This window comes from Acinetobacter sedimenti (assembly GCF_022601685.1).
Taxonomy (GTDB): Bacteria; Pseudomonadota; Gammaproteobacteria; order Pseudomonadales; family Moraxellaceae; genus Acinetobacter; species Acinetobacter sedimenti.
Map to the genome: position 1 here is coordinate 1 of NZ_JAKUML010000009.1, position 57,671 is coordinate 57,671.

The 57,671-nt window shown below is 40.8% G+C and carries 51 protein-coding genes, 2 tRNA genes and 1 pseudogene (1 of these 54 running past the window's edge); 17 read left to right on the top strand and 37 right to left on the bottom strand.

Annotated features, from left to right (window positions below; translation table 11 throughout):
• The first annotated feature begins 292 nt into the window (after window positions 1-292).
• Window positions 293-520 carry a hypothetical protein gene (locus tag MKI79_RS06750; protein ID WP_241571304.1) on the top strand — a complete coding sequence of 76 codons (228 nt, stop codon included), beginning with the start codon at window positions 293-295 and terminating at the stop codon, window positions 518-520.
• Window positions 521-631: 111 nt separating this feature from the next.
• On the opposite strand, the gene MKI79_RS06755 is transcribed toward MKI79_RS06750, so the two are convergent.
• The 7 genes from MKI79_RS06755 to efp form a co-directional block, all read right to left on the bottom strand.
• Window positions 632-708 (bottom strand) — tRNA-Val (locus MKI79_RS06755).
• A gap of 47 nt (window positions 709-755) precedes the next feature.
• A complete protein-coding gene (locus MKI79_RS06760) occupies window positions 756-2,945 on the bottom strand; it encodes a transglutaminase family protein (protein ID WP_241571305.1) in 2,190 nt (729 codons plus the stop codon).
• Window positions 2,946-2,947: 2 nt separating this feature from the next.
• Window positions 2,948-3,868: a DUF58 domain-containing protein gene (locus MKI79_RS06765; protein WP_241571306.1), complete on the bottom strand. Its 921-nt coding sequence runs from the start codon at window positions 3,866-3,868 to the stop codon at window positions 2,948-2,950.
• 38 nt (window positions 3,869-3,906) lie between these two features.
• The gene (locus tag MKI79_RS06770; RefSeq protein ID WP_407651592.1) at window positions 3,907-4,872 is read right to left on the bottom strand and encodes an AAA family ATPase; all 966 of its coding nucleotides are present in this window, start codon (window positions 4,870-4,872) and stop codon (window positions 3,907-3,909) included.
• 184 nt (window positions 4,873-5,056) lie between these two features.
• Window positions 5,057-5,374 carry a YbdD/YjiX family protein gene (locus tag MKI79_RS06775; RefSeq protein WP_241571469.1) on the bottom strand — a complete coding sequence of 106 codons (318 nt, stop codon included), beginning with the start codon at window positions 5,372-5,374 and terminating at the stop codon, window positions 5,057-5,059.
• 2 nt (window positions 5,375-5,376) lie between these two features.
• Window positions 5,377-7,482, bottom strand: a complete 2,106-nt coding sequence (locus tag MKI79_RS06780; RefSeq protein WP_241571309.1) for a carbon starvation CstA family protein — start codon at window positions 7,480-7,482, stop codon at window positions 5,377-5,379.
• A 225-nt stretch (window positions 7,483-7,707) separates the two neighbouring features.
• On the bottom strand, window positions 7,708-8,277 hold the full coding sequence (gene efp, locus MKI79_RS06785) for an elongation factor P (protein ID WP_241571310.1): 570 nt from the start codon (window positions 8,275-8,277) through the stop codon (window positions 7,708-7,710).
• Between the two features lie 82 nt (window positions 8,278-8,359).
• Between efp and epmB the strand changes: the two genes are divergently transcribed.
• The 3 genes from epmB to MKI79_RS06800 are packed head-to-tail and all read left to right on the top strand — an operon-like array spanning window position 8,360 to window position 13,302.
• Window positions 8,360-9,391: an EF-P beta-lysylation protein EpmB gene (gene epmB, locus MKI79_RS06790; protein ID WP_241571313.1), complete on the top strand. Its 1,032-nt coding sequence runs from the start codon at window positions 8,360-8,362 to the stop codon at window positions 9,389-9,391.
• Window positions 9,392-9,415: 24 nt separating this feature from the next.
• On the top strand, window positions 9,416-11,170 hold the full coding sequence (locus MKI79_RS06795) for a hypothetical protein (protein ID WP_241571316.1): 1,755 nt from the start codon (window positions 9,416-9,418) through the stop codon (window positions 11,168-11,170).
• The gene (locus MKI79_RS06800) at window positions 11,167-13,302 is read left to right on the top strand and encodes an EAL domain-containing protein (RefSeq protein ID WP_241571318.1); all 2,136 of its coding nucleotides are present in this window, start codon (window positions 11,167-11,169) and stop codon (window positions 13,300-13,302) included. The genes MKI79_RS06795 and MKI79_RS06800 overlap by 4 nt, the downstream gene beginning before the upstream one ends.
• 132 nt (window positions 13,303-13,434) lie before the next feature.
• Here MKI79_RS06800 and rpmE read toward each other — a convergent pair whose 3' ends face one another.
• From rpmE to MKI79_RS06820, 4 genes are all read right to left on the bottom strand, one after another.
• The gene (gene rpmE, locus MKI79_RS06805) at window positions 13,435-13,659 is read right to left on the bottom strand and encodes a 50S ribosomal protein L31 (protein ID WP_241571320.1); all 225 of its coding nucleotides are present in this window, start codon (window positions 13,657-13,659) and stop codon (window positions 13,435-13,437) included.
• A gap of 257 nt (window positions 13,660-13,916) precedes the next feature.
• A complete protein-coding gene (locus MKI79_RS06810) occupies window positions 13,917-14,897 on the bottom strand; it encodes a bile acid:sodium symporter family protein (RefSeq protein WP_274619071.1) in 981 nt (326 codons plus the stop codon).
• Between the two features lie 142 nt (window positions 14,898-15,039).
• Window positions 15,040-15,441 (bottom strand): lactoylglutathione lyase, encoded by a 402-nt coding sequence (gene gloA / locus MKI79_RS06815; RefSeq protein ID WP_241571322.1) that lies wholly within the window; start codon window positions 15,439-15,441, stop codon window positions 15,040-15,042.
• Between the two features lie 28 nt (window positions 15,442-15,469).
• The gene (locus MKI79_RS06820) at window positions 15,470-17,674 is read right to left on the bottom strand and encodes an AmpG family muropeptide MFS transporter (RefSeq protein WP_241571324.1); all 2,205 of its coding nucleotides are present in this window, start codon (window positions 17,672-17,674) and stop codon (window positions 15,470-15,472) included.
• Window positions 17,675-18,025: 351 nt separating this feature from the next.
• Between MKI79_RS06820 and MKI79_RS06825 the strand changes: the two genes are divergently transcribed.
• Window positions 18,026-20,656, top strand: a complete 2,631-nt coding sequence (locus MKI79_RS06825) for a Lon protease family protein (RefSeq protein WP_407651593.1) — start codon at window positions 18,026-18,028, stop codon at window positions 20,654-20,656.
• 451 nt (window positions 20,657-21,107) lie between these two features.
• On the opposite strand, the gene MKI79_RS06830 is transcribed toward MKI79_RS06825, so the two are convergent.
• The 19 genes from MKI79_RS06830 to cysD all read right to left on the bottom strand — a co-directional run bounded on the left by MKI79_RS06830 (window position 21,108) and on the right by cysD (window position 38,113).
• Window positions 21,108-21,791 (bottom strand): helix-turn-helix domain-containing protein, encoded by a 684-nt coding sequence (locus tag MKI79_RS06830; protein WP_241571326.1) that lies wholly within the window; start codon window positions 21,789-21,791, stop codon window positions 21,108-21,110.
• Window positions 21,792-21,916: 125 nt separating this feature from the next.
• Window positions 21,917-22,474 carry a hypothetical protein gene (locus MKI79_RS06835; protein WP_241571328.1) on the bottom strand — a complete coding sequence of 186 codons (558 nt, stop codon included), beginning with the start codon at window positions 22,472-22,474 and terminating at the stop codon, window positions 21,917-21,919.
• Window positions 22,475-22,533: 59 nt separating this feature from the next.
• Window positions 22,534-22,887 (bottom strand): hypothetical protein, encoded by a 354-nt coding sequence (locus MKI79_RS06840; protein ID WP_241571330.1) that lies wholly within the window; start codon window positions 22,885-22,887, stop codon window positions 22,534-22,536.
• 3 nt (window positions 22,888-22,890) lie between these two features.
• Complete coding sequence (locus MKI79_RS06845; RefSeq protein ID WP_241571334.1) at window positions 22,891-23,151, bottom strand: hypothetical protein; 261 nt, start codon at window positions 23,149-23,151, stop codon at window positions 22,891-22,893.
• Window positions 23,152-23,629: 478 nt separating this feature from the next.
• Window positions 23,630-24,916, bottom strand: coding sequence for a Y-family DNA polymerase (locus MKI79_RS06850; RefSeq protein WP_241571335.1), 1,287 nt, complete (start codon window positions 24,914-24,916; stop codon window positions 23,630-23,632).
• A gap of 13 nt (window positions 24,917-24,929) precedes the next feature.
• Window positions 24,930-25,418: a LexA family protein gene (locus MKI79_RS06855; protein ID WP_378235208.1), complete on the bottom strand. Its 489-nt coding sequence runs from the start codon at window positions 25,416-25,418 to the stop codon at window positions 24,930-24,932.
• A 170-nt stretch (window positions 25,419-25,588) separates the two neighbouring features.
• Complete coding sequence (locus MKI79_RS06860) at window positions 25,589-26,248, bottom strand: SOS response-associated peptidase (RefSeq protein WP_241571337.1); 660 nt, start codon at window positions 26,246-26,248, stop codon at window positions 25,589-25,591.
• Window positions 26,249-26,537: 289 nt separating this feature from the next.
• Window positions 26,538-28,784 carry a DUF3987 domain-containing protein gene (locus MKI79_RS06865; RefSeq protein ID WP_241571339.1) on the bottom strand — a complete coding sequence of 749 codons (2,247 nt, stop codon included), beginning with the start codon at window positions 28,782-28,784 and terminating at the stop codon, window positions 26,538-26,540.
• Window positions 28,781-29,062, bottom strand: a complete 282-nt coding sequence (locus MKI79_RS06870) for a hypothetical protein (protein ID WP_241571341.1) — start codon at window positions 29,060-29,062, stop codon at window positions 28,781-28,783. Before MKI79_RS06870 ends, MKI79_RS06865 begins: the two co-directional genes overlap by 4 nt.
• Complete coding sequence (locus MKI79_RS06875; RefSeq protein ID WP_241571343.1) at window positions 29,055-29,411, bottom strand: hypothetical protein; 357 nt, start codon at window positions 29,409-29,411, stop codon at window positions 29,055-29,057. Before MKI79_RS06875 ends, MKI79_RS06870 begins: the two co-directional genes overlap by 8 nt.
• Window positions 29,408-29,635 carry a helix-turn-helix domain-containing protein gene (locus tag MKI79_RS06880; RefSeq protein ID WP_241571345.1) on the bottom strand — a complete coding sequence of 76 codons (228 nt, stop codon included), beginning with the start codon at window positions 29,633-29,635 and terminating at the stop codon, window positions 29,408-29,410. The genes MKI79_RS06875 and MKI79_RS06880 overlap by 4 nt, the downstream gene beginning before the upstream one ends.
• A gap of 2 nt (window positions 29,636-29,637) precedes the next feature.
• Window positions 29,638-29,847: a helix-turn-helix domain-containing protein gene (locus MKI79_RS06885; RefSeq protein WP_241571347.1), complete on the bottom strand. Its 210-nt coding sequence runs from the start codon at window positions 29,845-29,847 to the stop codon at window positions 29,638-29,640.
• Window positions 29,848-29,966: 119 nt separating this feature from the next.
• On the bottom strand, window positions 29,967-31,082 hold the full coding sequence (locus MKI79_RS06890; protein ID WP_241571349.1) for a hypothetical protein: 1,116 nt from the start codon (window positions 31,080-31,082) through the stop codon (window positions 29,967-29,969).
• 162 nt (window positions 31,083-31,244) lie between these two features.
• Complete coding sequence (locus tag MKI79_RS06895) at window positions 31,245-32,579, bottom strand: tyrosine-type recombinase/integrase (RefSeq protein WP_241571351.1); 1,335 nt, start codon at window positions 32,577-32,579, stop codon at window positions 31,245-31,247.
• Between the two features lie 174 nt (window positions 32,580-32,753).
• Window positions 32,754-32,838, bottom strand: a tRNA-Leu gene (locus tag MKI79_RS06900).
• A gap of 75 nt (window positions 32,839-32,913) precedes the next feature.
• Window positions 32,914-33,768 (bottom strand): protein kinase domain-containing protein, encoded by an 855-nt coding sequence (locus MKI79_RS06905; protein ID WP_241571352.1) that lies wholly within the window; start codon window positions 33,766-33,768, stop codon window positions 32,914-32,916.
• Window positions 33,752-35,260, bottom strand: a complete 1,509-nt coding sequence (locus tag MKI79_RS06910) for a patatin-like phospholipase family protein (RefSeq protein WP_241571353.1) — start codon at window positions 35,258-35,260, stop codon at window positions 33,752-33,754. The genes MKI79_RS06905 and MKI79_RS06910 overlap by 17 nt, the downstream gene beginning before the upstream one ends.
• 200 nt (window positions 35,261-35,460) lie before the next feature.
• Entirely contained in the window at window positions 35,461-37,089 is a 1,629-nt protein-coding gene (gene cysN / locus MKI79_RS06915; RefSeq protein WP_241571354.1) for a sulfate adenylyltransferase subunit CysN, read from the bottom strand.
• 115 nt (window positions 37,090-37,204) lie between these two features.
• Window positions 37,205-38,113, bottom strand: a complete 909-nt coding sequence (gene cysD, locus MKI79_RS06920; RefSeq protein ID WP_241571355.1) for a sulfate adenylyltransferase subunit CysD — start codon at window positions 38,111-38,113, stop codon at window positions 37,205-37,207.
• 380 nt (window positions 38,114-38,493) lie between these two features.
• Here cysD and MKI79_RS06925 point away from each other — a divergent pair, with 380 nt between their 5' ends.
• From MKI79_RS06925 to MKI79_RS06945, 5 genes are all read left to right on the top strand, one after another.
• Complete coding sequence (locus tag MKI79_RS06925; protein ID WP_241571356.1) at window positions 38,494-39,015, top strand: NUDIX hydrolase; 522 nt, start codon at window positions 38,494-38,496, stop codon at window positions 39,013-39,015.
• A gap of 87 nt (window positions 39,016-39,102) precedes the next feature.
• Entirely contained in the window at window positions 39,103-40,266 is a 1,164-nt protein-coding gene (gene mnmA, locus MKI79_RS06930) for a tRNA 2-thiouridine(34) synthase MnmA (RefSeq protein WP_241571357.1), read from the top strand.
• Between the two features lie 112 nt (window positions 40,267-40,378).
• Entirely contained in the window at window positions 40,379-41,143 is a 765-nt protein-coding gene (locus tag MKI79_RS06935) for a DUF489 family protein (RefSeq protein WP_241571359.1), read from the top strand.
• A 64-nt stretch (window positions 41,144-41,207) separates the two neighbouring features.
• A complete protein-coding gene (gene purB, locus MKI79_RS06940) occupies window positions 41,208-42,590 on the top strand; it encodes an adenylosuccinate lyase (RefSeq protein ID WP_241571361.1) in 1,383 nt (460 codons plus the stop codon).
• Window positions 42,591-42,698: 108 nt separating this feature from the next.
• On the top strand, window positions 42,699-43,802 hold the full coding sequence (locus MKI79_RS06945) for a hypothetical protein (protein WP_241571363.1): 1,104 nt from the start codon (window positions 42,699-42,701) through the stop codon (window positions 43,800-43,802).
• A gap of 231 nt (window positions 43,803-44,033) precedes the next feature.
• Here the strand turns inward: MKI79_RS06945 and MKI79_RS06950 are convergent, their stop codons facing one another.
• Entirely contained in the window at window positions 44,034-44,246 is a 213-nt protein-coding gene (locus tag MKI79_RS06950; RefSeq protein WP_241571365.1) for a cold-shock protein, read from the bottom strand.
• A 318-nt stretch (window positions 44,247-44,564) separates the two neighbouring features.
• Window positions 44,565-45,020 (bottom strand): PACE efflux transporter, encoded by a 456-nt coding sequence (locus MKI79_RS06955; RefSeq protein ID WP_241571367.1) that lies wholly within the window; start codon window positions 45,018-45,020, stop codon window positions 44,565-44,567.
• Window positions 45,021-45,255: 235 nt separating this feature from the next.
• On the opposite strand from MKI79_RS06955, the gene MKI79_RS06960 reads away from it, so the two are divergent.
• Window positions 45,256-46,299: a glycosyl transferase family protein gene (locus MKI79_RS06960; RefSeq protein WP_241571368.1), complete on the top strand. Its 1,044-nt coding sequence runs from the start codon at window positions 45,256-45,258 to the stop codon at window positions 46,297-46,299.
• Window positions 46,300-46,380: 81 nt separating this feature from the next.
• On the opposite strand, the gene MKI79_RS06965 is transcribed toward MKI79_RS06960, so the two are convergent.
• Both MKI79_RS06965 and MKI79_RS06970 read right to left on the bottom strand, forming a co-directional pair.
• A complete protein-coding gene (locus MKI79_RS06965; RefSeq protein WP_241571369.1) occupies window positions 46,381-46,653 on the bottom strand; it encodes a YeaC family protein in 273 nt (90 codons plus the stop codon).
• A gap of 97 nt (window positions 46,654-46,750) precedes the next feature.
• Entirely contained in the window at window positions 46,751-47,653 is a 903-nt protein-coding gene (locus MKI79_RS06970) for an NAD(+) kinase (RefSeq protein ID WP_241571370.1), read from the bottom strand.
• Between the two features lie 215 nt (window positions 47,654-47,868).
• Between MKI79_RS06970 and mrcB the strand changes: the two are divergent.
• Both mrcB and MKI79_RS06980 read left to right on the top strand, forming a co-directional pair.
• Window positions 47,869-50,187 (top strand): annotated as a pseudogene (gene mrcB / locus MKI79_RS06975) (penicillin-binding protein 1B); the annotation flags it as partial.
• Window positions 50,188-50,453: 266 nt separating this feature from the next.
• Entirely contained in the window at window positions 50,454-51,026 is a 573-nt protein-coding gene (locus MKI79_RS06980) for a tetratricopeptide repeat protein (protein ID WP_241571372.1), read from the top strand.
• A 137-nt stretch (window positions 51,027-51,163) separates the two neighbouring features.
• On the opposite strand, the gene mutT is transcribed toward MKI79_RS06980, so the two are convergent.
• A complete protein-coding gene (mutT, locus tag MKI79_RS11675) occupies window positions 51,164-52,123 on the bottom strand; it encodes an 8-oxo-dGTP diphosphatase MutT (RefSeq protein WP_274619072.1) in 960 nt (319 codons plus the stop codon).
• A 116-nt stretch (window positions 52,124-52,239) separates the two neighbouring features.
• Between mutT and hemP the strand changes: the two genes are divergently transcribed.
• Window positions 52,240-52,410: a hemin uptake protein HemP gene (gene hemP, locus MKI79_RS06995; protein WP_092615537.1), complete on the top strand. Its 171-nt coding sequence runs from the start codon at window positions 52,240-52,242 to the stop codon at window positions 52,408-52,410.
• A gap of 211 nt (window positions 52,411-52,621) precedes the next feature.
• On the top strand, window positions 52,622-53,071 hold the full coding sequence (gene cynS / locus MKI79_RS07000; protein WP_241571374.1) for a cyanase: 450 nt from the start codon (window positions 52,622-52,624) through the stop codon (window positions 53,069-53,071).
• A gap of 61 nt (window positions 53,072-53,132) precedes the next feature.
• On the opposite strand, the gene MKI79_RS07005 is transcribed toward cynS, so the two are convergent.
• Window positions 53,133-54,896, bottom strand: coding sequence for a GspE/PulE family protein (locus tag MKI79_RS07005; protein WP_241571375.1), 1,764 nt, complete (start codon window positions 54,894-54,896; stop codon window positions 53,133-53,135).
• A gap of 198 nt (window positions 54,897-55,094) precedes the next feature.
• The gene (locus MKI79_RS07010; protein WP_241571376.1) at window positions 55,095-55,739 is read right to left on the bottom strand and encodes an OmpA family protein; all 645 of its coding nucleotides are present in this window, start codon (window positions 55,737-55,739) and stop codon (window positions 55,095-55,097) included.
• A gap of 283 nt (window positions 55,740-56,022) precedes the next feature.
• Here MKI79_RS07010 and MKI79_RS07015 point away from each other — a divergent pair, with 283 nt between their 5' ends.
• Both MKI79_RS07015 and MKI79_RS07020 read left to right on the top strand, forming a co-directional pair.
• Window positions 56,023-56,940: an acyltransferase gene (locus MKI79_RS07015; protein WP_241571377.1), complete on the top strand. Its 918-nt coding sequence runs from the start codon at window positions 56,023-56,025 to the stop codon at window positions 56,938-56,940.
• Between the two features lie 151 nt (window positions 56,941-57,091).
• Window positions 57,092-57,671: the 5' portion of a preprotein translocase subunit SecA gene (locus MKI79_RS07020; RefSeq protein WP_241571378.1), read on the top strand. Its footprint extends 479 nt past the window's final position; 580 of the gene's 1,059 nt are visible here — the first part of the coding sequence; the start codon lies at window positions 57,092-57,094; its stop codon lies beyond the right edge, outside the window.

The following is a 57,671-nucleotide window of genomic DNA, read 5'->3' on the forward strand; positions in this document are numbered from 1 at the left end:
ATGGGATGAGTCCAGAAGCATTCGAGGCAGCTTCAAAATGAGGCTACTTCAATGTCTAGGATACTGGGAGCAGTCCACATCACAATTAAATGACGCACTCTATGAGTTGATCACTACTCTCTATAAACTTGTAAAAAAATGTGTAAAAAACACCCATCATTTATGTGATCAACATCAATAAAATTCAATAAACTTGTTTAATTACAACAACTTGACCATTGATAAATTGGTGTTGAATTTTTACAAAAGAGGCGTATAGTGCGCACTATCTGTTTCAAAAGAACCAAACTGTATGAGTTTATTGCATCGTTTTGTGTTGTCGAATCAACATCAAAATACACAGCGCAACCATATCGCATGCATTGAAAATGACTACGCAGGCAAATCTTGCGAGCAACTTTTTCAAATATTGGGTAATACACAAGACCAAGACCTGATCTTTGGACTCAAAAAACTACTCCTCTCTCGTGGCTATACACGCAAAGAGATTCAGCAAGTGATTCAGCCAAATCCACATTAATCTCAACGATTCATGTGCTAAAAAATGACGCTTATTGCGTCTTTTTTATTTTTGGTAAATACAGACAATAAAAAAGACTGATCAGCATAGCTCATCAGTCTTTTTGAAACTTGGTAGGCATATCCAGACTCGAACTGGAGACCTCTACGATGTCAACGTAGCGCTCTAACCAACTGAGCTATACGCCTAAGTGATGCGAATAATAGCACTATTGCCTAGATAGACAAGTGTTTTTTTAGCTTTTTGGTGTGATTGTATATTTCGCCAACAACTGTATCAGTTCGTTCAACTCATCTTCATTGAGCCTAGCAATATATAGATGTTGCGTATATCGCTGAATCATTTCATTAAGCTGTTGCTGTTCTGATAAGCGTTGATTGGTTTGATTATCAAGTTGTATTCGCTTTAACCACGACAGCACTGGTTCATTCGGCTGACGATTCAATCCATTTTTTTGCAATCGCTTAGATAAATTATCAAGTGCTTGATCGAGCTTGGAACGCTTTACTTTTTGCTGACGTGATAGCCACCATACCACCAACCCAATTGCTGTGATCAATGCAACAATGAGTACAATCAGCTGCTCAGACAGATTATCAATTGAAAATTTCTTCAACCAATCTCGTTGTGTGCCTTGGTCGAAGCCCACCACTTTGCTTTGCCATTGATAACTGGCATAGTCCATCCAAATCCGTACTTGCATCAGGAAGTTACTTGAACCCGACCAATTACCCAGTGCGGTATCACCAAATACAGTGTCATTTTGATTGGCATAGTCTTGCATGCCGAGATTGACACGATCAGGTGCAATCGCAGCAGTCGGATCGATACGCACCCAACCCTCACCCGCAAACCACACTTCCGTCCACGCATGGGCATCGAGCTGACGCACTTCCCACGATGCACCATCAGGCGCAGACTTTCCGCCTTGATAGCCCACCACGACACGAGCAGGAATACCGACCATACGCATCATATTGGTGTAAGCTGAAGCATAATGCTCACAAAATCCTGCTCGAGTACGAAACAGAAAATCATCAATACGTTCATCACCAAGCAACGGTGGCGATAAGGTATAGCTGAAATGATTCGTGCGAATCCAGCTCAATACCGCATTAGCATAACGCTTCTGATCATTGCCTTGTTGTTGGAATAATTGCCGTGCAAAAGCCAAAGTTTGGGTATTCCGCCCTTCTGGCAACGCCAAACTATGCTGACGAGTCAAAACATCTAATTCAAGATTGGCACGTGGTTTTGGCAGAATATAGGCTAGATCAAACCGCTCACGACGAGCAATTTCTCCAAAAGACTGAATGCTTAAATCAGGCTTCATGCGCAGTGGAAACTGCGACACACTATGATCAAGGCTATACACCCAACGCTGAAATGTCGGCTCTAAAATGAGTTGATAAATGGCAAGTTGTGCAATTTGACCATTAGGGATTTGATACCAATTGGGGATTTCCCAAGTGGACTGACCACGCTCAGGCAACACACCATAGTTGTAGCGCGTCATGCGACTGGGTGTCCACGTGGTGCCATCATAGTCATCCAACACCATCGCACGCCAATACAGATTGCTTGGTGTTGGCATTTGATTTGAATCATCAAAAACCACTCGAAACGCCAAAGCATTGGACTGACTGAGATTGGCAATATCACCTGGTGACATACTGTCGCTGACCCCAGTCGTCGCCTGTTTATTATTGGTTGGCATACTCCACAGCGGTGGAAAACGTGGAAAAAATAAAAATAACATCACCATGATCGGCGCAGCAAACACTAATAATTTTAAAACGGTTTTAAAGGCATGTTGCCTGAGATGCTTGACCGACACGTCTTGTACCAACACTTCTTCATAAGCACTGTGATAGCTTTGCAACTGATACATGCCATAAAAACATTGGAAAATCGCAATCAATACCGCAATGGTGGTAAAAATCCCCTGTCCATATAAAAATGCCGCCGCCGCCACAAACAAGGCAAAATTAAACTGAATAATGCCATCACGATAATTTTTTAGCTCAAAACCTTTACCCAATAAAATCAAAGCCAACGCTGCACAACCTGCATCGACGCCAACAAAGGTGCGATACTGGGCAAAGATAATCACTAAACCTGCGATCACCACAGCATATTGCAGTAGCTTTGCACTTAAGCCTTTTTGTGCCTGAACTATCGTCCCCTTTTTTAAAATTTGCCATTGCCAAAGCGCCAATACCAATAGCATTAAAACCGTCTGGGCAATCGGTAAATAATAGAAATGCGGAAATAACACCAAAAAGGTGGCGAGTAGCAAAGATTGATAATTTTTTTGGCTGAGTGGGCTGTAGGTAATCGCTTGGCGTACATTTTCGCTAGACTGATTTTCAACTGATGTTTCTAATTGATCAACATTGCTTTCCTTCGCCTTGAAAACTCTCATGATCAAGGCTCCTGTGCAAGCATCAATTTGGCTTGATGAAAATGCTGTTCACCCATTCCGATTGGAAGCTGAACTGATGGTAGTTGGAGCGAAAAAGCCATATGTTGGTCAAAAGCCTGTTGTACCAAGTACATCAATTGACCTAATTTCTCTTCATGTAATGACAGTGTCATTTGAGCGTAATTAAAATCCAGTTGCTGATGTTGATGCTGTTCAAAGGTTTTCACCAACAAACCTCGTCCTTTGGCGTATTGTTGCCAAGCAATCCGATTTAACGCATCACCTGATTGAAACTCTCGCAGATGACTAAAGTCCTCATTACCCACCTGTTCACGTTCATTTTGCTGACGCAATCCATAATGCTGTAAATCAACTTCGATCGGTGCAGGTGCAATCCAAATCTCCTGCTGCGGAAAGACATAACTCCACGCTTTGATGATGCCAAACGGATAAACACTAAAGAAATTAAAGCGCTCTAAACGATGCAAACCACGTTGTAGCGGTATGTCGGTAAATTGCACCACCATTGGTGATTTGAGTACGGTAATTTTCTTGGCTGTATTTTGAAACTGACAACGTAAATGCAGATGAATTTGATTTTTTGCAGGTTGGAATTGAAATTTTAAAGTCAACGGCTGTGCAACTTGACCAAGCTGTTCCACTTCCAAATCAATCGTTAAGCCATAAAGTTGACGAAATGCCAAATAAAAACTCAGCACCAAAATCCCTGTGAGCAAAAAGCACAACGCCAAAATTAAGTTGTTGGCGTAATTCACCCCTGCAATAAAGGTAATGATCAACAATACTAAAAACAGATAACCTTCCCGATTGAAAAACACAAACACGTCATTTTGTTTGAGCGTACGTTGCTCGGTCAGCTTGAAGCGTCTGCCAATCCATTTTTGCCATCGTTTTTTAATCATATTTAGTCATCGTCAATCAGGATTTGCGTTAATTTTTTTTAAAGTTCAATCGTCTGCACAGCCTGTTTTAAATCTTGCTCCGACAGGTGAATACGATGCGCCACCACCGAAGCAAACACCGCTTGCACATCTTCATGAATCACATAGCCTCGCCCCTGTATCAGCGCATAAGCTTGCGTGGCACGTTTCAATGCCAATAAACCACGAGTCGATAAACCTGTGACTTTACTGCGAGTCCATGCTGTGAGTCGTTGTAAATAATCCAAAATGGCATCCGATAAAATCACTTGCTCACGTAAAGCCTGTAAACGTAGCACATCCTCTTGAGAGAGCACCGAGTCAATTTGATCCAACAATTTACGGCGATCTTCACCACGTAATAATGCCCGCTCCGCCTCTGCTGAAGGATACCCCATCGACAGTCGCATCAAGAAGCGATCAAGTTGTGACTCAGGCAAAGGATACGTCCCCGATTGTTGCAGAGGATTCTGCGTGGCAATCACCCAAAATGGTTGTGGTAACTGATGACGCACACCTTCAATCGACACCATACCTTCTTCCATTGCCTCAAGTAGCGCACTTTGCGTTTTTGGACTACTACGGTTGATCTCATCGGCAAGCAAAATCTGACTAAAAATTGCACCTTGATTAAATTCAAATTGAGATTTTTCAGGATGGAAAATATTTGAGCCTAAAATATCACTTGGCAATAAATCATTGGTAAATTGAACCCGTTGATAATGCAATCCTGACAAGTTCGCCAAAGCCTGTGCCAGTGTAGTTTTACCGAGTCCAGGAATATCCTCAAACAGCAAATGTCCTTCAGCGATGAGGCAACATACCGCCAACTTGATTTGTTCAGGTTTATCCAAAACCACTTGGTTGAGTTGATCAAGATATTGCTCAAGTTTAGGGAAAATCTCGATAAGCTGTGCTTGGAGTTCAGCCAAATTTTCTGTGGTCTGCGCTGAATCTAACTGATGATTTGTATCTACAGATTGCATATTATCCAATTTATTTTTTGACCACAGCATAGCTATCCCTGAATATTTTTAAATAATAAAAAAATCGTGCCTCTCAACACAGTGCAATACAACACACTTGATATTAAGAGTACACGATTTAGTGATTGCAATGTGATTTTTACCGTGAAAAATCGTTGCAAATTTTGATCTTACACAACACGTCTTAGCACGGACATTTCTTCATATTGCCAGCTTTAGATGGATAACGCGCATCAACACAGTAACGAAAGAATGTTTTCTCATCCATAGCTTCAAGATCGGGATGATGCTCACGCATATGCGCAACATACGCCTGATAATCAGGCACGCCAACCATTAGCCGAAAACTCTGCTGAAGTCGTTGCCACATCTCTGCGATTCTCGACCAATTTTTAGGTGAAAGTAGCAGGCGCTTTTGCGACAAGATGGTAAATTTAATAATGCGTACCATGACACCTTTACCGTTTCGAAACAGTTTTAAATTGAATGGTTTGATTTGCATCATCAGTGTCCTTTAAACTCATCAGCAGTCATTGGTTGTTCGGTATAAATCGCCTCAGCTTCATTGACTGTTGGTGTTGGACTCGCCAAAGCACGGCGGATAATGCCGATCGATGCAAAGATCATCACAATCGCCACGATCATAAAGAATGCACACAATGCTGCATTGATTTGATTGGAGAAAATCACAGTTTGCATCTCTGCAACTGTTTTCGCTGGTGCAAGGATTTCATCACGTGCTAATGCATCTTTGAAACGATTCGCCTGTGCAAGGAAGCCAATTTTTGGATTTTCATGAAAAATCTTTTGCCAACCCGCAGTCATACAGGTGATGAACAAGAAAATCGTTGGGACAATGGTCACCCAAACATATTTTTCTTTTTTCATCTTAAACAAAATCACCGTACCCAAAATCAATGCCATCGCAGCAAGCATCTGGTTACCGACACCAAATAATGGCCACAAGGAGTTAATCCCACCCAGTGGATCGACTACGCCTTGATAGACGAAGAACCCCCACGCAGATACTGCGACACCTGTACCGATCAAATTCCCGACAAATGAGCTTGAGTTTTTGATCGCTGGAATCACGATTCCCGCAGTGTCTTGCACCATGAAACGACAAGCACGTGTGCCTGCATCGACCGCAGTCAAGATAAATAAGGCTTCAAACAAAATCGCAAAATGATACCAAAATGACATCATGGCACGGCTATTGAAAATCTCAGAAATAATATGCGCCATACCGATCGCAAAGGTCGGTGCACCACCAGTACGAGATAGAATCGTGCTTTCCCCCACTTCTTTTGCCAAAGTAGATAGCATCTCAGGACTGACCACAAAACCAAGCTGACGCACTGCTTCAGATGCACTTTCCACCGTAGTACCGATTACCGCAGCAGGCGCATTAATCGCAAAGTAAACACCCGGATCAAGCACAGTGGCACAGATCATCGCCATGATCGCCACGAAAGACTCCATCAACATACCGCCGTAGCCGATCATACGAATATTGACTTCGTTATCGACCAGTTTTGGCGTGGTCCCACTTGATACTAGAGCATGGAAGCCTGAAATCGCACCACAAGCAATGGTGATGAATAGGAATGGAAATAATGAACCAGAGAATACAGGGCCTGTGCCATCGACGAACTGCGTCACTGCAGGCATTTTCATCTCAGGTAATGCAATCACGATACCGATAGCAAGCCCTGCAATCACACCTATTTTCAAGAATGTTGATAAATAATCACGTGGTGCAAGCAGTAACCAGACAGGCAATACCGATGCAATAAAGCCGTAAATTACCAATGCCCAAGTCAACTGTGTACCAGTCAAGGTAAATAGCGGCCCCCAATATGGGTCAGCGGCAATATGACCACCATAGACAATGCCAAGCATCATCAGTACAAAACCGATAATTGATACTTCAGCAATTTTCCCGGGACGTAGATAACGCATATAGATGCCCATAAACAAGGCAATCGGAATCGTTGCTGCAATACTAAATACGCCCCACGGACTTTCAGCAAGGGCTTTTACCACCACCAAAGCCAGTACCGCAAGAATGATGACCATCACCCCAAGCGCACCGAGCATCACGATCACACCTGCAAAAGAACCAAGCTCCTGCTTTGCAATCTCACCCAGTGAACGACCGTCACGTCGTGTCGAAATGAACAGTACCAAGAAATCTTGTACCGCACCTGCCATAACCACGCCGACCAAGAGCCAAATCGTACCGGGCAAATAACCCATTTGCGCAGCGAGAATTGGTCCAACCAATGGTCCTGCACCTGCAATCGCAGCAAAGTGATGCCCAAACAAGACATACTTATTGGTTGGTACATAGTCCAAGCCATCTTTGAGCCGATGCGCAGGCGTCAATCGCCGATCATTCAGTTCGAATACTTTTTGGGCGATGAATAAACTATAGAAACGATAAGCGATGCTATAAATACACACCGCTGCAAGTACAAGCCATACAGCATTAACATGCTCACCCCGACTGAGTGCCAAGATCCCAAAAGAAATTGCACCGACAATCGCAATTAAAATCCAAATGATTTTCGATTTTGCAGTGAATTGCTTATTATTTGTCACATCCATGTTGATACCTCATCAGTTGTTGTTGCTTAGCATTTCAATGATTCAGTGAAGTGACTCTGTGAATTATTAAGCAACAATTTTGTTTCAACTGTACTGCATCTCTACGGCTTTGGAACTACGACTTTGGCATAAAATTGGCATTAAAAAAAGGAGATGAATTGATCATCTCCTTTTCAATTTTTAAATATGGCTTAGAAATTAAGCACGTGATTACGCACGATCTAATTATGCACGCTCTAGATAGTCACCTGTACGTGTATCAACACGGATGCTTTCTTCTTGCTGAACGAATAACGGTACACGTACTACAGCGCCCGTTTCTAGCGTCGCAGGCTTACCGCCTGTACCCGCTGTATCACCTTTCACACCTGGATCAGTTTCAACAATTTTTAAGATCACGAAGTTTGGTGCGCTTACGTTTAAAGGCACACCATTAAATAGCATGATGGTGCATTTTTCATTGGAATCGTCTTTTAACCATTTTGCTGCATCGCCCATTGCTGTTTTGTCAGCAGCGATTTGCTCAAAGTTTTCAGGATTCATGAAGTGCCACATTTCACCATCGTTGTAGAGATATTCCATCTCAACTTCCATGATGTCAGCAGCTTCTAGGCTCTCACCAGAGCGAAAGGTTTTTTCTAATACTTTACCTGATTTAAGATTACGCAATTTCACGCGGTTAAAGGCTTGCCCTTTACCTGGTTTGACATATTCATTTTCCATGATTGAACATGGGTTACCGTCAAGCATTACCTTAAGACCTGACTTGAATTCATTTGTAGAATAATTGGCCATGATCGGCACACTCCAACTTTATAAATAAAATAAACGGTTCAACTATACTATAATGCCACTTTGCATTATCAATTCGTGTCGCATGATAAACTATTTATACCAAGAGAAAAACTGGCAATCGCAACTGAATGATTTAATTTCTGATCCAGACGAACTTTTGGCACTGCTAAACTTATCTGCAAGCGAGCTCAAATCACAACAACTGCTGTCACAACATGCGCATCAGCAATTTAAATTGCGTGTACCTCGTCAGTTCGTTACCAAGATGCAAACTGGCAATGCTTACGATCCGTTATTTTTGCAAGTCTTTCCACATCACTTGGAAATGCAGGATATGGACAAACAAATTAAAGCAGGATTCAGTGCCGATCCTTTAGGCGAGCTTGAAGCGAATACGTTGCCAGGTATGCTGCATAAATATCAATCTCGTATTTTGATGACGATCACTGGCGCATGTGCGATTCATTGTCGCTATTGTTTTAGACGGCATTTCCCTTATCAAGAGAACTTACCCAAATCAAAAGATTGGCAAGCTATTGCACAATATATTCTCGACCACCCGAAGATTAACGAAATCATCTTAAGTGGTGGAGACCCACTGTCAGTTTCCAATGAGAAATTGGCACTGTGGATTAATCGTTTTGAGGAACTTCCTCAAATCAAAACCATCCGTCTGCATACACGCTTACCCGTAGTGATTCCACAGCGTATTGATGAGGATTTAATCAAAATTTTATCAACGACACGGTGCAAGATCATCATGGTGGTGCATAGCAATCATGGTAATGAGTTAGATGCAAATTTTGATGTGGCAATGCGCAAGCTATCCGAGATCAATGTGATACTATTCAACCAATCTGTACTTTTAAAAGGAATTAATGACAATTTTCAAACTTTAACGCAGTTAAGCTATCGACTGTTTGATGCACGTGTGCTACCTTACTATTTGCACGTCTTAGATAAAGTGCAAGGTGCGTCACACTTTCTAATAACAGACGCAGAAGCACAAACAATTTATCAAGCGCTTTTAAAAGAATTATCAGGGTATTTGGTGCCAAAACTCGTACGTGAGTCTTCAGGAGAGCTACATAAAACGCCACTGAATATCTTTTGATGAGGAATGGTTAGGGGATAGAGTATGACAGTGAAACTGGAAAAGTTGTTCCAAGAGTCGGTTGACTTAAACATCAAGCAGCTAACTTATATTGCTAATTATAAAACGGACACTCAAAGTTGGGCGAATCAACTCTTGCAACTTGATCTCGGTGAAGCTGCGAAGCAAGTATTCGTCACACTGCTTGAGCTACGTAGTCTGAATTGTAGTGACCTCTCTCGTTGGAAGATTTTGCAAAACATCGAACCTGATTTGCAACATTTGCTACTTTCCTTGGAGCATCATTATCTTAATAATGCAATGATCGATACCCTACGCGATCAACAAATCGCAGATTTAGTACTTGAGATTAAATGTCAGCACGCATTGCTCTATCGGGATATGGCAAAACGTGTGCAACATCAATTGGAAAATCAGAAATTTTCAATCTTTGAACTATCTAGAAAGAAAAAATTAACAATATTAAGAACCTATTGTGCATATGCAGTAATAAAACTATTAACCGATTTACTTTACTCACTGCAACTTATCTATTTTGATGAACCTAAATACTTTTGGCATACAGCATATGATATTATTTGGATGGCTCGAGGATTTCGATTTGATAAAGACAAAATTGATGTCAATCTAGAAAAATACCAAATTCAACAAGAACATATTGAAAATGCATTTATCGAACTTTCATTATTAAGCTTACTCAATAATCACAAATTACGTCAGGAAGACTTAAAAAATCTTAAGAACTGCCTTCCTTACTGGTTACATTTAGTGAAGTTAACGAGTGACCCTAAACCTGAAGCAAAATTTTCTTGTAATTTGTTTGGAGATCGTCCGCCAACAACGATCATGAACAAGAATACAGACCAAAAAGACAGTCTATATATAGATACAACAGACTTATTGTCCTACATCGAATCAACGATGAATCCTGAGGCAAACTATTTTTCAAATGAAGAGCAACAGCATCTTAATATCATTATTAAAAGCCACTTACTTACAACACTGAATAACGATGGTGTACGTAAGAATACACGTTTTGCTGAAGAGGGGTATGTTGATATTACTCTTGGTATAAGTGCTGCTCATTACTTTTTATCTGGTGCAAAACATTTTAAAGAAACATTATTACGCGATAGTGATCTTACGATACAAAGTAGTTCGTTGAGTTTTTCCGAATTGGCAAATGATCAAGAATGGAAACTCTCAAGTAAAACCTTTGAACAACGCTACAATGCTGAAATTACGAAAATATATGCTACAAAAGTCGTCAATAAAAGTAGTACTGGCTATTGCTTAAACTGGGAGTCTGAACTGCCTAAAAATCTGCGAACTGGAGATTTTATTCTTGTACGCGAAGGGGCTGATCAACCTTGGATTGGCGCTCTCATTCGCTGGCTTAAAAATACTAATCAACAAAATGTCGAATTTGGTGTTGAATGTATTGTCGAGAAAATGGTTCCGATTGCAGTATCATTATCAAATGCAAAAAGAGTAGCTGATACTATCTATCACCCTGCACTATTATGTATGGATTCTCAGCAAAATTTGTCGTTATTACTACCAAGCCCTCAAATTTTTCATGAGAACCAAAACCTAACTTTACGATTTGGAACAGATGAGTTAAGGATATTCTTAAAGCAGTGCTTTAGTTTAGTACAGAGTTGCGCTCAATTTAACTTTGACTTATTGGAACAGTCAAAAATAAGCCAACTTAATGAATATTTTGAATCGCAATCAAATAATATAGACACACAGGATTTGTGGGAAGCCCTTAAATGAAGCAACTTTTAAATGACAAAAAATCTCAAGCACAATTAGTACGCTTTTTAATGATTGACAGTCAACAAAATACGCTAAATACGATTCAACAAGGCTTAAAAAGCAAGTTTAATGTTAATGGAAAGTTACTTGATGATTTATCAAGTTTTGAAAAATTATTGAATTTACATTGGGATGTGATTTTATTTAAAAATGCTTATGATTTTGATTATACAAAAGCACTTGAACTAATCGAATCAAAAAATAAAGCGATTCCGATTATATTACTCACAGAAAAATCAGATGAAAATATTAATATCAACAAAGCATATCAAAATGGAATTTTCGATATCGCTGACACGAATGATTTAAACCACCTTGCGATAAGTCTAGCTAGAGCCACTACATTCTCGAGATTGACGCGTAAAGAGGCTCAACTTAGTCAAGAAATTGATAAGCTTCAACAGCAAACACAAACCTTAGTTGAGACTACTGAATATGCTGTCGCAACCTTTCAAGAAGGTGTGCATGTTTCTGCAAATCCACAATATGCTGAACTATTTGGATTTAGTGATATTGAAGAGTTAATTGGCTTGCCTTTAATGGATGTACTACAACCAGAGGATGTACAATCCTTTAAGCAAAGTTATAAAAAATTAAGCCGTGGTGACTTTGGACAAGCAGCTTTCAATATTCAAAGTCGCAATGCAAAGGCAAAATATCAGAATTTAAACCTACAATTTTCTGAAACAGAATATGATGATGAAACCGCTCTACAGCTCGTAATTGCTTCAGAAACGACTACCACAGTATCAAGTGGAGCGTTTGCTCCGCTAACAGATGTTCAGTTGCAATGTCAGCAAGCCCTCGATTCACAACCATTTTCAGCTTTGTTGCTTTTTAAAATCAAGCAATTCGCAGCTGATAAAGCATCAAAACAATGGGATACTTCAACGCATTTCTTTCAAGCGATTCAACATCATTTGGAACAAATCAGTAGTGCTCGGGTTTTACGTATCTCAGAGCATGTATTCACGAGTACTTTAGGCGTTGCAGATAAAGCAACGCTCAAACAAAAACTCAATACCATATCTGAATCCTTAGCCAAACAGATTCAGGTGGCTGATCAGAGTATTCCTGTAACGCTTCAACTCTGCTATCGTCATCTCGATCAAAACACAGTTAATGATCAAGTTGCCCTGCTTCTTACTGACACCTATCAGCATCATTATGATCCTGCATCAGAAGTCGATTTGAGCGGTGCAACTGATTTATCCCTTACTAGTAGTCAAACCCCTTCATTTTCGCTTTCAGAGAGTGCGCCTACAATTCAATTTGAGAGCTCGCCTGCAAGCCAGCCGGCACTTGCTTCAATCGTTGATACAACCAATGACGCAAGCCTAGATGAATCAGAAAAATCACTTGTTGCTCAGCTAGATAACAACACCATTCAGCTACAATTCCAACAGCTATACGACAAAGAAGATATTGATGGTTCAATCTTTGAGGTAACTGGCAGCTTTGAGTTTGAACAGCAACAGATTCCTTTCTCACAATATGATGCTTTGCGACGCAACGCAGAGCTTGCAGCACGTGTAGATCGTTGGATTTTGGTTGAAGCATCTAAACGCCTACATCAATTCTTGCAAAAAGCACCTAAAGCTCGCATTTTGGTGAATATCCATGCTGCTAGCTTGCATGATGCACCCATTCAAGGTTTATTAAATAAGCTGGTTGGTTTAATCAATTCAAAATATGCAAAACCATTGATTTTACAAATCAATGAAGCAGATATTTTGATGAATAAAGATCAAAATACTCAAGCAATTAAATCTATCCAAGAGCAAGGTGTTGATGTCGCAATTGCTGAATTCGGCGACTCAATCTATAGCGTACATCTGCTACAACAATTGAATCTTGCCTTTGCCAAACTCACCAAAAACTTCACTTTGCAACTGCAAAATGATGAGAGTATGGTCGAACTTCAAGAGAAAATTGATCAATTCCGTGAGCATAACTCAGCGATTCGATTCTTGATCAGTCACTTGGATGATATGACTTCATTTGCCAATGCGTGGAATGTCGATGTACGTTATCTACAAGGTGACTACTATCAACCGAAACAAAAAGAGTTTGTGAATAGTGCGGGCTAATGTGACGCACTCACACCCTACTTCTATGCTTTCATAGCAAGCTTTTAAAGATAATAAAAAATGGGCAGTGAATTCACTGCCCATTTTCTTTTTACAATTTGGTATTTGCTATCGCAGAAGCGATATAAAAGCTTAACGCTTGATCGTACGTGACATACCAGCGAAACGTTGCTTGAACTTATCAATACGACCGCCAGTGTCTACAGATTTTTGCTTACCTGTATAGAATGGGTGGCACGCAGAACATACGTCAAGATAAAGTGATTCTTTACCTAATGCAGAACGTGTTTCGATGACGTTACCGCAAGAGCAAGTTGCTGTTAATGTTTCATATTTTGGGTGAATATCGGCACGCATGGTCGATGACTCCTAAGTTAGAAAGGTTTTGCTACCTTCGCTATCAACCACTCTCAAATCACCAAGATCAATTGACCATTTGAGGAAAAGGCAAACTTAGAATTTTGAAAAATTAAAAGTTGGCAGATTGACACGAAAATAGACCATTTCTTTTGGCCCACCGAAACCTACAAGGTTAGAGCTAAGCGCAACAAGTGGGCAATATTATACAGCACTTTTCTCGATATTGCTATATCGATCATATCAGCTCAAAAATACTAATCATCAGACTTTGGTAAGTTTTGCTTTGACCATTTTGCAGCAATGACACCGCACACCATCAGTTGAATTTGATGAAAAATCATAATCGGCAAAACCAGCATCCCCATCGGTTGACCTGCAAATAAAATTTGCGCCATCGGCACACCACTTGCCAATGTCTTTTTTGAACCACAGAAAAAGATCGTGATCTGATCTTGACGGTTAAAGCCGAGCCATTTAGGAATATAAAAGGCAAGCAACATAATAATCGTAAGCAACACTGAACAGGCAAGAATTAAATAAAACAATGTCAACGCATCCAACTGTTGCCATAAGCCTGCAATCACCGCACTACTGAATGCGCCATACACCACCATCAAAATACTGCCCTGATCAAAAGCTTTGACGAGCTTAGGTACTTTGACCATATAGGGATAAATCCATGTACGAAGCAATTGCCCTAAAATAAATGGTACAAGCAGTAAAGCGACAATTTTGATAATGGCACTTGTCGGATCATAGGCGTGTTCGGACTGACCCAAAATAAAAAAACTGACCATGATCGGCGTAATAAACATGCCGATAATATTAGAAAAAGATGCGCTACATACCGCACCCGCAACATTACCTCCTGCAACTGAGGTAAATGCAATTGAGGACTGTACCGTTGACGGTAAGAAGCATAAAAACAAAAAACCCAAATACAGTGCGTCACCTAAGAGTGGTTGCAAAATTGGTTTTGATAGCAAGCCCAACAATGGAAATGCAATAAATGTGAAAGCAAAAACTAAGCTATGTAAACGCCAGTGCAAAATACCTTGAATCACAGCCTCACGAGAAAGCTTTGCACCATGTAGGAAAAATAAAATAGCGATGGCAATTGTTGTAAGTGTATTAAATCTGTCTGCCCACTGCCCTGAGATCGGTAAAATACTGGCAAGGAGTACCATTACAACCAGTAATATCGTAAAGCGATCAACCGCCAAATACTTCAACACAATGTACACCCCAAACAAAAACTAGAAGTCAATAAAAAACTCGGCATTGATCATAAACGCCGAGTTTAAAAAATCAAGTTAATTCTTAAGCTGATGATTAATCAAATCAATGTCTTATAAAAAAAATGAATTTAGTCAATCATTAGTTGTTTCGAGCATTATGATCTTGTTGGATCAACTCTACTTTATAACCATCTGGATCTTCCACAAATGCAATCACAGTTACACCACCTTTCATCGGTCCTGCTTCACGTATTACATTACCGCCACGTGCTTTGATTTCTTCACAGGCTTGATAAGCATCCTCAACGCCAATGGCAATATGTCCATAGCCATCACCCAAATCATAACTCGACGTGTCCCAGTTATATGTCAGCTCAAGTACGGTATGATCAGATTCATCACCATAACCAACAAAAGCCAAGGTAAATCGCCCTTCCTCATAGTCTCGTTGACGCAACAATTTCATGCCGAGCACTTCGGTATAAAACTGCAATGATTTGTCCAAATTACCGACTCGTAACATGGTATGCAACATGCGCATCATATTTTCCTCACGATTAGGTGGTTGGTTAATAGGAATTTTCAATCTGTTGGCGTTCATGCGATTTTAGCAATTTTGCCACCCAGACCACAAGAATTAAAATTGGAATACCAATCAAGGTGGTCATCAAAAAGAAGTTTGGATAACCAATATTAGTTACAATTGTACCCGAGTATCCACCGATAAGTTTTGGTGTCAACGTCATCAAAGAACTAAAGATCGCATATTGAACAGCAGTAAAAGACACACTAGTCAAACTTGATAGGAATGCAATAAACGCTGCACCTGCAAGACCTGAGGCTAAGTTATCCATGACGATCGCCATATATAACCAAAATTTGCTGTACTCTTTCACCACTTTGCCCGAGATCGTATATTGACTTTGTGTCAAGTCAATCATTGGCATAGGGTCAATTAAATTATTGAACTGATTCGATTGAATTGTAGGTGCGGTTTCATCAATTTCATAACCTGTCAAAGTCATAAATTCATAATCATTGAGAATATAGCTTGCTTTTAATGATTTAAGCTCTGCTTGAATAAATTTTTCCGCTGGAATCGCTACAGTAAATGTACCCTGCCCATCTATTTTTGCATCATATGATGTATCAGCCGTTTCCTCACCAAGCAAAACTTGAACCGTATTCTTGGAGTTTTTCTCAGCTTCTGTAAGACCAAGAATCTGCCCCTCAACCACTATACTTTGCTCAAGCTCATTTGGTTGTAATACACCATCACGAGTAAGTGGCAAAAAATGAATTTGTACACGACCAATCGCCTTATCAGCTTTGGCATTCCCAACCACGTAAGGCAAATCATGCTCAACTTGATAGGACTGATCTTCATAGGAAACCGATGTGACTATCCGTCGGTCTTGCTCAAGCACTTTAGTCGGAACTGCAACTTTCCAAAATCCTACCTCGTCTGTATCAACACGATATTGCTGACCTGCTACAGATACAGTGACTTGAGATGTTGGTGCGCCTGACTTCACTAAAGCAATAAAAATCAAATTGGTACTGCTCGCCAATATCGCTCCGATAAACATCACTTTCATGATATTAAATCGCTGTGAAAGTAAGCCACCCAAAAAGCCACCAATCAAGGTGAAAATTACACCGTAAATTTTCACAGCTTCGGCGATTTGCTCTTTGCTAAAGTTCATGTCTTGATAAAAGACATTAGAAATCACTCCAGCGACAATATCTGAAATACGGAAAAAACCAATCAACAATAATAAAACTAGGGCGAGCTTTACACCATAACGCTTAAAAAAATCAGCGATCGGCGAAACCCAAGTTTCTTTTGCCATATCACGATTGACCGCACCGAGTTTGACCAATGAAAATCCGACGACAAAAGCAATCAATGCAGAGCCAACAAAGCGCACTGCAGCAAGCATAAATGATAAAAATGGGTCATCCACAGTGATCATCGTTAAAGCTTTACCAATATAAATAAAACCTAAAACAAAGCTCACCACAGCACAGAAAAAGACAAAAACTAAGCGTAAATAATCTGATTTTTTATAACTTTTATAAATTCGCTCAACCTTTGGCTCAGCAACGATCAAAGTCGTGATCACGCCAATGATCATCACCGCAGCCATGATCCAGTAGGTTTTTTGCCACGCCTCGTAGATATAATTGCCCTTCGCTGTGCCATAAGCTGCTGCGACAAATAGCGCACCTGCACCTGCAATGATCATTCCGATGCGATAGCCTGCGTTATAGGTTGAAGCAAGTACTGTCTGCATCTCAGTCGGCGCAAGCTCAATACGATAGGCATCAATCACAATATCTTGTGTTGCAGATGCGAAACCAAGCAATACCGCACCAACAGCCATTTGGATCAGTTGCGACTGACCCATTGCAGGGTTCGACATCGCCATGATACAGATCGCCACCATAATCAAACACTGCGCAATCAGTAACCACGCACGTCGACGCCCTAATGTTTTGGTCAAGAACGGTACTGGAATTTCATCAATCAGTGGCGCCCAAACAAACTTAAAGGAATAACCAAGTGCCGCCCAGCTAAACATAGTAACGGCACTTTTTTCAATGCCTGCTTCACCGAGCCACAAGGACAAACTAGAAAAAATCAGTAGAATCGGTATCCCCGCCGAGAAACCCAAAAACAGCATAATGATCGCACGACGATCCAAAAATGAGTTAAATGCACTGCCCCAATTTTTTGCAGTCTTTACTTCAGCCTGATTTGCATTTGCCATATTGCGAGGTGTTCCTAAAGTGTTTCTGAAATATTTGCCCAGAGTGATTGGAATCGTTAAAAGTCCATTTATATCACTCAAAATACGCACTTAACCACAGATTAAGCGAACCGTAGAATGTACAATTTGACACAATTCCACATTCATCGTTGTACTTTGATTTTAAATGATAAATCTACGCTAAAGAGTGACAATCTGTTATGTTTTATCCAAGTCATCTCTACTTGCCGATTTATCTTAGATTTTCACTTGAATTAAAGCAATAAAACTGTCACTTTAATAGTGAACGCAATACTCTTTTTTATGGATTAAATTGTGATTAACAATCAAAAATCAGCGCATAATACTCTCATTGATTCTCAACCTTTATCACAAGACTACACCATCACCAACCAAACTCTGAAAAACAGTCCATTGAAAACCAATCAAGTCAGCGCCCTGACAAACAAAGAAATCTTGCATACCATTCAGCACACCAAACTCAATGTTGCACAGCTCACGCATTTTGCCGATTTAGATAAGATTCCTGCATCGACACGACGTATCAAAGCACTGAATGACTTCCTTGGTCAAGATCGTGCCAAAGCGTCCGTTGAAGCAGGTCTAAGCTTACCTTATTCAGGCTACAACATTTTTGCCGTAGGTACCGCAGGACTCGGTAAACGTACGATGATTAAGCGTTTACTCGCACAACATGCCAAAACGCTACCAACACCATCTGATTGGGTCTATGTCAACAACTTCCACGATGCACGTCAGCCATCAGCACTTGAGCTTGAAGCAGGTCAAGCGCCGAAGTTTCAAAAAGCCATGCATGACATGTGGGGCGCAATTCTACAACAATTAGAACGCCGTTTTAGTGCGGATACATATCACAAACAAATCGAAATGATTCGTGGTCAAGTCAGTCAACTTCAGCAAGAAGCACTCCTTGAACTGACCCAAGAGGGTGAAGCACTGTCTTTAAAATTGGTGTCGAAAAACGAAGAACACATCTTTGTTCCAGTACACGATAGCAGCTCAGAAAAAGCTCAACCTCAAGAAATGAGCCAATCTGACATCGACGCATTGAATCCCAAAGATCGTATGAAAATTGCATCGAATATCAGCTATATGGATAAGAAGTTGCAACGTCTTGGCTCAACACTTGGCGGTATGGAAGATGTCGCACGAGATAAAGTCATTGACCTCAATCATGATATTGCTAAACAAGTGGTCGAACCCAAAGTTCAAAATATTTATAAACGCTTTGAAAATGTTGAACATTTGGCAAATTATCTTAAAGCCTATGCCAAGGATATTATTGAGCATGTCGAGCTGATTTTGGATCGTGAGGAAGAAGATTTTAGCCCAACCACATTCAACCGTGTCCCTGCTCGCTATCAAGTCAATGTTATAACAACGCACAAAGCCAACTCGGGCGCACCTGTGATTTTTGAAGACTTCCCAACGCATTACAATCTGCTTGGACACGTCGAACAACTTACCCAAATGGGCACCATTACCACAGACTTTACTTTGATTCGCTCAGGTGCTTTGCATCGAGCTAATGGTGGCTTTCTGATTCTCGAAGCCGAACAAATGCTTGAGCAAGCTTACGCATGGCAAGGGCTAAAACGTGCGCTAAAATCTGGAAAATTAAAACTATCCTCGCTGGAACATATGTTGACCTTAACAGGCAGTATTTCTATTGAGCCACAATCAATTCCCCTGACAGTCAAAGTGATTCTACTCGCAGAACCACAGATTTATTATGAAATCTTAGACTATGAGCCTGAACTCGGTAGCGTATTTAAAATTCGTGCTGATTTCACTGACACCTTACCCCGTACCGAAGCCAATGAACAGGCTTATATGCAACTAATTGCAGACTATGTACAGCGTGATAAATTGCGTCCATTTGATCGTTCTGCGCTTGCTGCATTACTCACTGACTCCAGTCGTCAGGCGGAAGATCAAAAATCACTGTCCCTGCATGCTTCGACACTTGGTGATTTGATTCGTGAAGCGCATCATCATGCCCTATTGCAAGATGCCAATACCGTGACCGCAGAACACATCAATATGGCATTACAACATCGTCAATATCGTCTTGGATATTTGCGAGAGCTCTATTGGCAAGACCTGTCACGTGGTACGCAACTCATTGAAACTTCAGGCTATCGCTTGGGTCAGATCAATGCACTTTCGGTTATCCATTATGCCGATGTGGAGTTTGGCTTACCATCACGTTTAACCGCTTCGGTATACCAAGGTGGCGGCGATATTCTCGATATTGAGCGCAGTGTCGAGCTTGGTGGCTCACTGCATGCCAAAGGCGTTCTACTCATGTCCAGCTTTTTAAAAGCACACTTCGGACGCACGCAAACCCTACACTTCTCTGCTGCATTGGCTTTTGAACAAAGCTACGGCGAGGTCGATGGCGATAGTGCCACAGTGGCGGAGCTTTCTGCGCTCATTTCCGCAATTAGCCAAATTCCAATTGATCAATCTTGGGCAATCACAGGTTCAATGAATCAACTTGGACAAGTACAACCAATTGGTGGCGTCAATGCCAAAATCGAAGGCTTCTTCGATGCCTGTAAACTACAAGGCTTCTCAGGTTCTCAAGGTGTGATTATCCCACGTCAGAACATGCAACATCTAATGCTTCGCCAAGAAGTCATTGATGCGGTGAATGAAGATAAATTCCATATTCACGCCATTGATACCATTGACCAAGCCTTAGAAATCCTCATGTCACGCCCTGTTGGCACATTAGATAAAGATGGACAGTACAGTAAAGATTCGATCTTTGCAGCCGTAATGGAACAACTAAACTACTGGCAAGCAGTCGAAGATGGCGAGATCGAAGAGCCTAAAAAAGCCAAAAAGAAAAAACCAAAAGATGATAAAGCGAAAAAAGAGAAAGTCGCAGAAACGAAAGTGACTAAAAATAAGATGATCTCACGCAAACAAAAATCAAAGATGAAAAAGAAATAATGATTTTAAGGAATTAAACTAAGCCAGTAATTCGTTACTGGTTTTTTATTGAAAAAATAACTAGATGAAAAGTTTACAGACTTATCGCAATTTCTAAAATCTAAGAAAAAACAAAAAAAAATGTTTGAAATGACATATATATAGATCAAAAATTAAAGAAATGATAAAGCTAGAAAATTTAATGCATTTTGTGGTTTAAACAAAAATATAAAGGCAATTAAATTGAAAACTTATTTTTATACTACAGGCACAGTCTCATTAAAATAATGAACACTATGGTGGGACGGAGAGAATCGAAGTCTATCGCAATATATTGTTTTTATTATTATAAAAAATATTTACCCTCATCCTTACCCTCTAGCTTATCCTTATTATTGATTTTAACCCCCATTACGAAAAGGTCACTCTATGACTAAACATTAGCTAGTTATAGCTAGATTACAGCTAGTTTTTATTTCACCTCCATGTCTGTACCCAACTCATTAAAAAACTCCGTCAAGTTTTCCAATCGTCCCAAGTTTGATTTCTTCGGCTTGGTAGCTTCTTCCATCAGGTCATCGACAAATAATTTCTCGTTGGTCATTTCAGGGTCACGCTCAATGAGTGAATCTAGGTACTGGTAATTTTTCACATTTTGCTGAGCAATGTATTTTTCACAAAGTTGTACCCTGTGCATCATTTCCTTAATGACTGGATTCACTGCACCCTGATCTAAACAATGTTGAATCAGTTTTTTATTAAAGTCGATCAGCTCCAAGACACTGTTGTCATTAAAATGTGTTAGATGCGCTATGCTAGCTTCGGATAAGCGTTCAATGTAATTACTCACCATCGTTACCGACCGTTCGGCAATAGCATTGTATAAAATCGCCACTTGTGACAATTTCGGGTCAATATCAGGCTCACCAGTAAAGCCAAGTACCCAATCTGCGGACACACCATAAAACAAACATAATCTAAGTAAAATAGCTGAGTTTGGTAGCCTACCATTCTCAATTTCACTGATACGGTTTTTGATCGGTTCGCCCCAAATATGCACGCCTACGTCCTCCTGTCGCACCTTTGCCATTGTGCGAGCAATTTTCAAACGCTTGCCTACTGATTTCGCTGTCTTTTCTTCAATAAAAGCGGTCATTTGGAATACCTTAGATTAGGGAGTATTTGACTTGTTATACTGATTTCGCACCCAACGCCTTAATGGTGTGCTACCACATGGCGCATGACTGAATCCACAATACAATCATGCGCCATGCTCTTTTTTTAAATACCTACAATTACGTTCAACTGCACTGCTTTGGCTTCGCTGTAAATATCATCAATACGTGCCTGAAGCTGTGGCATAGTGATGCGTTTAGCTTGGTAAACTTCCTGTTCAGCCTTGTCAAAATCAAACGGCGCTTTCATTTCAATAACAGCCTTGATCTGCTCATTTGAAAGGTCTGCTCGTCTTAACTCCCAATAGATACCATCTCGTGCATTTTTGGCATTTTTGATTTGATTGCTTACAGTCGTTGCAATCGAACGTGCTTCACTTAATTGCTTATGAAGTTGCGCCAGTTCATCGGCATGATTACTGATATGGATGTCGTAGGCTTCAAGTGCCTGCTGGGTAGTCGCCTTGTAATTGGCTTCCTGTTGATCAAGTTCAGCATTCATCTGTAAATACGCATCATCTACGCTGATATTTTGCTGTTCTGCTCGATGAATAATTTCTTGTGCTGTCGCAGTATATGCACCACGCTCGATGAGTTTTGCAAGGCGCATTGTAAGCGGATAACTAAGGCGCACGGCTTTGGCTCGATCATCTAAATTAATCATGAAAAAAATCCCACTGGTTAAAATGAGATTTCATTATTCATTAGTTCGTTTAAGCCAATTTAGCCAGTTCCAAAAACCTTATCATCAGTGCATTTACGAATATATTCTTTAGTTTGCTTATAGCTCTCCTCAATCATTGTTTTAAGCCGTTCCTGTTGTTCAGGCGTATCAGCTTGTCGGTATGCTTGCTCTAGTTTGCTCGATTGGAATTGCATTGAGATAACACGGTCTAGCTGTCTAGGTGTCAATAGTGCAAGTCGTTTCACTCTATTTTTGGAGGTAATCCGCTTGCCCTCTATGGTCTTAGCGCCTGTAGATTTTTCCCACGGCTTAGATGCTAGGATTCGTTCACGCTGTTGTCGTCTGCGCTCATCAGTCCATGCTAGTGCGTGTTTATTGGATTTACCTCCCATTGGTCAATCCTCCTCAATGAGTTGCATGTGGGCTTGGTGCTGTGCTTCTTTCACAATTGCCGATAGCGTACCAACGGACATGACAATCACACCTTTTACACCTTGTTTGCGTAGCATGTGCGCCCTTGTGCCGAATAGATTGCCGTCATCAACTAGCTTGACCTCAACAACTTTAGATGACTTATCATTGACGGCTAATTTTGGGTAAACTCTGTTAGGGTCAAGCGCATAAGATACGATTACAAATTTCTTGATTTCAGTCATTTTTTTAGCTCCTTAAAATGTCAAAAATGAAAAATCACAAGTTCAATCAAACTAAAGAATAATGTAAAAAAATGACGGCAATTTCTGACATTCCAAGTTGCGTATATTAATGATTATTAAAAGATTACTGATTAAAAAATGACAAAAGGTAAAAATGTAAAAAACTAGTGCAAAAAGGGTATGTAAAAATGTCAAAATCTAAAAAGTGACTTATGATTGATTTTTCTGCACCCCCAAGTATCAGAAATGCAGAATTTTACTTGTATTGAAAATGCAATCAATCTATTGCTGTGTAAGGCGTTTAATAGGTTCGGTACGGTCTTGAATTGGTGTGCTGTCTATGTGAAATTACCTTGATGTACCTTGATGACTGCGCAATTTTGATCATACCTTTAGCTATTGGGATATAAGGCTTTGGGCGGACAATGATGTTGTTTTTGATCACACCTTATCATATTTACACTTAAGTTGCTCACTTCTAACGAACCTTCAAAAAGCTCCCTACACGAAATGGATTAGCACTTAACTTTTCACGGCTCATTTGCCAGTTATTATTTTTATTATGCACCGCACCCAATGACAATTTCGCTTTGCCAAATTTATCATGCACATTTTCAAAAGTTGCCATCAGCCGTTCAATTTCTTGAACCTGTTGCATATCTGTGAGTAAGTCATAAGTATGTTTTGCTTTCGGTTCAAGGCACGTTAAAACCACACCACACTTTTTAAATCGAATCCCTTTTTCATAGAGAGTTGCAATCATCTTTGAGGCATATCTAGTCATCAAAAGTAAATCATCAGTCGGTTCGGGAAAACTAAAAGATACTGACTTGTTATAAAACGGCATACTTTCATCGAAAGGATTTGATTGTACAAAAACCATCATACAACCACACAAGAGCGCATCATCTCGCAACCGCTTAAACGCATCTTGTACATACGCACGGATTGCCGACTTTAAATCGACTAATTCAGTCACACGCTGTCCGAAAGAGCGACTAGAAATGATTTGTTGCTTTGCATCGGGTGTATGTTCAATCTCGATACATGACGTACCTTGTAGCTCAAGTACGGTTCTTTGCATGACTACTGAAAACTGCTTCCGTATAAAACTATCATTTGCACTAGCCAAGTCCAATACATTAGTAATACTGATATTTTGCAGTTTCTTACTGTGCTTACGTCCTACTCCCCACACTTCGCTTACATCAATTTGTGAAAATATATCTTCTTTTGAGGTTAGACTCATTTCATAAAGATTACAAATTCCGTCATATTGCTGATTTTTCTTTGCAATGTGATTGGCTATTTTCGCTTCGGTTTTAGTCGCACCGATGCCAATGCACACAGGTAGGCTTAACCATTGCCAAAGTCTTGCTTTGATCTTCTGCGCCATTTGATCGAGGTCAAAGTTACGATGCCGTGTTAAGTCTAAAAAACATTCGTCAATTGAATAAATTTCTTGCTCGCCTAGACCGACAAAATCAAAAAGGACGCTGTGAAATCGACGTGACATTTCACCATACAAGGCATAGTTACTTGATAGGACTTGGATTTGATGCTGTTTGATCATGTCTTGCATCTTAAACAATGGTGTACCCATCTTTATGCCTAAGTCTTTGACTTCCTGACTCCGTGCGATTGCACAACCATCATTATTAGACAGCACAAGAACAGGCACATTATTCAGCTTAGGATTAAACGCACGTTCGCAACTGACATAACAATTGTTGATGTCTACCAGTGCAAATATTCGATTTTGCATGATACTGACTCAACTATTTACGCTTACGCAGGGGCTTGATAATACTGGTGACAACTCCCCATATTTGCAGTTCTTGACCATCAAGAAAGTGTATGTCTGAGTATTCAGGATTTTCGGCTTTGAGGTAAGTTTCTTGCGGAGTAATGATGAGTCGTTTAACGGTAAACTCATTATCTACAAGCGCAATAACAATCTCACCATCGTGCGCATTTAAGCTCCGATCAACAATTAATTGATCGCCCACATCTATACCAGCATTGAACATAGATAATGAATTGACTTCAACAATGAATGTTGCCGATTGGTTATCAATCAAAAACTCATTTAAATCAATAGAGCGGTCGATATAGTCATTCGCAGGGGACGGAAAGCCTGCCGATACTCGATCAAGTACAAAGGGTATGCTCACAGTAGTTCTTGCAACTACAGGGCGAATATCGTGCGAAGAAACACTTTCAAGTAAGGCGTTTAAAGTCGGGCTTGGACTGCCATTTTCACCCATCAGATTTTGCAATGAACGCCATGCACCATCTGAGAAATAGACTTGCAATTTCTTAGTCATATTAGAACTCCTATGCAACTTGGCATGTTTGAAGTTATCTGTAATGAATAGGATACGGCGATTTGCAAAAATGATGCAACGACTATAAACCCAATAAAATCAACTGAGCGTCAAAATAAGTCGTGCTGTGGTGAGATTTTTTGAGGGCGAGGCATGTGTTTAGCCGTAAATTCGTCTGACATGTCGAGGAAAAAATCAGGTGCAATTCTATGATTTGTATTCAGCCAGTCTTTACGGTGTTGTTCAGGGATGATAATTATTGAGCGTTTTTCATCGTTAGGCTGGTGAAATTGGGACATGAAAGGATGCTGGTCTGCATTGATCGTGAGCATGGTCATTGAGCGCACTTGCTGACCGTCTATCGTGGTGTTTTCAAACAGCCCAGCTACGGTAAAAGGCTTGCCATCTTTTCGGAATATTCCCCATCGCTGTGCTTTACCATCTATGTATCGAGGTTCATAGATAATTTCTACAGGAATCAAAGCAAATTGATTGTTTTGCCAAGCGTGGCTAAAGCTCGGCTTCTCATGAACAGTTTCCGTGCGAGCATTGTAGGTATAACGGCAAATATCTAAACTCTTTGCCCACTTTGGTATTAATCCGAATTTTACATTGCGCCATTCAATGTTTGCAGTATTTGGGTTATGAAAGAGTAAAGCACTGTCATGACTCGGATAAATGTCATCACCAAGTTCAAAGTTTGGCGTTTGCAAGTCAAGCCCAAGTTGTAGAATCTTGGGCTTGCTGATCGGCTTAAAGTTGGCGCACATTGATACTTAATTTAATGATCCAGTTTAATTAAAGAAACCATATTACATTGAGAAAGTCGAGCATTCCCCTAAAAGTACAATACAAAAAAACCTGCTAATTCTGCTAATTTCAGCTATAAGTCTTATGTACCAATAGTTATAGCTTAGCAATACCCATGCTAACTCTTTGCTAATTCTGCTAAATCCCTGCTAATTAGCAATGAATTAGCAACTTTTAGCAACCGATTAGCAAGCCGTATGCTATTACCAAAGCTATACACTTCAATTGATACAGCCATTTTTAGCAGAATTAGCAAGTTTTTCGGCAATATGGATTAAAAATAATGTAATCCTTGTTATTGATTTGCTCGATTTGGATGTAATTTGCATCAATCAAGTGTGTAAGGATTTCGTTATAAATTACGCCATTTCTAAATTTAGATGGTGCATATTGTCGGATGGATGATTTTAAAATCTTCTCCTCATTTTGTTTAAGCAACCAGTCCAATAATTCTTGTGCATCAGATTTCTTGAGCGTTTCAACCTCTGCATAACGCAACCATTCACTAAGCGAATGCCTTAGCACTTCACAAGCACTTTGCATGATCTCGCCAGTGATTATGCTCTGTACCTCAAAATACGCCAGTACCGTAGCTAAGCGTCTAGCGAGCTGTGGCGCTCGGCTTGCGAAAGGTTGAATATATTCATATCGTTTGCCTTTAGCCTGCAAACGCTCACACTCGTTGTAGAAATCAAGCTCTACGGTGTTGGCTTCATCACTCATGGGGATAATTGGGCGTGCTGGCGTGTCGCTGTCTATCTGCTGTGATTTGCGCTCATAGTCAAATAGTGGCAATAACTCGGTGCATCGTTGCCAGTAGGCGATTAGTCTAGGGTCTTTATTGGTGTGCCTTGTTTTATTTCTGAATGCGCTGTCCTGCGTGCGTTGCCCTGCGAGATTTTCAGGTACGGTTAAAATGAAGCGTGGTAAAAAGCCTTGTTCACGTAGCAATGGGTCTTTGAGCGCATCAGATAGCACCTCATGCTGTCCCTGTAAGTTGAATGCAAGGCGCACGTCATCAGCTCTGCCACTACCATTGATATTAGATTTTCCACGTGTGCGCTGTGTAGAACCATCATCAAATAGCTTGGTAAATCCGCCTAGTGCATTTCTTGCCGTGTCACCTTTCATAGTGTGACCGCCAAAAAATTGCCCTGCTTCATCACTGCTGATTGACGCATTAACAATATTGCCATCAATATAAAGTGCTGATAGTGACTCAAAAGTGACATCGTTAAATATGCTCGATGGGTCGCACGGCTTTGGATTGTCCGCAAGGAAAGCACCTTGTTCTTTTTTACTGGGTAGTGCATTGAGTTCACTTTCCCATGCTTCAAGCTCAGCCTTATAGTCGTTGTATGCTTTGCGTTCATGCTCTGTTATAACTTTATTTGCAAGTGACATACTGCTACTTTTACGGCTTCCACTTTTGCCCTCAGTTAATAGGAATAAACTGCACGGCTCACCGATACCGCAAACATCATTCGGCTTCGGTGCGTTTACTGAACGCTGAGCGAGGTGCGTAGCTGTGGCTAGAACACACTGCACCGTCATGGCGATAGGTGCTTGCACATATTCAGATATGGCAATGCTGGCATCCTTAATCAGTGTAGGCAAAGCGTCTATAGGGTATGGATTAGGCTTTAGCTCGATGTTTTGCGAAAGTGGTAGCAGTGCGTCCCATGTCGGGCTATAATTATTCTGCTGTGTAATCTGCTTGCGTACAGATTTAAGGGCTTGAATATCTGTCGTGGTGTTCAAGCCTTTTTCATTTCTAGCCGATTCATCTTTCTGTAACGCTTCATCAATCAATTCTTGCACCTCTGCATTATCCATAAACACAATATCTAAATCACTATCAATAAATCGCACCTTGTAGCTCGCTACGGCGTTTTTCAGTGCGTCATGTAGCTTCGGGTACACTTGCGAATAGGACACCATATACAAGCGGTTAAAACCAGCTTTTGATAGCTGACTGCACACCGATTTAATTAATCTGCATTCGTGGTTTGAAAACTCGTTTTTCACTTCATTACTGAGTTCTTCACTCGACACACAGAACGCCACACTATAGCCGTTGTCCGCCAGTTTTAAGGCGGTATGTAGGTCGTAAGCAATAAATATCGGCTTTGATTGCTCAAAACTCCCAAAGCGTGCAAACGCTCTAGGCTTGTGTTCAGGGTGTATCTGCGTGCGCTTGCCAAGCTCCATAATGGCAACTTGTTTTAACTCTCCCTTGCCGTTGCACAGTGGCAAAAGCAAAGGCTCGTGATACTTCGTACCGTTGATTTCAGGATTGCTAAAGTCGAAGTGCAGTGCTTGCACGATGTTGGGATTATTCCCAGTAGCAAACAACGCATGATTTAAGCGTCTTTCATCATTTGACTGTACCAATTCCGCAAGTTCTAACCATTGTTCAGGTGTGGTAACTTCGGCTTGTAGTGGTTCGAATAGGTCGGGCGTAGTGTCCCAGTCGGTTTTAACATTGGCTGTCATACTTCACCACCATCAGAAAATGCCATTGGTAACAGTTTTTCGATAAGCTCTAGTCGGGTCTGTATGTCGTGGATAAGGTTCGCCACAATGTCATCTCTGACCGCAAGTTCTGCACCCTCATCAAAGCAATTAAATGTAGCTGTTGCGAGGTTCTTTGTACTTTCAACCAATTGGTGAATAACGTCTTGTGCATGATGTGCATCTGCGTCTTTATGTGGGACAAAAAATTGGCTTGCACAGTTTAATGACACAGTGATGTTTTGATTTGAATTAGGCATGAGTATGCGCTCCTATGGTCTTGATAGAAGCCTTGCCGTTTACTGCTAAATAAAGGTGGCAAAGCTGAAAAGGGTTAGCAGACTGGTGACATAGGAAACCAGCACATCCGTAGATGTCCCTCTCCAGCTTCGCCATAGAGATATGCGAACGCATAGAGATATTACGCACAAAAAAACCACTGGTTATAGTGGGCTGTGCGCCTATGTTGTCTTGATAGCCTGCTAAAGCTAGCCCAACTGCTTTATGTTGGACGGTATTAGCATAACTTTCATAAGTACACGATGCAACTAGAATCACCGCCATAAACCACAAAATAACTGCTATTAGAAAACCACGAAGAAGCATCATGCTTGCATCTCCTCAATCAATTCATATCGTGCGTGATAACCGCTATTGTGTGTGTTGGGTTCATCGTGCTTAATGATTTCATGACCACTTTGGCGCAAGCGAAAAATCACATCACTAAGGCGGAAACAACCAAATTTATTGAGTGCTTCAATCGGGGTGATGGTGTTGCCTGCTTGCATATAGGCTAGGACTAGAGCCTTTTGCGATTGCTGTGTAATCTTCATGGTTATGCTCCCTGCGCTTCGGCTTTCTTGCTGTTGTGCCATGCAACGAGGTCGGCATAGTCAAAGTACACGGCTGATTGTCGTTTCGTGCCTTGCTTGATTGACTTAGGAAAATCAGGGTCGTTGTTTTGCAGATTGCGCAGGGTGTCACGTGAAATGCTTAAAAGTTCACATGCTTGCTTGTAGGTCACTCGGATTGGTGTAGGGTGCATTGAAATAGCTCCATTTGCTGATTTATGGAGCTAGTATGTGTATGTTTTTATTATTAAAAAATATCTTTGACTTATGCTAAATATATTTAACGGTTTAAACTATCTGTGTTCACTATATTTTAAGTATTTGATTTTTTTCTTCCTTTTCTTTGAGATTCAGGCGGTGCAATTGGTCTAAGCCACGTCTTTAATGAGCTAGTTTCTTGTGGTAAATCATCTTTACAAAAGTCAACCATGATTGCATAAACCCTGTTTGCCATATCTCCAATTAATATATTTTGATCATCATTCCATAAATTCAGTGCAATTATGCGTGCCATTCCCTGCCTGTCTTTTGCAAGTAAATTTCTTCTATATATACCAGTAATTTGAGCGTCACTATCAGAATCTTGAATATTACTCATCGCTTCCAATTCTTGAATAAGTTGCTGTGCTTGGGCTAGTTGGTCTTTTAGTTGTGTAATTTCGGTATTCAGATTATCAAAATTTGGCTCATTTTGCTGAACAGATGGAGTACCAAAGGTTGATTGGTCTTGTGATGAAAATTTATCGTTAAAACCATCAATAATATGATTTTTATCAAATAGAAATTTTTGCAAAGAAGCTCTAGGAATATCTCCATCTGCATCTTGTATCAATTTCTTGGCTTTTATTCCTTTTTTTATAGTTTCAACTGCTTGCGTATGATCTCCATAATTCCAACTGTCATACCGTAAATCTCCAGAATCAATTAAAGCCTGTATTTGCCCAGCTTCGTCATTAGAAATAAGGCACGCCGCCTGAACAACTGTAAAGAAGTCACTCAGTGATAATTTTCTGATATGGTCGGGTGGTGACATGCTGTTACTTTCATTTTGTGTATTATTATCCAGCTCGGCTATTGGTTTAAAACCAAGAAAATCAGACCTTAGAACATAACTACGCTCATATTTCAACTGGAGCTCATTAATTGCTGATTCGACTTCGTTATCACTTGCAAAAACATTGATACTCATTAGGTTATTAACTAAATCTTGTAATCGAGTCTCTGAATAAAGCATAGATTTTTCGCTTATTCTTAGAGAACGATCAGACTCATACTGCTTTAACTTCCCAGCTATCTCAATATTTTCTAAATATTGACCAATCTCGCAAGGCTTGTCATTAGGCGACTGATTTCTTAGAAATGAAATGATCTCAAAAAAACTTATATATTGCTGTTTGATCGCACTTCTTGTTTGGTCTAATAGTGCCATTAATGCCCCCAAGCACACCCAATAGAAAAATAGAATAAGCGTTAAGCCAATGCGATTGGGATACGCACTTTCGGGAGCTAACCTAGACTTAACGATTAAATTATATTCGATACTACGCCATATAACAGCATAAAAGGTAATCATTTAATACACATATTGACGCTATGCTTTTCTAAATTGGATAACTTCGCTTTGATCAAGTGCTAGCTTGGTTTGAACGCCATAATCGTGCGGACTGATATAGCCTTTTTTATTTTGCTCAAGGTAGTTACTCCACCAGTACATCATATCTTTACGTTCTTCTAAAAACTCCGCCATGTGCGTGTAAGCCAATCGGGTCTTGTCACGTTCCTTATGGCTCATTTGCCGTTCTACTGCGTCCTCACTGAACAAAGTGGATTGAATCAGCGCACCACATGCCATAGTACGGATTCCATGACCGTCAATCTCGGTTTGCGTGTCATAGCCTAAAGCTCTAAGTAACTTCGTCACGGTGTTTTCACTGATAAATTTTTCAGGGTCGTCACGGCTCGGGAATACGTTTGCACAATGTCCGCTATAAATCTTAATCTCCTTGAGAATCTCAATCGCCTGTGGTGATAGTGGGACAAGATGATTTTCACTCATCTTTGCACCTCGATCAGAATAACGCACCCCATCGACATACTCCCTTGATGCAGGGATTACCAATTGCTTTTTATCAAGATCAAATTCACTCCATCGAGCAAAGCGCACCTCTGACGAACGTATGAATAGATGCAAGGTCAATGAAAGGCAAAGTTTAGAAAGTGGCAAGCAACGATTATGTTGTTCAATACGGTTTAACAACTCATTCAAGCGGTGATGCGGTAATGCAGGGTGGTGTTTGACTTTTCGAGCTGTGATTAATCCGTCTAACTCACGTGCAGGATTGTGCCTAATGTAGTCATGCTGAATGGCAAAGGTGAATATCCGCACTAGGTTTGCCCTTAAATCTCGTGCGACACGATTAACGCCTTTATTGTCGATAATGGTTAATGCTTTGGTCAGGTCGTGCGTTCTGATTTCTTCAATAGGCAATTCACCAATCAAAGGGAATAGATGATTTTCAAATTTACGTAACGTCTTATGACCTGTATCACCGCCCCACTTTCCTTTAGCAGTTTGTTCGGTATGCCATAGCCGTGTGACTTTTTCTAATGATGTGGCATTGTCGAGCTTATCCTGTTCTATTTGCAATTGCTCTCTAGGGTCGAGCTTATCGGCAAGCATTGCTAAATATTCTGAACGCTTCGCACGTGCATTTTTTAAGGATAAGGCAGGATATTCGCCTAGTGTCAAAAGAATATCTTTTTTAGTAATTGGGTGCGGATATTTAAAACGCCATACTTTCTTTTTAGAGGGTAATGCACGAATTTCTAAAATAAGCCCATTGCCGTCATACATACGAACAAGCTTATCCTTATTCTTTAAGGAATCAAGTAAGGTCGGGGATAATGGTGTAGTTTGCTTAGCCATCTGCTCAGGCTCGAAAAGATTTTAAGGATAAAGTATATCGCTTATCCTCTAGCTTATCCTTATTATTTGATCTAATAGCCAGTTAAGCATCTGCATAGAAAGTTAAGATTTGGAGCTAAGTGTATTGAATTATAATGATATTTCTGTATATTTCGGCATGTAACTTTATGTAATTGGTGGGGACGGAGAGACTCGAACTCTCACACCTTGCGGCGCTGGAACCTAAATCCAGTGCGTCTACCAATTTCGCCACGTCCCCGATGTGTTGCGTATATTAGCAATGAGTTTTTCAATTGCCAAGTACTTTTTTTAAAAAACCATGACAAGCGTGTATTTAATCATCAATTTTATAATTTTCGTTTATTTTTAAACCACTTATCACACTTTTTATCGCTGAAGCTCGATTTTTTTGCTGTTTTGCGAGCATAAAGTCCAAACATTCTTGATACTTTTGCAAACCTTTTGGAAGCAGTGGGATCTCTTGTTGGCAGTGTGCTGTCGCCCATTGTTGATAGCTATTCTGCTGACCACGAACCGTATAAGGCTTCTCCCCGACTAATATTTCATAAAAGATAATTCCCAAAGCATATAGATCACTTTGCACAGACTTCGCTTGTCCATGAAAAAGCTCAGGTGCCATATAGGCAGGTGTGGCTGTCATTTCACTTACAGTTTTTAAATGAGAAGAATGCACAGAATTGATTGGTTGCAATTGCGCAAAATCAATGAGTTGAATGGGTGAATCAAGGTTTTGTTCAACTCGGAGAAAATGGCGACGCTTTAAATCACCATGAATAAAACCGACTCCATGTAAATCATCAACACATTTTAATAGATTAATAAATATCGCTATTCGCTCAGCTATTGAATACTTTTGAAAATCAATGGTATTAGCATATGGAAGGACTAAAGTTTTGACGTTATTATCACTTTGATGCCGAAATTCAGCGGATTCCAGTAATAAAAATGGCAAAGCCAAATCAATATTTTGTAATTGCAAATACATTGCTATTTCATTCTGAAAAGCACTTTTTAGCTGTAAATCAGCAACGTCATCGAGATACTTAAAAACAAAATATTGGTTGTTTTGTTCAACCAGATCAACGCACTGCCCTAACTTTCGACTAAAATCCGCATTGAGCGATTTGATCTTTTGATAAGGCAGTTGTGGATCAAAGTTGATGTTCATGCGCTGAGGCTTGATGTTGTTGCTGTCCAGATTTCAAAACTGTCAGACAATGCTCAATGGTTTTGCCGATTCGAGCGTGCATTTCAATACTACTAATCTTCGGCCAAATCGCTCGCTCACCTTCTTTTTGCAATTGTTTAAAGATTTTTTTATCAGGATTTTTCACCATCCATAGATAATGATTCAGGTTATATTTCGCAGCGATGTTGATATCACCATAATAGCGCTGTCCAACGATACCGTAGCCATGATCAACCACACGCTGAATCAACGGAAAACTGGATAAATTGTTGCGCGTAAAATCTAAACCTTGCATGGATAAAGTCTTGGCTTGATGACGAATAAAACGACTTGGCCAGCTGAGCAAATCTCGACGATAACGCTGAAAATCCGATTGCATGAACGGCACCACATGCGGATTGACCTGACAAGCAATGCTGTAATTAATATTATAAAGTCGAGCCATACGAATTTGTGGAAAATCACTGCGCACACTGCCGTCCACCCAATGCGTATTTGCCATATAGGGTGTGTACACGCCATCATGGCGTTTAGTTTTGAGGCGGACAGGTGGAAAGAAAAATGGAATCGCACAGGATGCCAATGTCGCACTCCACACCAACAACTCTGGCGACATGATTTCATTCATAATCCGAGGGTTATAACCTGTGCTATAAGGCGCTACCACAATCGAACAATGTCGACCCGACTTGGCAAAGGCTTCCTCAAAAGTATAATCCCCAAGATTGGCAATCAAAAATTTTTTTAAGGTGCCGATATCCGCTAAACCACCTTGATCTGCCAAAATTTGGTAAATACTGCGATATTTAAAGGCGTGATCAATAAAACCGTCACTCTGGATAAAATCCATCAACTCTTGATCATTATGCGTTGCCAACATCGCCGCCATGATCGCTCCTGCACTTGATCCTGAAAATACTTTTGGCAATAAATCTTGCTCGTACAGTACCTTACACACACCAAGATGAAAAATACCCAGTGTTGCACCGCCAGAGAACATCAGTGCAGGCTGACCATAAGCTTTTAGAGCGCCTTCCAAATATTCGATTTTTTCGGCTCGATTAAATGCAGTGAACTCATCGGAAGCGACGTAAGCAAATGCTTTACTCATGCTATCGACGTAATCTTCAATTAGCTTCTTTGTTCCTGTAAAGGTTTGATTATAAAGTAAAGGATGCGCAATATTGGCAATATCAAAGTTTAAACCTTCACGTAAATATTCTGACAAATCTAGCTGTTGATCAGTTTCGATCAATCGCTTAATACGGATCAAACGCTGTGCTAAGAACGGATAACCATAATGCGGTGAAGTATTATCAAACTTCCACGCCTCAAGCCCTGTCACTTCATCGAGTTGCTGTGCAATGGTTTTCCATTCATTATAATTTTCAGCATGTTGTAAACTGCGCTTGAGTGAGGCGATCTTATAGCGCTGGTGACCATTGAGGTGAGCATCATTGTATATCGGCATAGAAAGCACCAAATTGATTTTTATTGCATTTATTTACCCACTGAAATCATAGCATGCCACGAAGCCATCTGTTGACTGTAGCGTTTTGTAGTTGTCTAACAAGTTTTTAAAATCTAATTTTGCCACATTAAAAAAGCCCTAAACCGTAGTTTAGAGCTTTTATTTTTTAAGTTTACTTTTGGACTAAAGAAGCTGTCGTATTAAAGCTGAACAATTGCCTTAATCTGAGCCACAGCTTCATCGACTGATTTTGCCGTGATTTCAGTATCTGCAAACTCTGCTTGATCGACAAGTACAGTGATCCCTGTTTCACGAAGTAAGTTGATGCTGCCTGCATTCAAGTTCGCCTGTGCAATCACCACAATGCCGTCAGAAAGCAAGGCACGTTCAAGTTGTTGCGACTGTGCAAATAGCTCAGCAGTCACCGCCAATACCGCAGGCTTTTGACCAAGTCGAGCCGCACGATCTTCTGCGGTGACAGGTTGTGCGCTATTAGATACTTGCGCCAAATCTTCGATCATCGCTGCGCCAATGGTGACATTGCTCAAACGATCAATAAAGATAAATGCACCTGTATGACGGCTATCTTGATAATGATCAAACACGATTGGACGGTCAAATTCAACGGTAATATCGGCAATACCATTGAGCTCTAACTGCTCAACCTGACCATGCTCTAGCGTATTGACATCAATACGATAGTTGATACGGGTCACTTTGGCAGGAACACTTTGTACACCAACTTTGACATTGTACAGCTTACCTACCACCAGCGGATGATCGCTCATCCACACCACAGTTGAACGCACCGCACGAGATACAGACGGTAATGCGCTTGGATGCGTGATCAAATCACCACGGCTAATGTCGATTTCATCATTTAAAGTCAATGTCACCGCTTGACCGACTTGAGCCTGATCAAGATTGCCATCATAAGTCACGATTTCTTTGACTGTACTGCGCTTACCTGATGGTAGCGCTACGATCTCATCGCCAACTTTCACTGCACCAAGTGCAATCGTGCCTGCAAAACCACGGAAGTCGAGGTTTGGACGGTTGACATATTGCACAGGTAGACGAAAATCTTGCTTCTTGGCATCACGAGTGATTTCAACGGTTTCCAAGATATTCATCAAGGTCTGTGCCTGATAACCATTCTCGTAGTACCACGGGGTACTTTCCGATGGATTGACCACGTTATCACCGTTCAATGCAGAAATCGGCACAAAACGAATGTCTTTTGGCTGGCGGTCACCAAGTTGCTCAACAAAGGCATAATAATCTTGGCGAATTTGATCGAATTTATCTTGAGAAAATTCCACCAAATCCATCTTGTTAATTGCCACTACGATATTACGAATACCGAGTAATGCAGCGATAAAAGTATGACGACGAGTCTGTGTCTGTACGCCATAACGTGCATCAATCAAGATGATCGCAAGATCACAGGTCGATGCGCCTGTTGCCATATTGCGGGTATATTGCTCATGCCCTGGAGTATCAGCGATGATGAATTTACGCTTTTCCGTGGAAAAATAACGATACGCCACATCAATGGTAATGCCCTGCTCACGCTCTGCTTGCAGACCATCAACTAAGAGTGCAAGGTCAATTTTCTCACCTTGTGTACCGACCTTTTTACTGTCACGTTGTACCGCTTCGAGTTGATCTTCATAGATCATTTTCGAGTCATGCAACAAGCGACCAATCAAGGTACTTTTACCATCATCGACATTACCGCAAGTCAGAAAACGCAATAAGTCTTTTTGTTCGTGCTGTTTGAGATATGCCAAAATGTCTTGGCTAATCAGTTCGGATTGATGCGACATTAGTATTCCGCCTAATATTCTTTAAAAACTTTACCAGTTAAAAACTTAAATCAGTTATTGCAGTGAAAAACCAAACCACACGCATTCAACAATGAAATGCAGTGAGAAAAAACGATTAGAAGTAACCTTCTTGCTTTTTCTTTTCCATTGAACCTGCTTCATCATGGTCAATCATTCGACCTTGACGTTCAGAACTGGTGGTTAGGAGCATTTCTTGAATAATGTCAGGCAAGGTATCTGCTTTTGACTCGACCGCACCTGTCAGTGGATAACAGCCCAGTGTACGGAAACGTACCGATTTCATTTCAGGCACTTCATTTTCACGCAGCGGGAAACGCTCGTCATCAATCATGATCAAGGTGCCATCACGTTCAACCACAGGGCGTTCAGCAGCGTAATACAGCGGGACAATTGGAATCTGCTCAAGGTAGATATATTGCCAAATGTCGAGCTCCGTCCAATTTGACAATGGGAATACACGGATACTTTCGCCTTGATTGACTTTACCGTTGTAGATATTCCACAGCTCAGGACGTTGGTTTTTTGGATCCCAGCGATGCTTGCTGTCACGGAAAGAATAAACACGTTCTTTGGCACGTGATTTTTCTTCATCACGACGTGCGCCACCAAATGCCGCATCGAATTTATATTTATCCAATGCTTGCTTTAGGGCTTGGGTTTTCATGATATCAGTATATTTCGAGCTACCATGATCAAATGGGTTAATACCCTGCGCCATACCTTCGAGATTTTTATGTTCGATCAATTCCAGACCATTTTTCTTCACCATCTCATCACGGAAGGTGATCATGTCTTTGAATTTCCAACCCGTATTGACGTGCATCAATGGAAATGGGAGCTTTGCAGGATAGAATGCCTTCATCGCAAGATGCAGCATCACCGCCGAATCTTTACCGATAGAATACAGCATCACAGGGTTGTCAAACTCTGCCGCAACCTCTCGAATAATATGAATACTTTCAGCTTCAAGCTGTTTTAGGTGGGTTAATCTTTCGTCAGACATTAAGGAGACCCTACTACGATTCCAATCAAATATTCCAATCAACACGTTTTCAAAAACGCATGACGCATACAACAAGGTGTTAAATTTCAGGTGGGTAGTCTAGCATACAACTGGCTAACTTTCTGAATGTTATGCCGATATTCTGCCGTACACATGGATTTTCAAGTCGATGATATGAATTTTTGCGATATATTGATGAAATTACAACATATATGTTTTTTGCATGTTGTTATGAATAAATGTGATAAAGAAAAGACTCTGATCTCCATGCCTTGACTGAGAATATTAAAACAAACCACTCAATTGCGCTATACGAATAACATAGCCATTTCCGACAAAATTTCGTATCATATGCACCTCAATTTTGAGGGCTTGTACAGATGGCGAATACTTCAAATTTAGTATCATCACCCGCAACCTCAGCGTGGACTGCACATGTCACCGTAGCGACTGTGGTACAGCGTGATGATCGCTTCTTGTTGGTTGAAGAACATAGCGAGGGTTTTAGTCATACTGTATTTAACCAACCTGCGGGACATGTGGAAGCAGGTGAAACCGTGATCCAAGCTGCCATCCGTGAAACATTAGAGGAAACAGCTTGGCGAGTGGAAATTACCGATTTGCTTGGCATCTATAGTTATACCCCGCCGATGTTTCCTGATCGTACTTATTATCGTTTTTGTTTCTTAGCGAATGCGCTTGAGCATACACAGCAGGATTTAGATGATGGCATCGTGCAAGCGCACTGGATGACATTTGAGGAATTGCAACTGACTGCACGTGCACGGAGTCCATTGGTGATTCGAGCGATTGAAGATGCTTTGGCTGGGAAGAAATATCCTATCGATTTGATTTATGAGCATCCGTTTGCCCAAGTTTCAACCTCACCATTTAGCGCTTGAGTTGATTTAAACACTTTAAACGCCATATAGGCTTTTAAACTGCCTTGTTAATTTTAGTCTCTAATTTTTTTGGAACATCTTTCTCCTATGACTGACACAATTACTCCGACTCCACAAAACACACGTGTCATCGTCGGCATGTCTGGCGGTGTGGATTCTTCAGTTTCTGCGGCACTTTTACTTGAGCAAGGTTATCAAGTCGAAGGCTTATTTATGAAGAACTGGGAGGAAGATGACGGCACGGAATATTGCACTGCATTGGAAGATTTAGCCGATGCGCAAGCGGTTGCCGATCGTCTAGGCATTGTGCTTCATACCGCAAATTTTGCCTCAGAATATTGGGATCGTGTGTTTGAGCATTTCTTGGCGGAATATTCCGCAGGACGCACGCCAAACCCAGATATTCTCTGTAATAAAGAAATTAAATTCCGTGCATTTTTGGACTATGCCATGACTTTGGGTGCAGATTATATTGCCACAGGTCATTACGCACGCCGTGGACAAACCATGCAAAATAGTCAAGGCGAAAGCTATGCGCCACTGCTTCGCGGTGTAGACAATAATAAAGATCAAACTTATTTCTTACATGCGGTGCATGGGCGTGAGATCAATAAAACCCTATTCCCAGTTGGTGAGTTAGAAAAACCGCAAGTCCGTGAAATTGCCAAGAAATATGATCTTGCCACAGCGACTAAAAAGGACTCAACAGGCATTTGCTTTATCGGTGAACGTCGCTTTAGTGATTTCCTCAAGCAATATCTGCCTGCACAAGCAGGGGAAATTGTTTTGGAAGATGGTAAAGTCATCGGTGAACATCATGGCTTGATGTATTACACCCTTGGTCAACGTGGCGGTATTGGCATTGGCGGACTCAAAGATGTGGCTGAAGGTGCATGGTTTGTCCTGCACAAAGACATTGCTAATAATCGACTTGTGGTCGGTCAAGGACATGAACATCCGTTAATGCTCAGTCACAGCCTAGACAGTGAAAATATTGACTGGATCGCAGGTGAGCAAAACATTCCGACGACTGGACTACGCTGTACTGCAAAAACACGCTATCGCCAACCCGATCAAGACTGTACAATATTTCCACATCCTGATTTTGTACAGGGTGTACGTGTGGTGTTTGATCAAGCGCAACGTGCCGCAACGCCTGGGCAATCTGTGGTGTTTTATCAAGATCAAATGTGTTTGGGTGGTGGTGTGATTCGCAGTATTGACGCACCGTTACCGCAATACTTAGTTTGAATTATTTAGTTTGAGTTCTTTAGCTTGATGGATTTAACGTGATCAGTTGAAGTTAAAATTTCCATCTTAGCTAACCTAACAAGGCAACTTAACTGTAACAAGGCAATAGTACATGACCGATCTTAGCCCTTTTCAGCCAAGCATGACGCTAAGCCGTGAACAGCATCAAGTTCTGGCGCTGGCTGCAGTGTTTCAAGCGGCGCAGATTGTGCATCTGATTGCGCTACGTGGCAGTCAGGCGGTGCATGATGTGGGCGATCAATATAGTCAAACACTATTGCAAGCTGCCCTAAATATTCGTGCGACAGACAACCCAAATCAACACAGTTTATTATTTTTTGGCTCACTTGAGCATTTGGGTTTGGGCTTACGCACACTCGAACAAAGTTTAATTGCGCCTTACGATCCACAGCCAAAGCATCGTTTTCCACGCTTTAAATTGCCTGCGAGCAAACAGACTTTGGCTTATGCGATGGCGATGCTACAGCTCTCTAGTAAAGTCTATAGTAATAAAGATTTTCAGCATAAAATCCTCAATACACAGCAACAGATCATTCGTCAATTGACTTTTTTTGAGCATAATTTTCAGCATCAAAGTATCATTCAAAGCCTAGCGACCTTATATACCGACACCGCAAGTACCATGAAGCCTCGGATTATGGTTAAAGGTACAGCTCGCACCTTTAAAAACCCGCATGATGTGGCGCTGATCCGAGCAACTTTATTTACTGGTTTACAAGCAGCACATTATTGGCGACAGCTTGGCGGTAGTCCGTGGAAAATGATTTTCACGAAGTCCAAAACGCTCAAACAGATTCGTTACTTTGCTTCGATACAACATCAGCAAAGTCAAAAAGAGATGGTTCATGATCATTAATCCTCTCACTAAACATACGATTTTAATTTCCCTCAATTTTCCCTTTAATGTCTAAGGAATTGTCATGCTTTCTAGCCTAACCGCACTTTCACCACTCGATGGACGCTATGCCAGCAAATGCGATGCCCTGCGCCCGTTCCTCTCTGAATTTGGTCTAATCCATGCTCGTGTTACGGTGGAAGTGCGTTGGTTACAAGCACTTGCCAATCACGCAGAAATTACAGAAATTCAGCCGTTTGGCGCAGACACTAACACTGCGCTGGATGCGATTGTGGCGAACTTCTCTGAAGATGATGCCAATCGCATCAAAGAGATCGAACGTACCACCAACCACGATGTAAAAGCAGTTGAGTATTTTTTAAAAGAAAAAATTGCCCATATTGATGAGCTGAAAGATGCAGGCGAATTTATTCACTTTGCCTGTACCTCTGAAGACATCAACAACTTGTCACATGCGTTGATGCTAAAAAGTGGTCGTGATGTGTTGATAACAAGCATGAAAAATATTTTAGACAGCATTGCAAAGCTTGCTGAAACCCATGCCGCACAGCCGATGCTTTCACGTACGCACGGTCAGACTGCAAGCCCGACGACTTTGGGTAAAGAAATGGCAAATGTGGCGTATCGCCTCTCTCGTCAAATCAAACAATTTGAACAAGTTGAATTGCTTGGCAAAATCAACGGCGCAGTCGGTAACTACAACGCACACCTTTCTGCTTACCCAGAACTCGATTGGGCGAAACATTCTCAAGCCTTTGTGGAATCTTTAGGTTTGACATTTAACCCATACACTACGCAGATCGAACCGCATGACTATATGGCGGAATTATTCGATGCACTGCGTCGTTTTAACACCATTTTGATCGACTTTAACCGTGATGTTTGGGGCTATATTTCACTTGGTTACTTCAAACAAAAACTTAAAGATGGCGAAGTTGGTTCTTCAACCATGCCACACAAAGTCAACCCAATCGACTTTGAAAACTCAGAGGGTAACCTCGGTATTGCCAATGCCGTGCTTGCACACTTAGGCGAAAAATTACCAATCTCTCGCTGGCAACGTGACCTTACCGACTCAACGGTACTGCGCAATATGGGCGTTGGTTTTGCGCAAAGTCTGATTGCATTTGATGCTTGCTTAAAAGGTATTGGTAAACTTGAGCTGAACGCTGATCGTTTACTTGACGACCTGAATCAAGCACAAGAAGTCTTGGCTGAGCCAATCCAAACTGTGATGCGTCGCTACAACATTGAAAAGCCATATGAAAAACTCAAAGCATTAACACGTGGTCAAGCCATGACGCGTGACATGATGGTGAACTTTGTGAATGGTGATGAGCTCACTCAAGTGCCTGCATCTGATCGTGCTCGCCTCGCTGAGATGACCCCTGCAAGCTATACAGGTAATGCGGAACAGCAAGCGAAAGACTTGAAGAAATATTTATAATTTCTCAGAAAATTCAATTGTTCTGAGTCAAACAAATCGCTAGTATGTCTTTGTACAGGTATTTACAGAAATACTAAATATAGTTACAAGGACATGCTAGGGATAATAATGACAAATCATCTTCACAATTTCCAACTTTATAAATATTCAGCACTTATATCCTCAATTTTACTTAGTGCGTGTGGTGGCAGCAGTGACTCCTCTTCTTCAAATACTGCAAAAGATCAAGACGCATTGTATCAAGTCTATTTTCAAGAACGCTCAATGTCTTACCAGATTTATGAGGATTTTTTTGGTTTATCTCAATATCCAATCTATGACGGAAAGATTAGTTTCAAGAACTCCAATCAAGTTTTAAATCAATACGTAGTGAATGCAGAAAAGCTTTATCAACCCACAGAAAAGCAAGAATCTTACCTCACCATAGACGCTGATGATACTTGGACATATCACTATCTTCCAAATGTCGATCTCAAGATGACTGTTAAAAAAATCGACTTATCAGGTGAAAATATCTATGACCGTGTGCTTCCTGGTTATCGTACTTATATAGATTTTGATTCGACGATTAATGAATCCGATGAACATAAATCTACGCCCTACCTACTATACAAATATCATGGCAATAAAACTTTCCCGCAAGGAAGCAGTTGTTATAAAGTGGTTGAAACACAATGGTCACAAGACTTTATCGAGTTTGATGAGCTAGATGAGTACGAAAGTAGTTATCCTAATAAAGACTCTTTCAATGCTGAAAAAGTTGCATTTCGCTCAGAACTTGAAGAAATGTATGGCATTGAAAAGGTTGAGCAATTATTTAAAACAGGAACTTGGCAAGGTATAAATTGGTATTCAAATCTAGATACTTATTCTGAATTTTTTGATTTTGAAAGTGCACAGCTTGACTACTTACAATATTATTTAAATGGTCGTTATTATCCAACGAGGCTCTTGACTTTAGCTGAACAGCTTGCTAACTCATCATATTTAGAGCTTGACCCAACTACTCCATATTACCATATTTTTCTGCAATTTAATTTAGACACTGCACTGTTAGAACATGGTTGCTTTGCCTATAATCAAACTGCTTACAACAGTATTTCCAAGCTAAGTAAAATTAACTATAAGCGTTTTAATAAACCAAAATCTTCGTTTTTCTTTGGCAGAAGAAGCTATACCACGTCAAATGATAGCGAAACAGTAATTGAGTAAAGTCTTAGAATCTATTTAAGCATCTTTACAAACGTAGCTCATTGAGGTCACCAGTTTTCAAACTGGTGATTTTTTATTTATAAGCACACCTGCACCACAACAATTCATTTCAAAATCAACACGCAATAAAAAACACCTTATTCCATTCAGCCTATTTAAAATAGGCTGAGAAATAAGGTGTCTTTTTGGCTTTAGGTTTTGAGCAAACCTAAAACTATCGTGATCTAGAAATTAGTCAACTGGACGAACTTCTTCAGCTTGCAAGCCTTTTTGACCTTGAGCAACTGTAAATTCAACTTTTTGACCATCACGTAGTGAACGGTGACCTTCTGCTTGAATCGCACGGAAATGTACGAATACATCTTCACCACTATTACGTTGGATAAAACCGAAACCTTTAGTATCGTTAAACCACTTTACAACACCTTGTTCACGTGCCGTCATAACTATTCCTCATCGTTTTTTGGAAAAAAATAAGGACGCACAGGTGCTGCTAACAGTAGAGAAACACGATTGAAAAAACATCTTAGTTATTTTACTCTCGTTATCATTCTGAAGAACTTTCAACATCAACCCATTCACATCCATTTGTATTTTGTCAGTGGATCGTGCATTTCCAGCAACGAACTCTATTCAAAATTACGCCACGAGCTTAGCACGACTACAAGGATATTGGTACTTATTTTTTAAGATATTGATATGAATCAGATGAATAGTTTTTATACAATTATTCATCTATTGATCAAATTTATTGATTCTGCTCTATCGTGGTGCGCTAGAACGTCCAATACCAAAATATTTTGCCATAATAGCGTCGTAGCACCATTGGAAAATAAAGGTATACACTACGATACACATTGCTAAGGCAATATCGAGGATTAATGCTTGCCAAAAGCTAATATCCATCATCCACGCAATGATCGGTACGGTAAAAATAATCAAGCCACCTTCGAAGCCAATCGCATGTAAAATCCGCACTGACAAAGTACGCTCCCACTGCATTTTATATTCAATCTTTTCAAAGCCAAAGTTAAAGGCCATATTCCACAGCATCGCAATCACGCTCATGATCACCCACAGTACACCAGTATGTGCCAAATCTTTATTCAGCACCCAACTGAGAATAGGCGTACCAAGAATGAGTAATATCGCCTCATAACTTAATGCATGGATAATACGATGTTTTAACTGAACTTGATTTGATGTAGCGTGTTTCATGGGAGTGATCGAAAAATTAAAACATAATCAAGCTCATTCTAGCTGATTCTGCGTTATTTTGGTGCGCAAATTGCCATTATATTTTTATCAAGCCTAACTCATTTAAGGCTGACATCAGCATATGTTTTGCTTTATGATCCACCATACAATGTAATGAACGATCTTCGCTTAGTTCACCGTTTTATTATTTATCGTCTATTGTCGACCTTTTTGTTTCTTATTTCAGAGTCATCTTATGTCTAGCGCTCAATCCAGCTCTCAACCTACATCGCAAAAACGCAATATCTACGCTTTAGAGGAGCACCCTTTTGCGCAGTATGTTCGTATTTTGGGAAAAGGGAAAACAGGGAGCCGCTCGCTGAGCTATGACGAAGCGTACGAAGCTTTTCACATGATTTTAAATGGTGAGGCATTGGATTTGCAGATCGGCGCTTTTTTAATGTTGCTTCGAGTGAAAGAAGAATCCGTTGATGAATTGACAGGTTTTGTTCAGGCGACCAAAGATTCATTAAATCTACCGAAACTAAGCTGTGAAGTGGATCTGGATTGGTCGAGCTATGCAGGTAAGCGGAAACATTATCCGTGGTTTTTACTTGCTGCACTGACCTTAGCGCAACATGGTTATAAGATCGTCATGCACGGCGTTGCAGGTCAGAGCGTCAATCGACTCTATACGGAAGATGCTGTTCAAGCACTGGGTTTTCTAAGCTGTGAGTCACTTGAGCAGGTTGATGCACATTTGCAAGCACAAAATTTTGCCTTTATTCCTTTAGATTTACTCAGTCCCAAATTTGCAGAAATGATTCAATTTCGTCAAATGCTCGGCTTACGCTCTCCTGTGCATACGCTCTCTCGTTTGATTAATCCATTTGATGCCAAAGCGACTTTACAAGCCATCTTCCACCCTGCATATCGTGCATCGCACCAACAAGCAGCATTTCAACTGGGTTATAAAAATAGTGCGGTGATTAAAGGTGAAGGTGGTGAGTTTGAGCGTAATCCTGATGCCAAGACATTGATTTGTGGCATCAAAGATGGTGAATGTTTTGAACTCGAATTACCTAAAATCAATCCCGACCGCTCACAAGCGGAAGTAGCCTTTGATTTAGATGTGTATAAAGCGGTGTGGTTGGGTGATGCGACGCATGACTATGGTGAGCAAGCGATCATCGAAACTTTAGCGATTGCTTTAATGACCATGAACATTGAGCTAACTTATACCTCTGCCCAAGAAAAGGCGAAAACGCTTTGGCACACTCGATTTACATCAGCCAATTAAATTTTAGAAATTTACAGCAATAAAAAAGCACTTCGATTGAAGTGCTTTTTTTAAATGCTTTTTTAAGCTCTTGGCGCAACATCAAGTAAAGCGAATCGGTTGAAACTCGTCGTCATCTTTCGGATCATGTGAGTCGCAATGTTCATCTTCTTCTTTTGTGCCACGATCAATATATCCCGTACGCTCAGCTTCTGGCAGATGCTTATGTTCCCACACCAAAACCGCCTGCATACACGTTTGACGTTGCTCTTTTGTGAGTGCGACACCATTTGGCCATTTACCAATTTCGACCGCAGTTTTCAATTTTTCTACGATCTCTGGGGTGAGCGTATTTAACATTTGTTCAATATTCATTAGACGATACTCTATCTATTTTCAATCTGTAACTCGTTTCAATCTTTAACTCAGGTATTGAGTCATTATGGCTCAAGCCACTATTTACGCATGTTTATCAATCGTCATTCGGTTCAAAGTCACGATTCCAACCTAACTTAGTACGACACGCTGCATAAAAGTCATAACCTGGTGGATGCAATAAGGTGAGTTTGAACGGATGTTTACGAATCAACAAATGATCACCAACTTGTAAAGTCACGCTGTTCTGACCATCAGGACTGACCATTGGCAAGATTTGATTATCTCGGATAAAAATTTTGATTTCGCTCTGTCCGCCGACCACGATGGGGCGAGAGGACAAAGTATGCGGATGCATCGGCACGACCACGATCGCATCCATATTGGGATGAACAATCGGACCACCGCCTGAGAGTGCATACGCTGTCGAACCTGTTGGTGAAGAAATAATCAGACCATCACTATGTTGGCGATAGACATACATCCCATCAATATTCATCTCAAAGTCGATCATATGTACCGACTTTCCAGAGTGCAGTACGATATCGTTTAAGGCAATATCTTCGTAGACCGTCTGCCCTTTGGAGCGAATTTCAGTTTCTAATAAAAAGCGCTGATCATAAACAAAATCTCCATCTAGCACTTGTCCAAGCTTATGTAGGACATCAGCAGGTGAAATATCCGTTAAGAAACCTAAACGACCTCGGTTCACACCCACTACAGGGACATTGTATTTGGCAAGCGCACGAGCAGCATGCAGTAGCGAACCATCACCGCCTACTACGACCACCAAGTCTGTCACTTGCCCAAGATGCGATCGGCTACTGGTTTGCACATTTTCAAATGGACCAAGTTCAGCAGTTTCTTGGTCAAAAATAGTGCGTAGCCCACGTTCAATGAGATATTGATGAATGATCTTTAATGTATCGACAACCGAAGACTTTCCTGGACGTCCGATCAGACCAATATTCCGAAAAGATTTCGAGAAATTTTGTTGCACCCAATTCACTCCAGCGAAATTCGCCTTTATCATAGCATTTCACAAGGGCTTGACCAATCAGACATTTACACTTTCTACATGAGTTTGCAGGTTGTTTAATGTTTTTTATGTGAAGTTGATAAATTTTAGCAATTTACAACATAGTTTTTATTGCATATCCCTGCTTGCTATCGCATTATTTAGCCACCTAGGTAGCTGTAATGAATTTTTAATCAATGCAAAAAGCAATACAAAATCAACGTGGTCTTGGGTTAATTTCCCTGATTATTCTTATTATTTTTCTCATATTTTTTATTGGCTTGGGGATTTATCTCGTACGTTTGGACAATATTGTCCGTGACCGTTTTGATGGTCAGCGTTGGGATATTCCTGCCAAAGTTTTTGCTCGTCCTTTAGAACTTTATAGTCAAGCAGACACTAGCAAATCAGACATTTTGGAAGAACTGCGCTTACTCGGCTACAAGTCTGCCAATAATTATAATAATCCAGGTACCTATACCAACAAAGACTCACAGCTTTTTATTCATACTCGTGGTTTTGATTTTGGCGATAGTAAAGAGCCTGAACGTGTCATTGAGTTGAATTTTACAGGCGATACCATCGCAACGATTCGCACGACTAAGCCATCTACTTCAGGCATTCTTCGCCTTGAGCCAATGGTGATTGGTGGGATTTACCCACAGCACAATGAAGACCGTGTCTTGATCAAATTGCAAAATGTACCAGCGCCTTTGGTTGATGCACTGCTTGCAACTGAAGATCGTAACTTCTATGAACATCATGGCGTGTCGATTCGTGGTACTGCACGTGCTTTACTTTCCAATATCACAGGTGGAAAGCGTCAAGGTGGTTCAACATTGACGCAACAATTGGTGAAAAACTTTTACCTGACACCTGAGCGCACGTATAAACGTAAAGCCAATGAAGCGCTGATGGCGCTTTTGGTGGAGTTTCATTACAACAAAAATGACATCCTCGAAGCCTATCTCAATGAGGTCAATCTTGGGCAAAATGGCAATTATTCAATTAACGGCTATGGCCTAGCCGCACAATATTATTTTGGTCAACCATTACGTGAGTTGAATACCGCAAAGCTTGCTTTCTTAGTCGGCTTGGTCAATGGACCTTCTTACTACAATCCGTGGCGCAATCCTGAACGTGCTCGAGCTCGTCGTGATGTGGTGCTCAATAATATGTTAGTTACGGGGAAACTGACGCAAGCAGAATTCGATGAAGAAGTCGCTCGTCCGCTCGGTGTCTTGGATAAACCCGGCTATACCGCTGTGAAATATCCTGACTTCATGGATATCGTACGTCGCCAACTCAAAGAAGAATATCAAGAGCAAGACTTGACCAATCAAGGCTTGCGCATCTTTACGACGCTTGACCCATTGGCACAATCTCGTATTGAAAATACTTTCCAAAAAACTGTCGATCGACTTGCAAAAGGTAACCCTGCTCGATTAAAAGATTTGCAAGGTGCGGTCGTGGTTTCACATCCTGAAAATGGTGAAATCGTCGCTGCCGTCGGTAGTACAGGTGAGTTTACTGGCTTTAACCGTGTCCTTGATGCCAAACGTCAGGTAGGCTCATTACTAAAACCTGTGATCTACATGCAAGCGTTACAATCTGGACGCTACACGTGGGCAAGTCCGATTCAAGATACTGAGATCGTGATTCGTGGTGCAGGGGTCAAAGATTGGAAGCCGAAAAACTATTCAGGTGGTGAAAAAGGCATCGTAACGATGCAATCGGCACTAGCAAACTCATACAACCTCTCTGCTGTGCGTCTTGGTTGGGAGGCAGGTTTACCGACCTTTATTAACAACTTGCACCGTCTTGGCGTACAAGGCGAGATTCCACGCTATCCATCGATTTTACTTGGTGCTGTGACCATGTCACCAATGGACATAATGGGTATTTATCAAAACTTCGCCACAGGTGGTTATTCTTATCCAACACGGAGTATTCGCTCTGTGGTTAATGCAGATGGTGAGCTATTAGAGCGTTATAGCTTGAAGGTACAAAACACTATCGACCCTGCCACAGCGTATCTTGTCAATTATGGTTTACAACAAGTCATGACCAGTGGTACAGGTCGAGCAGCCTATAATACCTTCCCACGTGAAATGGGACTTGCAGGAAAGTCTGGTACAACCAATGACGCACGTGACTCATGGTTTGCAGGCTATAGTGGTAACTATCTTGCCGTGGTATGGCTCGGTGAAGACAATAACAAACCGATCGGTTTAACTGGTTCATCAGGTGCATTGCCTGTGTGGATCAACGTCATGAAACAGCTGAAAAATACGCCAAATGACATGCCTCAACCTGATGATGTATCTTGGCAGTGGATTGATGGTTTTGAAGGATTACTTTCTGCGCAAGGTTGTGCTGGTGCGGTATATGTTCCACTACTTCGCAACACGATTCCACGTCAGGCAACGACCTGTGGGCTACCACACTATCAAGTAGAACCACAATATCATCAAGATACCTACGTGGATGAGTTTGGCAATCCAATTCCAGATGCAGGCTTTAGTGGTGAACATCCACTCAATCCTCAGCCAAACACTCGCCCTGCTCCAATGCAAAATCCAAATGCACAAGGACAAGTAGCACAACCAAATCAACGAGGTGTCCAACCTCCTCGCAACACACAGAATCTAAATAATCCTTTGAGCCAAAACCCAGAACGCGCTTCACAAAACTATCTCCGTGAAAGCGACATGGATCGAGCACCACAACAACGTAGTGCGACAGTGATCTCTGAGGGTGAATACACGATTGGGAGTCGATAATGAATCAGTTTAAGCTAAGTCTAGTCGGTGCAATGGCTATTGTATTTGTGGGTTGTCAAAGTACACCGATGAGTAATAATCCCACTGCACCCAAAGCAGAAAAAAAAGCTGAGGAAAAGTCGGAGAAATCTGATTCCAAAGTGGTCGTTACACCATTTCCTGATGATGGGATTCGTCGAGAATCTCAACCTCTGCCACCTCGCCTAATCTTGCCTGAAAATCAAAATAACCATAAAAAGTTAAAAGATGGTAAAGGTGTCCCTGCCTATCAAAAGTTGATGCAATCCTACCTTAAGAATCTACGTCAGAATAATTTGAGTGATGCCGAAAGCAATCTATTGCAAGCACAGCGAATGGCGCCGCAATCCGCGGAAGTCTATCGAGAGCTTGCAAGACTTGCCAATCTACGTAAACAAGGCAGTAACTCAGAAGCATTGGCTCGCAAAGGACTGAGCTTTGCGCAAAACAACACCATGCGCAAGCAATTGTGGGAGCAAATTCTACAATCGGCTAAGCTACGTAACAATGCAAACCTGACACGTCAAGCTACACAAATGATGCAACGCTACTAAGTAACTTAGCATATAAGCTGTCATCAAAAAATGCCTAGAAAATCTAATTTCTAGGCATTTTGTTTTCATGGTACTTACGTTTTAAATGATTTAGATTGTAAGTAGCTTAGATGTTAAGTAGTTGGGATTTTAAGTCTTTAGTGAGATTTTCTTAGAAAATCTCGAATCCCTGCAACACCATAAGCACCATGTGCTTTCGCTACATCCAAATCATCTCGCCCTACACCACCAAGCGCATACACTGGCATCTCCGCCATTGCTGTCAATTTTGAAAAACTTTCCCAACCCAAGCCACTTTGCTCAGGGTGTGTTGGCGTCGCCTGTACAGGACTGATAAATATCGCATCGCAAGCGATCAAGTTTGCGCATTCAATTTCGTTTTCATTATGACACGCACCGATTAAATTTTTATTTTGTAATGACAATGGAAGTTCATTATTTTGAGGTACAGACTCAGCAAGGTCTACAAGTTGCTGACTATTCAAATGAATTGCAAAGACTTTTTCCTGTAAATCATCATTCAATTGTTGATAATCCTGCCAACGTACAATGACCTTTTTTTCTACAAACAATTGCGGATTATCGATGAGTAAGGATTTTAAATTCTCATCACTTTGGCGCAAATAGATTGTATCTACATCATGATGTACTTGTTGTTTTGCGGTGTGATCGCCGTTCAATATCGCAATTCTACGTGACCAAGAAAGGCGCTGAATAATCGCTTGATTGGCTTTGGGAAATTCAAACTGTTGCACGTCGTCCAAATCTATCCAACGCCAATGCTGATCTATCGACTGCAATTCACGTGGATCTTTTAATTTGCATAAGATAAAAAATAAGGACAGTAAGCGATCAGGATAATCAAACTGAAATGATGCAAAGCGCTTTATTGGCGTCACATCAATACCAACTTCTTCCTGCACTTCACGAACCACCGCTTGTTCAGGCGTTTCTCCAAGTTCGATTTTGCCACCTGCGAATTCATAGCACCCACCCTGCGCCAATTTTTCATCTCGCCAACCCAGTAACACTTGGTTTTTATATCGAATAATGGCAATAGATACTTGTATTAATTTTTTAGTTTCAGACTGATTCATAACGAATTTACAAATAACTTAGTAAAAATAACAATTATTTCATGAAAACCATTGACAGATGATTTCGATAATTATTATCATTTAAACCGTTAAAACAAACCACGGATTAAACAACAATGAACGCACCTTTCACGATTTTCACACGTAGCAACGACACTCAACACAATTTACCAATGCTTCATTCTAGCAACCTTTTTGCACTCGGTCGTGAGATTCGTATTTTACACGCAGGTGAAGAATATCGCCTACGTTTGACGCGTAACAACCGTTTAATTCTCACAAAATAATACGATAAATAGTTCGATAAGAAAATAACACGTGGGAATGAGAGCGAATCTAAGCTTCGGTTTAGGTTCGCTTTTTTATCAGTAGCATATTCAGATTCACTTTTTTAACACCGAATCATCTAAGATGAAATCCGCCTCTTTGGCGCAATATTTGCATTTTCTACATGGTACTTATTTGTCAAATGTCGTCTACGTCAAAGGAGAATTGATAATGATTAGTAGCCGTGAACAAGTCACCCAACTTATCGTATCAGCAAAAGTTGCTAAAGGCATCAAATGGGCTGAAGTCGCAGAAGCTGTTGGTTTATCTAAAGAATGGGTAACCGCCGCTTGCTTAGGGCAAATGACATTTAATAAACAACAAGCCGAAATCATTGGCAAGCTCTTTGACCTGAGTGACGAAGCAGTGGCTTGGTTACAAATCGTGCCCTACAAAGGCACATTGCCAACGGCTATTCCGACTGATCCTTTGATCTATCGCTGGTACGAAGTCGTCAGTGTGTATGGTTCGACGATTAAAGAGTTAACCCATGAAGAGTTCGGTGATGGGATTATGAGTGCGATTGATTTTAGTATGGATATTCAAAGAGAAAACAATCCGAATGGTGATCGTGTCCGTGTGGTGCTCTCAGGGAAATTTTTGCCTTATAAAAGCTATTAACTTACTAGTTTAGCATCTCGTATAAAGTCTTGAGGCTCTACACAGAGCCTCAAGGTGATCGTTATAGCGGAACGACTCGCATCACTTCTTCAAAGCTTGTGACGCCTTCGGCAATACGCTTCGCCCCTGCAAGTCTTAGCGGTTGTAAGCCTTCCTGATATGCAGTCTGTCTAATTTGATCTAAAGTTGCACCCTGCCCAACCAGTCGTTTTAAATCATGACTAAGTGGCATCATTTCATAAAGTCCAACACGACCTTTATAACCTGTGTGACGACATTGATCACAACCCACTGCTTCATAGACTTGTTCAGGTGGTGTACCATTCCACGGCTGAGTGAGCTGTTGCCAAAGTTGTTGATCTGTATTCACACGTTTTTTGCAATGTGGGCAAAGGGTTCTCACCAAACGCTGTGCCAATACACCTAATATCGTTGCTGCTGATAAAAAAGGTTGCACACCCAAATCATTGAGTCGAGTAAGGCTTGAAGGTGCATCATTGGTGTGCAATGTGGACAATACCAAATGCCCTGTCAATGCCGCTTGGATCGCCATATTTGCAGTATCTTGATCTCGAATCTCACCCACCATGATGATGTCTGGATCTTGACGCATCAGCGCCTTAATTCCTTCAGCAAAACCAAGCTCAATTGCAGGATTAATCTGCATTTGGTTAAAACTTGACTCTAACATCTCGATCGGATCTTCAACGGTACAGACATTGACTTGATCAGTAGCAAGTTGCTTCAAGGTCGAATACAACGTTGTGGTTTTACCCGAACCTGTAGGACCTGTGACCAAGATAATACCGTGGGTATGACTAGTTAAATCTTTCCACGTGTCGAGTAATTGTCCTGTAAAACCCAGCTTTTCAAATGAACGCACGAGGACTTCAGGATCAAAAATACGCATCACCATCTTCTCACCAAATGCTGTTGGCAAGGTCGATAGACGAAGCTCGGTTTCAATGCCTTTTGGCGTACGTGTTTTTAGTCGTCCATCTTGTGGCTTACGTTTTTCAGCGACATTGAGCCGTCCTAAAATCTTAATCCGTGCAATGACAGCGATCAAAATATTACTCGGCATATCATAAATATTGTGAAGTACACCATCGATACGGAAGCGAACTCGACCATTATCTTTTCGAGGTTCGAGATGGATATCGCTTGCACCTTGCTCAAAGGCAAATTGTAAAACCCAATCCACGATACGCACGATATGCTGATCATTCGCATCGGGATTATTACTCACATCGCCAAGCTGTAATAATGCCTCGACACCTTTTTCAGACTTAAATGCTCCCAAACCTTGCGCAGAAGCAACCGCACGACTGACTTGATAATATTCTTGTAAATATCGAGTGAGCTGTTCAGGATTTAGTAGCACCACATCAATGCTTTTATTCTTAATGGTATTGCCAAGTCCTGACTTCCATTCAGTGAAAAATGGCTGATCTGTTCCGATCACCACCCGGTCTGCAAAGATCTCTACTGCAAGAATCCGATTACGCACTGCAAACTCTTGCGACATCACTTGAGTCAATTTGCCAACGTCAGCTTTTAGAGGATCAATGACAAAGTAAGGAACATTTGAGCCTTGCGATAACCATTGGCAAAGACGGTTTAATGTCAATTTCGACTCAGGATGCGTTTGATCCACCACATTAAAATACGCAATCCACTGTAATGGATGCCAATTCAATTGTTCTTTGGAACGTGAGGTGGTTTGGATGAGATTAACGTCTTTTTCACTGATTTTTTTTGCTTTTTTCAGTTGGCTTAAACACCATTGCAAATCAATTTTAAAAGGATGTGGGTACAAGTCCATATGTTTTCATCTATTTCAATATCATCATTTCTACACATGATCTTAGCATTGATCGACTTTAGACAACACAACAATCAGCTCGATTTACATTCAAAAGACTGAATTCTTAAAGTTATTTAGACAATAAAAAAGAGTGCCGAAGCACTCTTTTAACGACTTAATACATTCTGTATATCAGTCATTTTTGCGAATCAAATATTATGATGTTGCATAAACATTGATTTCTACACGACGGTTTTGTTCACGACCAGCAGCTGTGTCGTTAGATGCGATTGGATTGCTTGCACCATAACCTTCTGAGCTAATACGGCTTGAAGATACGCCTTTGTTGATCAAGTATTGTTTCACAGCAGCTGCACGGTTTTTAGACAATGGAATGTTAATACCATCATTACCTGTGCTGTCTGTATAACCAGATACAACCACTGCAACAGAACCGTCATTCAAAGTTTGCGCAACTTTGTCTAAAGTCGCATAAAATGAAGGACTGATTGAGTATGAGTTAGTTGGGAAAGTAATGTTACCAGGCATGACCAAACCAATTGAACCATCTGCATTACGACCTACGTCAACGCCAGAACCTGCCAATTGCTCTTTCAATTTTTTCTCTTTTTGGTCTAGAACATAACCACCTGCACCACCAAGTACTGCACCAATTGCTGCTGCACGATTATTTTGGCGACTTGAATTCGCATTACCTTTTGATACACCATAACCAGCGGCTGCACCTAGTACTGCGCCGATTGCTGCTTTGTTATAGTCACGTTGACCAGTCGTAGGATCAGTAGTACATCCTGTTAATGCTACTGCCCCGATAAGTGTTGAAATCGCTAATGCACGCATGGCATGCCTCCTTTAACGTTATGTTTAATATGTCATTCATTATGATATATAGTTTTTAATAAACCATTGAAGTAATGTAAAAAAACGTCCGTTTTGTTACAAATTGCAATCTTTCTGCATTTGCTTCGTGAGATTCTCATCATAATTTATTCACAATACATACTTTTTCAATGTGCTTAAATTATTATACAATTGCACATTAAATATTTTTGTGATTTCTTGGTTTTATTTCTCATCTCTGCTATGTTTTGCAAAAGCAGAAAGTACTTCATTTAGGTCAAATATGTCCAAAGTAAAATCCAATAATGTCTTTAAAAAAATTGCCAAAGGCTTATCCGTATCTTCCACCATTACCGCCAGTACTTTTTTACATGGGCCACCTGTGCTTGCTTTGGGATTAACCAAGCTGTTTGGACAATCAAAAAAAGTCGATGAAACCAATATTAAGCTGACCAACAGCTGGCTTGGCATCAATAACTGGCTGATTGAAAATGTGCTGCCCGAAACCGAATGGGATATCTATGTCGATGAGCAACTTGACTTAAATATGGATGGACGCTATTTGATGATGTGTAACCATCAAAGCTGGGTCGACACCACAGTCAATCAATACTTTGGCGTTTCACGGATGCCGTTGACACGGTTTTTCACCAAGTGGGAATTGATCTTTATTCCCTTCGTTGGGCAGGCATTTAAAATTCTCGGCTTTCCAATGATGAAACGTCATACTAAAGAACAAATTGCCAAAAATCCTGAACTCAAAAAGCGTGACCTCGAAGAAGCACGTAAGTCTTGTCAGCAATTACTCAGTCAACCTTTTACGCTGCTCAATTATTTGGAAGGCACTCGCTTTACCCAAGAAAAGCATGAACAACAGCAATCCCCTTTTCAAAATCTACTTAAACCTAAAGCTGGCGGTTTGGCATTAGCATTAAATATTCTAGGTGATCAAATTGATGCATTAGTTGATATGACCATTGTTTATCCTGACGGCGTGCCAGGTTATGGTGAATTTTGGTTAGGTGATGTCCCTCGAATCGTTGTACAGCTAGACAAAGTCCCATTACCTGAATGGATTTTGCAAGGAAATTACGAGGAAGACGACGCATTTCGTGCCAAGTTTCAGCAATGGGTTGAGCAAATTTGGCATGAAAAAGATCAACGTATTTCTGCGATCAAAGCCAAATACGCCAGCGAATAATTAGCCTCCACACATTTTATTTTGATCTGATGGCTTTTGTGTTATTTTGCCTGAAAGAGATCTTCGGATAACTTTCAGTTTTTTTTAGAATTTATAAACGAATACATTCAACCAAATATAGATTCAGTAAAGTCATCATTAGGACGATGTTATGACCGATCGCAACACGCCAGATCACGACAACTCAAATCAAAACCAACATCATATCGATCACACTTCTACACAATGGAAAGTGTTTTTAATCTATGACGTGATTATGATGGCATTGATCGTGCTCAATTTGATCATGCTCGGTTTGCAGGCCTTAATCTTAAGTGATTTTGGTGCGTGGATTGCTGAAGTATTGAATATCACCACACAGCGAAGCGAATATATTCAGCAATGGGATCCAATCATTCGACATATTGATCAATACTTTACGATTTATCTTATTGTCGAGTTGGCACTGCGATGGATGATTGCTATCATTGGTCAACATCACAAACGCTGGTGGTTCTTCCCATTTATTCATTGGTATGAAGTGATTGCAATTATTCCGCAATTACGTTTTTTCCGCCTACTGCGAGCAGGTGTCATTGCCTATCGTTTGCACGAACTTGGCTATAAAGTCATTCCACAAAATATGCTGAAACGAGCTAAGTTTTATTATGATTTGGTCATGGAAGAGCTGACCAGCCGTATTGTCCTCACGGTACTTAGGCAAGTGGAAAAAGAGTTGAACGATAGTGACG

Excerpts from the sequence above, each read along its gene's own strand:
- MKI79_RS06750 (WP_241571304.1), top strand. The coding sequence starts at position 293 with ATGAGTTTATTGCATCGTTTTGTGTTGTCGAATCAACATCAAAATACA.
- MKI79_RS06760 (WP_241571305.1), bottom strand. The coding sequence starts at position 2,945 with ATGAGAGTTTTCAAGGCGAAGGAAAGCAATGTTGATCAATTAGAAACA.
- MKI79_RS06765 (WP_241571306.1), bottom strand. The coding sequence starts at position 3,868 with ATGATTAAAAAACGATGGCAAAAATGGATTGGCAGACGCTTCAAGCTG.
- MKI79_RS06770 (WP_407651592.1), bottom strand. The coding sequence starts at position 4,872 with ATGCAATCTGTAGATACAAATCATCAGTTAGATTCAGCGCAGACCACA.
- MKI79_RS06775 (WP_241571469.1), bottom strand. The coding sequence starts at position 5,374 with ATGCAAATCAAACCATTCAATTTAAAACTGTTTCGAAACGGTAAAGGT.
- MKI79_RS06780 (WP_241571309.1), bottom strand. The coding sequence starts at position 7,482 with ATGGATGTGACAAATAATAAGCAATTCACTGCAAAATCGAAAATCATT.
- efp (WP_241571310.1), bottom strand. The coding sequence starts at position 8,277 with ATGGCCAATTATTCTACAAATGAATTCAAGTCAGGTCTTAAGGTAATG.
- epmB (WP_241571313.1), top strand. The coding sequence starts at position 8,360 with ATGATAAACTATTTATACCAAGAGAAAAACTGGCAATCGCAACTGAAT.
- MKI79_RS06795 (WP_241571316.1), top strand. The coding sequence starts at position 9,416 with ATGACAGTGAAACTGGAAAAGTTGTTCCAAGAGTCGGTTGACTTAAAC.
- MKI79_RS06800 (WP_241571318.1), top strand. The coding sequence starts at position 11,167 with ATGAAGCAACTTTTAAATGACAAAAAATCTCAAGCACAATTAGTACGC.
- rpmE (WP_241571320.1), bottom strand. The coding sequence starts at position 13,659 with ATGCGTGCCGATATTCACCCAAAATATGAAACATTAACAGCAACTTGC.
- gloA (WP_241571322.1), bottom strand. The coding sequence starts at position 15,441 with ATGCGCATGTTGCATACCATGTTACGAGTCGGTAATTTGGACAAATCA.
- MKI79_RS06820 (WP_241571324.1), bottom strand. The coding sequence starts at position 17,674 with ATGGCAAATGCAAATCAGGCTGAAGTAAAGACTGCAAAAAATTGGGGC.
- MKI79_RS06830 (WP_241571326.1), bottom strand. The coding sequence starts at position 21,791 with ATGACCGCTTTTATTGAAGAAAAGACAGCGAAATCAGTAGGCAAGCGT.
- MKI79_RS06835 (WP_241571328.1), bottom strand. The coding sequence starts at position 22,474 with ATGATTAATTTAGATGATCGAGCCAAAGCCGTGCGCCTTAGTTATCCG.
- MKI79_RS06840 (WP_241571330.1), bottom strand. The coding sequence starts at position 22,887 with ATGGGAGGTAAATCCAATAAACACGCACTAGCATGGACTGATGAGCGC.
- MKI79_RS06845 (WP_241571334.1), bottom strand. The coding sequence starts at position 23,151 with ATGACTGAAATCAAGAAATTTGTAATCGTATCTTATGCGCTTGACCCT.
- MKI79_RS06850 (WP_241571335.1), bottom strand. The coding sequence starts at position 24,916 with ATGCAAAATCGAATATTTGCACTGGTAGACATCAACAATTGTTATGTC.
- MKI79_RS06855 (WP_378235208.1), bottom strand. The coding sequence starts at position 25,418 with ATGGGTGAAAATGGCAGTCCAAGCCCGACTTTAAACGCCTTACTTGAA.
- MKI79_RS06860 (WP_241571337.1), bottom strand. The coding sequence starts at position 26,248 with ATGTGCGCCAACTTTAAGCCGATCAGCAAGCCCAAGATTCTACAACTT.
- MKI79_RS06865 (WP_241571339.1), bottom strand. The coding sequence starts at position 28,784 with ATGACAGCCAATGTTAAAACCGACTGGGACACTACGCCCGACCTATTC.
- MKI79_RS06870 (WP_241571341.1), bottom strand. The coding sequence starts at position 29,062 with ATGCCTAATTCAAATCAAAACATCACTGTGTCATTAAACTGTGCAAGC.
- MKI79_RS06875 (WP_241571343.1), bottom strand. The coding sequence starts at position 29,411 with ATGATGCTTCTTCGTGGTTTTCTAATAGCAGTTATTTTGTGGTTTATG.
- MKI79_RS06880 (WP_241571345.1), bottom strand. The coding sequence starts at position 29,635 with ATGAAGATTACACAGCAATCGCAAAAGGCTCTAGTCCTAGCCTATATG.
- MKI79_RS06885 (WP_241571347.1), bottom strand. The coding sequence starts at position 29,847 with ATGCACCCTACACCAATCCGAGTGACCTACAAGCAAGCATGTGAACTT.
- MKI79_RS06890 (WP_241571349.1), bottom strand. The coding sequence starts at position 31,082 with ATGGCACTATTAGACCAAACAAGAAGTGCGATCAAACAGCAATATATA.
- MKI79_RS06895 (WP_241571351.1), bottom strand. The coding sequence starts at position 32,579 with ATGGCTAAGCAAACTACACCATTATCCCCGACCTTACTTGATTCCTTA.
- MKI79_RS06905 (WP_241571352.1), bottom strand. The coding sequence starts at position 33,768 with ATGAACATCAACTTTGATCCACAACTGCCTTATCAAAAGATCAAATCG.
- MKI79_RS06910 (WP_241571353.1), bottom strand. The coding sequence starts at position 35,260 with ATGCCGATATACAATGATGCTCACCTCAATGGTCACCAGCGCTATAAG.
- cysN (WP_241571354.1), bottom strand. The coding sequence starts at position 37,089 with ATGTCGCATCAATCCGAACTGATTAGCCAAGACATTTTGGCATATCTC.
- cysD (WP_241571355.1), bottom strand. The coding sequence starts at position 38,113 with ATGTCTGACGAAAGATTAACCCACCTAAAACAGCTTGAAGCTGAAAGT.
- MKI79_RS06925 (WP_241571356.1), top strand. The coding sequence starts at position 38,494 with ATGGCGAATACTTCAAATTTAGTATCATCACCCGCAACCTCAGCGTGG.
- mnmA (WP_241571357.1), top strand. The coding sequence starts at position 39,103 with ATGACTGACACAATTACTCCGACTCCACAAAACACACGTGTCATCGTC.
- MKI79_RS06935 (WP_241571359.1), top strand. The coding sequence starts at position 40,379 with ATGACCGATCTTAGCCCTTTTCAGCCAAGCATGACGCTAAGCCGTGAA.
- purB (WP_241571361.1), top strand. The coding sequence starts at position 41,208 with ATGCTTTCTAGCCTAACCGCACTTTCACCACTCGATGGACGCTATGCC.
- MKI79_RS06945 (WP_241571363.1), top strand. The coding sequence starts at position 42,699 with ATGACAAATCATCTTCACAATTTCCAACTTTATAAATATTCAGCACTT.
- MKI79_RS06950 (WP_241571365.1), bottom strand. The coding sequence starts at position 44,246 with ATGACGGCACGTGAACAAGGTGTTGTAAAGTGGTTTAACGATACTAAA.
- MKI79_RS06955 (WP_241571367.1), bottom strand. The coding sequence starts at position 45,020 with ATGAAACACGCTACATCAAATCAAGTTCAGTTAAAACATCGTATTATC.
- MKI79_RS06960 (WP_241571368.1), top strand. The coding sequence starts at position 45,256 with ATGTCTAGCGCTCAATCCAGCTCTCAACCTACATCGCAAAAACGCAAT.
- MKI79_RS06965 (WP_241571369.1), bottom strand. The coding sequence starts at position 46,653 with ATGAATATTGAACAAATGTTAAATACGCTCACCCCAGAGATCGTAGAA.
- MKI79_RS06980 (WP_241571372.1), top strand. The coding sequence starts at position 50,454 with ATGAATCAGTTTAAGCTAAGTCTAGTCGGTGCAATGGCTATTGTATTT.
- mutT (WP_274619072.1), bottom strand. The coding sequence starts at position 52,123 with ATGAATCAGTCTGAAACTAAAAAATTAATACAAGTATCTATTGCCATT.
- hemP (WP_092615537.1), top strand. The coding sequence starts at position 52,240 with ATGAACGCACCTTTCACGATTTTCACACGTAGCAACGACACTCAACAC.
- cynS (WP_241571374.1), top strand. The coding sequence starts at position 52,622 with ATGATTAGTAGCCGTGAACAAGTCACCCAACTTATCGTATCAGCAAAA.
- MKI79_RS07005 (WP_241571375.1), bottom strand. The coding sequence starts at position 54,896 with ATGGACTTGTACCCACATCCTTTTAAAATTGATTTGCAATGGTGTTTA.
- MKI79_RS07010 (WP_241571376.1), bottom strand. The coding sequence starts at position 55,739 with ATGCGTGCATTAGCGATTTCAACACTTATCGGGGCAGTAGCATTAACA.
- MKI79_RS07015 (WP_241571377.1), top strand. The coding sequence starts at position 56,023 with ATGTCCAAAGTAAAATCCAATAATGTCTTTAAAAAAATTGCCAAAGGC.